At 73.1% G+C, this 57,671-nt stretch carries 47 protein-coding genes (1 of these 47 running past the window's edge); 19 read left to right on the top strand and 28 right to left on the bottom strand.

Features of this window, described 5'->3' with window-relative positions; all coding sequences use genetic code 11:
- On the bottom strand, positions 1 to 15 hold the start of the coding sequence (locus HW130_RS09515) for a TetR/AcrR family transcriptional regulator (RefSeq protein WP_177149018.1). 648 nt of this gene lie to the left of the window's left edge; 15 of the gene's 663 nt are visible here — the first part of the coding sequence; it begins with the start codon at positions 13 to 15; the stop codon falls past the left edge of the window.
- A gap of 111 nt (positions 16 to 126) precedes the next feature.
- Here HW130_RS09515 and HW130_RS09510 point away from each other — a divergent pair, with 111 nt between their 5' ends.
- On the top strand, positions 127 to 687 hold the full coding sequence (locus HW130_RS09510; protein ID WP_177149017.1) for an NAD(P)H-dependent oxidoreductase: 561 nt from the start codon (positions 127 to 129) through the stop codon (positions 685 to 687).
- 465 nt (positions 688 to 1,152) lie between these two features.
- On the opposite strand, the gene HW130_RS09505 is transcribed toward HW130_RS09510, so the two are convergent.
- On the bottom strand, positions 1,153 to 2,229 hold the full coding sequence (locus tag HW130_RS09505; protein WP_177149016.1) for a selina-4(15),7(11)-diene synthase: 1,077 nt from the start codon (positions 2,227 to 2,229) through the stop codon (positions 1,153 to 1,155).
- A gap of 999 nt (positions 2,230 to 3,228) precedes the next feature.
- On the opposite strand from HW130_RS09505, the gene HW130_RS09500 reads away from it, so the two are divergent.
- The 5 genes from HW130_RS09500 (at position 3,229) to HW130_RS09470 (ending at position 9,885) form a co-directional block, all read left to right on the top strand.
- Positions 3,229 to 4,188 carry a serine protease gene (locus tag HW130_RS09500; protein ID WP_177149015.1) on the top strand — a complete coding sequence of 320 codons (960 nt, stop codon included), beginning with the start codon at positions 3,229 to 3,231 and terminating at the stop codon, positions 4,186 to 4,188.
- 62 nt (positions 4,189 to 4,250) lie between these two features.
- Positions 4,251 to 4,478, top strand: coding sequence for a hypothetical protein (locus HW130_RS09495; RefSeq protein WP_177149014.1), 228 nt, complete (start codon positions 4,251 to 4,253; stop codon positions 4,476 to 4,478).
- Positions 4,479 to 5,520: 1,042 nt separating this feature from the next.
- Positions 5,521 to 7,164 (top strand): amino acid--tRNA ligase-related protein, encoded by a 1,644-nt coding sequence (locus HW130_RS36700; RefSeq protein ID WP_218183328.1) that lies wholly within the window; start codon positions 5,521 to 5,523, stop codon positions 7,162 to 7,164.
- Between the two features lie 85 nt (positions 7,165 to 7,249).
- Entirely contained in the window at positions 7,250 to 8,596 is a 1,347-nt protein-coding gene (locus HW130_RS09475; protein WP_177149013.1) for an MFS transporter, read from the top strand.
- Positions 8,593 to 9,885, top strand: a complete 1,293-nt coding sequence (locus HW130_RS09470) for an acetyl-CoA carboxylase biotin carboxylase subunit family protein (protein ID WP_177149012.1) — start codon at positions 8,593 to 8,595, stop codon at positions 9,883 to 9,885. The genes HW130_RS09475 and HW130_RS09470 overlap by 4 nt, the downstream gene beginning before the upstream one ends.
- 65 nt (positions 9,886 to 9,950) lie before the next feature.
- On the opposite strand, the gene HW130_RS09465 is transcribed toward HW130_RS09470, so the two are convergent.
- On the bottom strand, positions 9,951 to 11,282 hold the full coding sequence (locus HW130_RS09465) for a histidinol-phosphate transaminase (protein WP_177149011.1): 1,332 nt from the start codon (positions 11,280 to 11,282) through the stop codon (positions 9,951 to 9,953).
- Between the two features lie 295 nt (positions 11,283 to 11,577).
- Between HW130_RS09465 and HW130_RS09460 the strand changes: the two genes are divergently transcribed.
- The 6 genes from HW130_RS09460 (at position 11,578) to HW130_RS09435 (ending at position 18,606) form a co-directional block, all read left to right on the top strand.
- Positions 11,578 to 12,240, top strand: a complete 663-nt coding sequence (locus HW130_RS09460) for a hypothetical protein (protein ID WP_177149010.1) — start codon at positions 11,578 to 11,580, stop codon at positions 12,238 to 12,240.
- Between the two features lie 123 nt (positions 12,241 to 12,363).
- Positions 12,364 to 13,311, top strand: a complete 948-nt coding sequence (locus HW130_RS09455) for a dihydropteroate synthase (RefSeq protein WP_177149009.1) — start codon at positions 12,364 to 12,366, stop codon at positions 13,309 to 13,311.
- 353 nt (positions 13,312 to 13,664) lie between these two features.
- Positions 13,665 to 14,054 carry a RidA family protein gene (locus tag HW130_RS09450; RefSeq protein ID WP_177149217.1) on the top strand — a complete coding sequence of 130 codons (390 nt, stop codon included), beginning with the start codon at positions 13,665 to 13,667 and terminating at the stop codon, positions 14,052 to 14,054.
- A gap of 169 nt (positions 14,055 to 14,223) precedes the next feature.
- Positions 14,224 to 15,771: a hypothetical protein gene (locus HW130_RS09445; protein WP_177149008.1), complete on the top strand. Its 1,548-nt coding sequence runs from the start codon at positions 14,224 to 14,226 to the stop codon at positions 15,769 to 15,771.
- A 109-nt stretch (positions 15,772 to 15,880) separates the two neighbouring features.
- The gene (locus HW130_RS09440; RefSeq protein ID WP_177149007.1) at positions 15,881 to 17,194 is read left to right on the top strand and encodes an AAA family ATPase; all 1,314 of its coding nucleotides are present in this window, start codon (positions 15,881 to 15,883) and stop codon (positions 17,192 to 17,194) included.
- Between the two features lie 140 nt (positions 17,195 to 17,334).
- A complete protein-coding gene (locus tag HW130_RS09435) occupies positions 17,335 to 18,606 on the top strand; it encodes a VWA-like domain-containing protein (RefSeq protein ID WP_177149216.1) in 1,272 nt (423 codons plus the stop codon).
- A gap of 94 nt (positions 18,607 to 18,700) precedes the next feature.
- Here the strand turns inward: HW130_RS09435 and HW130_RS09430 are convergent, their stop codons facing one another.
- Positions 18,701 to 19,162, bottom strand: coding sequence for a hypothetical protein (locus HW130_RS09430; protein WP_256355987.1), 462 nt, complete (start codon positions 19,160 to 19,162; stop codon positions 18,701 to 18,703).
- A 346-nt stretch (positions 19,163 to 19,508) separates the two neighbouring features.
- Here HW130_RS09430 and HW130_RS09425 point away from each other — a divergent pair, with 346 nt between their 5' ends.
- A complete protein-coding gene (locus tag HW130_RS09425) occupies positions 19,509 to 22,166 on the top strand; it encodes an FG-GAP-like repeat-containing protein (protein ID WP_256355986.1) in 2,658 nt (885 codons plus the stop codon).
- A 670-nt stretch (positions 22,167 to 22,836) separates the two neighbouring features.
- Here the strand turns inward: HW130_RS09425 and HW130_RS09420 are convergent.
- The 7 genes from HW130_RS09420 to HW130_RS09390 all read right to left on the bottom strand — a co-directional run bounded on the left by HW130_RS09420 (position 22,837) and on the right by HW130_RS09390 (position 31,193).
- Entirely contained in the window at positions 22,837 to 23,580 is a 744-nt protein-coding gene (locus tag HW130_RS09420) for a hypothetical protein (protein WP_177149005.1), read from the bottom strand.
- Complete coding sequence (locus tag HW130_RS09415; protein ID WP_177149004.1) at positions 23,577 to 24,206, bottom strand: RNA polymerase sigma factor; 630 nt, start codon at positions 24,204 to 24,206, stop codon at positions 23,577 to 23,579. Before HW130_RS09415 ends, HW130_RS09420 begins: the two co-directional genes overlap by 4 nt.
- A gap of 153 nt (positions 24,207 to 24,359) precedes the next feature.
- Positions 24,360 to 25,511 (bottom strand): XdhC/CoxI family protein, encoded by a 1,152-nt coding sequence (locus HW130_RS09410; protein WP_177149003.1) that lies wholly within the window; start codon positions 25,509 to 25,511, stop codon positions 24,360 to 24,362.
- A 45-nt stretch (positions 25,512 to 25,556) separates the two neighbouring features.
- Positions 25,557 to 27,038, bottom strand: a complete 1,482-nt coding sequence (locus HW130_RS09405) for an NCS2 family permease (RefSeq protein WP_177149002.1) — start codon at positions 27,036 to 27,038, stop codon at positions 25,557 to 25,559.
- Positions 27,039 to 27,292: 254 nt separating this feature from the next.
- A complete protein-coding gene (locus HW130_RS09400) occupies positions 27,293 to 29,698 on the bottom strand; it encodes a xanthine dehydrogenase family protein molybdopterin-binding subunit (RefSeq protein WP_177149001.1) in 2,406 nt (801 codons plus the stop codon).
- 2 nt (positions 29,699 to 29,700) lie between these two features.
- Positions 29,701 to 30,300: a (2Fe-2S)-binding protein gene (locus HW130_RS09395; RefSeq protein WP_177149000.1), complete on the bottom strand. Its 600-nt coding sequence runs from the start codon at positions 30,298 to 30,300 to the stop codon at positions 29,701 to 29,703.
- A 2-nt stretch (positions 30,301 to 30,302) separates the two neighbouring features.
- The gene (locus HW130_RS09390; RefSeq protein ID WP_177148999.1) at positions 30,303 to 31,193 is read right to left on the bottom strand and encodes a xanthine dehydrogenase family protein subunit M; all 891 of its coding nucleotides are present in this window, start codon (positions 31,191 to 31,193) and stop codon (positions 30,303 to 30,305) included.
- A gap of 288 nt (positions 31,194 to 31,481) precedes the next feature.
- Here HW130_RS09390 and HW130_RS09385 point away from each other — a divergent pair, with 288 nt between their 5' ends.
- On the top strand, positions 31,482 to 33,170 hold the full coding sequence (locus HW130_RS09385) for a PucR family transcriptional regulator ligand-binding domain-containing protein (protein ID WP_177148998.1): 1,689 nt from the start codon (positions 31,482 to 31,484) through the stop codon (positions 33,168 to 33,170).
- Positions 33,171 to 33,405: 235 nt separating this feature from the next.
- On the opposite strand, the gene HW130_RS09380 is transcribed toward HW130_RS09385, so the two are convergent.
- From HW130_RS09380 to HW130_RS09335, 11 genes are all read right to left on the bottom strand, one after another.
- Entirely contained in the window at positions 33,406 to 35,112 is a 1,707-nt protein-coding gene (locus HW130_RS09380) for an ABC transporter ATP-binding protein (protein ID WP_177148997.1), read from the bottom strand.
- Entirely contained in the window at positions 35,109 to 36,845 is a 1,737-nt protein-coding gene (locus HW130_RS09375; protein WP_177148996.1) for an ABC transporter ATP-binding protein/permease, read from the bottom strand. Before HW130_RS09375 ends, HW130_RS09380 begins: the two co-directional genes overlap by 4 nt.
- Positions 36,842 to 38,302: a nitroreductase gene (locus tag HW130_RS09370; RefSeq protein WP_177148995.1), complete on the bottom strand. Its 1,461-nt coding sequence runs from the start codon at positions 38,300 to 38,302 to the stop codon at positions 36,842 to 36,844. Before HW130_RS09370 ends, HW130_RS09375 begins: the two co-directional genes overlap by 4 nt.
- Positions 38,303 to 38,309: 7 nt before the next feature.
- On the bottom strand, positions 38,310 to 39,686 hold the full coding sequence (locus tag HW130_RS09365) for a YcaO-like family protein (protein WP_177148994.1): 1,377 nt from the start codon (positions 39,684 to 39,686) through the stop codon (positions 38,310 to 38,312).
- Positions 39,677 to 41,176: a CocE/NonD family hydrolase gene (locus tag HW130_RS09360; protein WP_177148993.1), complete on the bottom strand. Its 1,500-nt coding sequence runs from the start codon at positions 41,174 to 41,176 to the stop codon at positions 39,677 to 39,679. Before HW130_RS09360 ends, HW130_RS09365 begins: the two co-directional genes overlap by 10 nt.
- Positions 41,173 to 41,967 (bottom strand): hypothetical protein, encoded by a 795-nt coding sequence (locus tag HW130_RS09355; RefSeq protein WP_177148992.1) that lies wholly within the window; start codon positions 41,965 to 41,967, stop codon positions 41,173 to 41,175. The genes HW130_RS09360 and HW130_RS09355 overlap by 4 nt, the downstream gene beginning before the upstream one ends.
- A gap of 74 nt (positions 41,968 to 42,041) precedes the next feature.
- Positions 42,042 to 42,170, bottom strand: coding sequence for a streptamidine family RiPP (gene amiA / locus HW130_RS35780; RefSeq protein WP_256355984.1), 129 nt, complete (start codon positions 42,168 to 42,170; stop codon positions 42,042 to 42,044).
- A 68-nt stretch (positions 42,171 to 42,238) separates the two neighbouring features.
- Positions 42,239 to 43,111 carry an ABC transporter ATP-binding protein gene (locus HW130_RS09350; protein WP_256355983.1) on the bottom strand — a complete coding sequence of 291 codons (873 nt, stop codon included), beginning with the start codon at positions 43,109 to 43,111 and terminating at the stop codon, positions 42,239 to 42,241.
- 71 nt (positions 43,112 to 43,182) lie between these two features.
- Entirely contained in the window at positions 43,183 to 44,277 is a 1,095-nt protein-coding gene (locus HW130_RS09345; RefSeq protein WP_177148991.1) for an iron ABC transporter permease, read from the bottom strand.
- Complete coding sequence (locus HW130_RS09340; protein ID WP_309140376.1) at positions 44,274 to 45,284, bottom strand: iron ABC transporter permease; 1,011 nt, start codon at positions 45,282 to 45,284, stop codon at positions 44,274 to 44,276. Before HW130_RS09340 ends, HW130_RS09345 begins: the two co-directional genes overlap by 4 nt.
- Positions 45,281 to 46,258 (bottom strand): ABC transporter substrate-binding protein, encoded by a 978-nt coding sequence (locus HW130_RS09335; RefSeq protein WP_177148990.1) that lies wholly within the window; start codon positions 46,256 to 46,258, stop codon positions 45,281 to 45,283. Before HW130_RS09335 ends, HW130_RS09340 begins: the two co-directional genes overlap by 4 nt.
- Before the next feature lie 101 nt (positions 46,259 to 46,359).
- Here HW130_RS09335 and HW130_RS09330 point away from each other — a divergent pair, with 101 nt between their 5' ends.
- The 3 genes from HW130_RS09330 to HW130_RS09320 all read left to right on the top strand — a co-directional run bounded on the left by HW130_RS09330 (position 46,360) and on the right by HW130_RS09320 (position 49,092).
- Positions 46,360 to 47,670, top strand: coding sequence for a hypothetical protein (locus HW130_RS09330; RefSeq protein ID WP_177148989.1), 1,311 nt, complete (start codon positions 46,360 to 46,362; stop codon positions 47,668 to 47,670).
- A 115-nt stretch (positions 47,671 to 47,785) separates the two neighbouring features.
- A complete protein-coding gene (locus HW130_RS09325) occupies positions 47,786 to 48,583 on the top strand; it encodes a hypothetical protein (protein ID WP_177148988.1) in 798 nt (265 codons plus the stop codon).
- Complete coding sequence (locus HW130_RS09320) at positions 48,580 to 49,092, top strand: dual specificity protein phosphatase family protein (RefSeq protein ID WP_177148987.1); 513 nt, start codon at positions 48,580 to 48,582, stop codon at positions 49,090 to 49,092. Before HW130_RS09325 ends, HW130_RS09320 begins: the two co-directional genes overlap by 4 nt.
- Positions 49,093 to 49,101: 9 nt before the next feature.
- Here HW130_RS09320 and HW130_RS09315 read toward each other — a convergent pair whose 3' ends face one another.
- The 3 genes from HW130_RS09315 to HW130_RS09305 are packed head-to-tail and all read right to left on the bottom strand — an operon-like array spanning position 49,102 to position 51,493.
- A complete protein-coding gene (locus HW130_RS09315; RefSeq protein WP_309140375.1) occupies positions 49,102 to 49,494 on the bottom strand; it encodes a hypothetical protein in 393 nt (130 codons plus the stop codon).
- Positions 49,495 to 49,529: 35 nt separating this feature from the next.
- Positions 49,530 to 50,720, bottom strand: coding sequence for a WD40 repeat domain-containing protein (locus tag HW130_RS09310; protein ID WP_177148986.1), 1,191 nt, complete (start codon positions 50,718 to 50,720; stop codon positions 49,530 to 49,532).
- 11 nt (positions 50,721 to 50,731) lie between these two features.
- Positions 50,732 to 51,493, bottom strand: coding sequence for a GntR family transcriptional regulator (locus HW130_RS09305; protein ID WP_177148985.1), 762 nt, complete (start codon positions 51,491 to 51,493; stop codon positions 50,732 to 50,734).
- 147 nt (positions 51,494 to 51,640) lie between these two features.
- On the opposite strand from HW130_RS09305, the gene HW130_RS09300 reads away from it, so the two are divergent.
- Together HW130_RS09300 and HW130_RS09295 are read left to right on the top strand one after the other, a co-directional pair.
- Entirely contained in the window at positions 51,641 to 52,486 is an 846-nt protein-coding gene (locus HW130_RS09300) for a (2Fe-2S)-binding protein (protein WP_177148984.1), read from the top strand.
- 225 nt (positions 52,487 to 52,711) lie between these two features.
- Positions 52,712 to 53,800 (top strand): DUF2637 domain-containing protein, encoded by a 1,089-nt coding sequence (locus tag HW130_RS09295; protein WP_177148983.1) that lies wholly within the window; start codon positions 52,712 to 52,714, stop codon positions 53,798 to 53,800.
- Positions 53,801 to 53,837: 37 nt separating this feature from the next.
- Here the strand turns inward: HW130_RS09295 and HW130_RS09290 are convergent, their stop codons facing one another.
- From HW130_RS09290 to HW130_RS09280, 3 genes are all read right to left on the bottom strand, one after another.
- Positions 53,838 to 54,272: an ATP-binding protein gene (locus HW130_RS09290; protein WP_177148982.1), complete on the bottom strand. Its 435-nt coding sequence runs from the start codon at positions 54,270 to 54,272 to the stop codon at positions 53,838 to 53,840.
- 113 nt (positions 54,273 to 54,385) lie between these two features.
- Positions 54,386 to 56,128: a pyruvate dehydrogenase gene (locus HW130_RS09285; RefSeq protein WP_177148981.1), complete on the bottom strand. Its 1,743-nt coding sequence runs from the start codon at positions 56,126 to 56,128 to the stop codon at positions 54,386 to 54,388.
- A gap of 69 nt (positions 56,129 to 56,197) precedes the next feature.
- On the bottom strand, positions 56,198 to 57,643 hold the full coding sequence (locus HW130_RS09280; RefSeq protein ID WP_177149211.1) for a protein phosphatase 2C domain-containing protein: 1,446 nt from the start codon (positions 57,641 to 57,643) through the stop codon (positions 56,198 to 56,200).
- Positions 57,644 to 57,671: the final 28 nt, after the last annotated feature.

Genomic DNA, 57,671 nt, shown 5'->3' with positions numbered 1-57,671 from the left:
GAGGCGGCCGTTCATGCCTCCAGCGTAGCCCGGAAAGCCGAGAAGTGGACCGCGGTCCGGTTAACTGGTACAACAGTAACCGGACCTCGGTCCGGTTTACTCTCCCCAGCGCCTTCAGGAGTTCCCATGTCCGTTCGCATCCTCGCCCTGGTCGGCAGCCTCCGTGCCGGCTCGCACAACCGTCAGCTCGCCGAGGCGGCCGTCAAGCACGCTCCCGAGGGGGTCGACATCGAGATCTTCGAGGGGCTCGCGGACGTGCCCTTCTACAACGAGGACATCGACGTCGAGGGCGCCGTACCGGCCGCCGCCGCGCTGCTGCGCGAGGCCGCCGGCCGCGCCGACGCGCTCCTGCTGTTCTCGCCCGAGTACAACGGCACCATGCCGGCCGTCCTGAAGAACGCGATCGACTGGCTGTCCCGCCCGTACGGCGCCGGGGCCATCTCCGGCCGTCCGGTCGCCGTCGTCGGCACCGCGTTCGGCCAGTACGGCGGTGTCTGGGCGCAGGACGAGGCCCGCAAGGCCGCCGGTATCGCGGGTGCCGCGGTGCTGGAGGACGTCAAGCTGTCCATCCCCGGTTCCGTGACGCGCTTCGCCGCGACGCACCCGGCCGACGACGCCGAGGTGGTGGCCTCCCTGACCGAGGTCATCCAGCAGGTGACCGCCCAGGCCGCTCCCGCCGCGGCCTGACGCCCACGACCCGGCGGCACAGCGGTGCTCGTACCGCGCGTGCCGCCGGGTCGGCGCCTCGCCCCGCATTGGCCGCAGGGCGCGCGAACAAGGCCCGCGGCGCCGACACGGCGCGCAGCGACGAGTTGCCTCGCGGAGTATGGGTGCGGGCCATGGGGCCGGACGACCCGGCGCCGGCGCCGCCCTCCATCGAGTCAGCCGCCCCACCGTTACCCGGGCGGTGCACGAAATCCGGCCGTTGCTGGCGGGGCGTGCGTAGCGCGTGACCGGCGGTTGTTCTCGGCCGCGCGTCTCTTCGGCATCCGGCAGGATGGATGACGTCAGGTGTGGCCGAAAACAGATCGGTCCGGGCGTGGACGTCGATGCGGCCCTCTGGTCCGCTCCGCCCGGCCGAGCGGCGCCCGGCAGTGGTGCTGCCGGGCGCCGCGGTGGATCGCAAGAGGAGGGCTGTCCGGTGGCCGGGGCCTATCCGCGCAGGGGGTCCGTTCGGGAGGCGGGCACCAGGTCCCACCACCAGGAGATCGACGCGATGTCCAGCGGGTCGGTGCTGTCGTCGGTCGGCCTGTCGGTGAACGCGCTGGGGAGCAGGGCCGGGTCGTCGGGCGTGGTGTAGCGCAGGGAGCTGATGCTCCAGTCCTGGGTGGCCCGGATGAAGGAGGAGAGGCCACGCAGGTACTGCCGCATCTGCGGGCTTCCCTCGTCCTCCAGCTTCGCGCGCAGGCTCAGGAACAGGCACATGACGCGGTCGCGCTGGGCGACGGCCATGGTGAGGGCCGCTTCCGGGTTCAGGTCGTACTCGTGCATCAGCACGCGGACGACGTTCAGGTAGTAGCCCGTCCCGCGGCTCTCCTTGTGGTGCGAGTAGATGTCGTTGTCCCACGTCGTGATGAACGAGGTCATCTCGGCGGCGGCCCGCAGCGCCCTGCTGTCCCGCTCGTGCGGCTGGAGTTCGAATCCCTGGCCCATCTCCAGGAACGGCTGCACGACGGAGGTAGCGCCGTCGTAGAGGCGCATCAGCGCGTAGTCGTTCAAGGTGGGCACCCGGTTCGCGGCGCGCTGCTCCGCCTCCCAGACCACGGCGAAGAAGTATTCGCGCAGGGTGTCCACCCACCGTCCGGCCTGCAGGGCGGTTCCCCAGCGCGACACCCGCAGCGTCAGGTCGCGCAGGCCTTCAGCCAGGGGATCGTCGGTGAGCATGGGTGCCTGGGGGGTCTGCGCTATGCGCAGGAGGCGGTGGAGCGCTGCCGCCAGCTCGTAGGGCTTGTCGGCCAGGTCGCCTTCCTCGCAGTAGCCGTCGTCCACGGCGAACAGCCATATGACGAAGTCGGAGAGCAGGGCGACGACTTCCTCCTCGCCCTCGGGAAGGATCCGCGAGGCGAAGACGCCGATGTCCTGGGTGACGAGCCGGCTGCGCCATTCCTGTGACCCGAGGTTGAACTGATCGGCCCAGACGGCGGTCCGTGCGTCGATGGCGGCGTGGCTCGGGTGGACGGCGGACGGGATGGGTGCGTACGTCGGCGGAATCGCCAGGGGTGAGGTCACCGTGCTGCCCTTTCAGCTCATCAGTACGCGAGCACGGCGCGTGCACACGAATCATGGCCGGAATCTCACGTTAAGTAATCAACACGCATGGTACTGATGCTGAGTCAGCCCTCCAAGGGGGCCGCTGTGGCAGGAGGTCACACCAGAGGCGGACGGACAAGGCCCGCCAGTCTTCCCCTTGTTCACCCACGAGCACGGTCCGAACGATGCACCCGGTGACCGAGGGCATCAGGCACACCAATGGCCTTGTCGCAAGTGACCTTCGTCCTCAACGAGCCCAACGCCTGGGAGCGGCCCGGCAGGCCGCAGCCGCGAGGGCAGACACCGAGGGCGCCGGACCGAAGATCGCGCTTCGCACATTGTTCACCCGGTACCGCATCTCACTCTGGCTGCAGAGCTGCCCACCGTCGGCCAGCTGCAAGAACTGCGGGCGATCACGGGGGCGTACGCGGGAGACATCGATGCGCTGTACGCCCTGAAGAAGCCCCACGAGCCGCCGACCAGGTGGGACGGCTGAACCGTCCGATATCCAGGGGCCGATGAAGGAAATTCGGGCGGTCGGTCTTTCCGGAAGAGGCGGCATTCAGGTTCATGCGTCAACGTAACCCAGAAATCCTCAAGCGTCGAGGATATGACCTGCGGGTTGATGACGGCCGACGTGGTCGTTTTCCTCGGAGAGAAAACACATCCAGCCCCTGGAGCCACATCATTCACATCCCAGCAGGTCAGCCGGATACCACAAGGCTCCACCGTCAACTTCCAGCACACAAGCATTCGGCAAGCAAGCGGTGGACCCGGACTGACCTGAATACGCGGCATGACAAGTGAATAGCGGAGGGACTCATTTCGTACTATCGCGCTGGCACTTGCCAGAACTACGGTCGCTTCGACCCCGCACATTGACTGGAGAACTGCAGCAATGTGCGTCCGCATCGACCATTTGGGGTACCACTCGTGCGCAGTCTCAGACAGGCACTTCTACCGCTGGCCACTGCCGTCATGCTGGCATTGGTCGGGGCGGGCCCCGCCGTGGCGGGCCCCGCCGCCCCTGCCGAGCCGGGCTCCGCCGCCGTCCCGGCCGGCAACGCGACCACCGCCGCCACTCCGCGGCTCGCCGGCGGTGCGCCGGTCGACTCGGCGGCCACCGCCGCCGCGCTGGCCCGCTACTGGACGCCCGAGCGGATGAGCAAAGCCATCTCCCTCGACCGGATAGCCGGGTCCCCGCGCGCCGCCCAGAGCAAGGCCGGCCCCACCGGGAAGCCCGGATCGACACCGCCCGCCCAGGGACGGTCGGACACAGTCCGGCCGCTGGTCACTGAATCCGCCGCGGTGGGCAAGGTGTTCTTCACGAATCCCAGCAACGGCCTCAACTACACCTGTTCGGCCAGTTCCCTCAACAGTGCCTCCAAGCAGATGCTGATCACCGCCGGACACTGTGTGCACGGGGGCAGCGGCGGCACCTGGATGACGAACTGGACCTATGTGCCGCGCTTCCGGTCCGGTGCCCGTCCCTTCGGCACCTACGCCGCCAAGCAGTTCCGCACCTTCAACAGCTGGATCAGCAGCAGTGACCTCGGCCGGGACGTGGCGATGGTGACCACCTGGCCGCTCAACGGCAACAAGGTCGTCAATGTCACCGGCGGTCACGGACTGAGCTGGAACTACTCGCGCACCCAGGCCATGACCGTCATGGGCTACCCGGGCAACCGCGACGGCGGCCAGATCCAGTGGGCATGCCAGGGCACCACGCGAGCGGTGGGCGACGGCCGTATCGAACTCCAGTGTGACTTCGGCGGCGGATCGAGTGGCGGGCCGTGGCTGCGGGAGTTCAACGACGCCAACGGCCTGGGGTACGTCAACGGAGCGATGAGCACCCTCGCCACGGGCGGCTGGAACCGCAGCTCGTACTTCGACGACGCCGTCAAGGCGATGTTCGACGCCCAGGGCAGCGTCACCTGACAACCTGACAGCCCGGCACCCCGGCACCCCGGCACCCCGGCATCCTGGCGAGGAGCAGTCCAATGCGTCGCAGTAGCTTGAGCCGATGGGGCATCGCCGCCGCCCTGCTCACCGGAGTTGTGGCGGTGGCCGCATGGCGTACCGCCACGGCCGCGCCGCCCCCCGAGCCGCAGCCGGACTCCGGGACCACCAGCAGCGAGGTGCGACAGAGCCCGGAGGAGGTACGGGACTACTGGACGCCGGAACGGACGAAGGATGCCCGGCCCGCCCCCATGCCGGAAGACGGCTGAGGACGGCAAGCGGGACCGGTCGGGCGGGCCCATGACGGGCGCAGGTGGTGCGGGCAGGACCCGCGCCCCCCGCGCCCGTTCGGCATGCCAGGGTATGTGGCCGGCAGTCAGGCGGGCATGCGCAGCACCGCTACCCCGGTGATCCGGTCCGCCGGCAGGTCGTCCAGGGCAGTGTCGGCGTCCTGGAAGTCGTACGGGGTCACCGTGGCCCGGGAGCCGGTGGCCGGCCGCCGCGGCGAAGAGGTCCCGTCCGTCCTGGCGGGTGTTGGCGGGGACGCTGCGACGCACGCTGCGTTCGCGGAAGAGATGCCGTTCGTAGTCCAACGGCGGGATACCGGTGAGGCGGATGCCCGGGATGCTCAGTGTCCCGCCGCTGTCGAGTGCCTCCAGGGCTACGGGGACGAGGTCGCCCGCCGGGGCGAAGAGGATCGCCGAGTCGAGCGGCTCCGGCGGCCGGGTGTGGGCGTCCCCGGCCGAGGCAGCGCCGAGTTCCGCTGGGCGGTGATGTGGGCGGAAGCTCCGAAGCCGTAGATGCCGACGCGCCGAAGGCCTCCACGCGCTCTTGCACCCTGCTCTGCGGTTGGGTCTCGGCGGGGATGCCGAAGACCAACCACCACAGGCCTTACTGCCCCCTGCGCACCGGCCCCGAACTACGTCGAGTCCGGCGCCGGTGCCGTCGGCGCGCTCGGCGCCGCAAGCGCCGTCACAGGTCGACCGTCACAGGTCGACCGTCGCGGCGCGCGCCCGCTGCCGGGCTTCGGTGCCGATGGGCCAGGCCCGCGGTTCCCGCTGTCGGCACGATCGGATCCGTCCGGCGCGTTTTCCGTGTGACCCGTCACCGTCTCCGGTGCTTCCGGCGAACCACCATGGGCCGGCGGTATACCGCGCGGCCGGGATTCCACCGCCTCGTGACCGGCGGCCGCCGGAAACCTGATGAAGTCACCCGGCACGCGTTCTCGGCCAAGTGACCTCCCGCCTACCGTCATTCGCGTACTCGGCGGCCAAACAATTGGTCGCCTAGGCGCCAGATGGGGGAAATCACATGGCTCCGCCATCCGAACTCCTCGACCTCAACAATGACACCGGGGTGTGCGGGCGAATTCTGGAACTCCTCGAGAGCGAGGGAGCACGATTCCGGCTGCTGCACCACGCACCGGAGGGCCGTACGGACGTCGCGAGCCGACTGCGCGGACACCCGTTGAACCAGGCTGCCAAATGCATTGTCGTCCGCGTGAAGATCACGAAGCGCAGCAGCCGGTACGTCCTGGCCGTCGTCCCCGGCGACCGGCTCGTGGACCTGGAGGGCATCCGGCGCCTCTACGGGGGCAAGGACGTCTCCTTCGCGCAGCGGGACACCGCCGAGGAGCTGGCGGGAGCGGTGTGCGGTTCGATCACGCCGTTCTCGTTCCACCCCGATCTCGAAGCGGTGGTGGATCCGGAACTGCTGCGGCAGGAGGAGATCTTCTTCAACGCGGCCCGGCTCGACCTTTCCGTCGCGCTGAATTCCGAGGATTACGTCTCGATCGCCCGGCCGCGTATCGAAGCGGTCGCCCTGAACGCTACCGATGCATTCGCTGATCACCGTCGATCACCGCTGAACTGGAGTGGAAACATGACGATTCTGGACACCACGACCACTTCCTCCGTCAAGCCCGCGGCCGTCCGGCCGCCGAACGCGTGGGGAAATGAGCCCGGCGAATTCCTGAAGGCTCTCAATTCGCCGTGGTACAAACTCGTGGCCGATCTTCAGGATCTGATCCACAGGACGACGGCCGAGTATGCGACGTCGCGCGGACTCAAGGCGCTCTACCTCCCGCTGACGGTCCGCACCATCACGTGCCCGACCGGCCTCGGCAGCGACTCCGAGCCCGTACCGGTCACGGTGAACGGGGTCGACACGTACCTGCCGGACTCCAACCAGTTCATGCTCGAGTACGGCATGCGCCTCGCCCCCGGCGGCTGCTACAACATCATGCCGTCGTTCCGCGGCGAGGAGCCGGACACGACGCACCTGAACCAGTACAGCCACAGCGAGGCGGAGATCCCCGGCGGCATAGACGAGCTGATCGACTACGTCGAGGGCTACGTCAAGGCGCTCGCCGGGGCCGCCCTCGAGGCGTACGGCGACCGCATCGCGGCCGCCGCCGGCGACACCTCGCACCTGAGCCGCATGGCCGAGTACAAGGGCCACTTCCCGCGGATCACCTTCGAGGAGGCCGTCTCCCTGCTGGAGGGCGAGGAGGGCTGCGTCCGTGACGAGGGCACCTGGCGCACGCTGACCCGCCGGGGCGAGCACAAACTGATGGAGATGGTCAACGAGTTCATGTGGGTCACGCACTTCGACCACCTCTCGGTGCCCTTCTACCAGGCCTTCGGAGACGAGGAGCAGCGCACCGCGGCCAACGCGGACCTGTTCTTCGGCATGGGCGAGGTCGTCGGCTCCGGTGAGCGCCACTCCGACGCCGAGCAGATCCGCAAGGCGCTGGTGATGCACCAGGTGCCCGAGCGCGACTACGCCTGGTACGCCGAGATGAAGCAGGAACTGCCCATGCGCACCTCAGGTTTCGGCATGGGTCTCGAGCGGTTCCTGATGTGGGTCCTCAACCACGACGACATCCGGGACATCCCGCTGGTGTCGCGGGTGGGCGAGGACAAGAAGTGGCCCGAGAGCGTCCACCGCCCGTGACCGCCGCTTCAGCTGTGTGAGCAGCGGGGCCCGCAGCGCGCCGACGCCGGCGGGCCCCGTCCGCACGCCTACCGAGGACCGTGTCATGGGCGTCTACCTGAACCGCAACTTCCTTCTGTCCTACGTCGCGTCGTTCGTCTCGCTGTTCGGCTCGAAGCTGCTGATGATCTCGTACGTGGCGTTCGTCTACGGCGAGACCGGCAGCGCCACGCTCGCGTCGGCCGTCTTCGCGGCCGACTGGATCGCGAACCTGTTCGTCGGCCTGCTCGCCACCCGGTACATCGACCGTGCCGACGCGCGCAGGCTCCTCGTGCTGCTGAACGTGGTGGCCGCCGCCGTCACCCTGCTGTTCCTGACCGCGCTGTCGCCCCGGATGTTCCCGCTCGCAATCGGCGTGGTCTTCGCCCGCGCCCTGCTGGGCAGCGCGGTGAACGCGGCCCGGGTCAAGGCGCTGGTGCAGTTCTTCGACGAGGAGCAGACCGACACCTATTCGACGGTCTTCAACTCCAGTCTCTTCCTGGCCATCGCCGCGGCCGGAGCGGTGGGCAGCTTCATCCTCCGCTTCGTCGATCTGCGGACGGTCGTGCTCCTGGACGTGGCGACGTTCCTGCTGTCGGCCGCGCTGTTCGCGCTGGTGCGGCCCAACCGGCCGCGCATCGAGGCGGCACAGCGGGAGAGCGCCGGAGTCAGGGAGAACGTCGTCGCCAACCTGCGCTCGGCCGCCGTCCTCGTCGCCCGCAGCCCCGTGATCTCCTCCGCCTTCTTCTACATCGTTCTCGCGGTCACCGCGCTCCAGGCGACGTACGAGGTGCTGATCACCGCGGTGCCCGAACTCTGGTTCGGCATGGGCCCGTCCGGTATGGCGGTCTTCTTCACCGCCGAGTGGCTCGCGGTGTTCGCGGGCGTCTTCGTCTACCAGTACCTGAGCCGGCGCGGGATGGTGCCGGAGCGCCTCCAGGCGCGTCTCACCGTGGCCCTCGTCGGCTTCGCGGCCGTCATGTACGCGGTGCTGCCACTGGCGCGGGGCGGCCTCGGGCCTGCGCTCGCGGTGTTCGTGCTGCTGGTCTTCGCCGGTGAGGTCGTCTGGGCCCACCAGTACAAGCGGCTGATCGCCCACTCCCCCGACAGCCGGGTGTCCTCGGTGGTCGGGCTGCTGACGGCGGTCTACTACAGCCTCATGGCGCTGGCCGGCTTCGCCTTCTCGCTCGGCATGGACACCATCGGTGTCGAATGGGCCATCGGCATCGACGTGGCCGTGATCGTGCTGCTCGTCGCGGGCTGGGAGTACGCCGCCCTGCGCCGCCGGCAGCGCACCGCCCCCGGCTCCCCGGAGCCCGGCTCTTCCCGCCCCGCGGGCACTCTGCCCGCTCGCCCGCTCGTATCGGTGACCGCCCCGGCCGTGGGGCGTCCCACGAAGGAGGAAACGGCATGACCGCCGCCGGCCCGGCTCCCGCGCACGCCGCCGCACCGCACACCGCCGTGTTCATCAGCACCCGGGGCCTCGAGGCGTTCGACCCCGCCCTGTTCGAGGACCCGGAGTCCGTACGGCTCGTCGGGATCTTCTCCGCGCCCGACGCCGCCCACCTCACCGACGAGTGGCGCGGCTGGTTCGACGAGGTCCATGTCGTGCCGACGGCGGAGGCCGACCCGTCGCCGCTCCTCACCCCGCAGATCGACGTGGACGCGGGGACCGAGATCGTCGCCGCGCTGCTGCGGGGCACGAGCCGGGACGGGCTGACCGTCCACACGTATCTGGAGCAGAACGTGCTGGGTGCGGCGGAGATCCGCGAGCGGCTCGGGCTCTCGGGGCCGTACCCCGCCGATGTGATCCCCTTCCTCGACAAGCTGGAGATGAAGCGGCGGGTGGCGGCGGCGGGCGTGCGCGCGCCGGCGTTCGGTTCCTGGGAGCCAAAGCGCCACCGGGCGGGCGTCCGCGCCCACTTCGACCACATCACCGGCCGGGTCGGGATGCCGTTCGTGCTCAAGCCGACCGACTCCGCGGGCTCCATCGGCGTCGTCACCGTGGAGAGCTACGACGACTTCGCGGCGCTTCCCGAGGACGGAGAGCTGGGACGGGCGTACGAGTACGAGGAGTTCATCGACGGCCGCATCTACAGCGTCAACATCATCTCGGCGGCGGGGAAGACCGTCTTCGGCGGTGTCACCGAGTACCTGGTGAACTCGGCGGACGTGGCCGGCGGCCGGGTCAACGCCGACATCAACCTGCTCGACGACGACCCGCGCGTGGCGCGCATGGTCGCCTTCGCCGGAGAGGCCCTGGACGCCCTGGGCAGGCCGGACGGCGCCTCGCATCTGGAGCTGTTCCTCACCGGGGACGACGAGCTGGTGTTCCTGGAGGTCGGTGCGCGCTTCAAGGGCATGTCGGGTCTGGCCGCGATGCAGCGCCACTACGGCGAGGCCCTGGTGAACGTCGCGTTCGGCATCGAGAGCGGTGTCCGCAGCCGCCGGTGGGAGGGCGAGCAGGTGTACTGCTTCGACGCGTGCATGCCGCTGCGCGCCGGAGTGGTCGGCGAGAGGCTGGAGCCGAAGATCGACAGTTCGTACGAGATGCGGTGGACGGTTCGCCCCGGCGACCGGGTCGACGGCACCTCGGACCTGGTGACGGTGGGCGGCACGTTCCTGGTGTGGAACCGTGACTTCGACGCACTGTACCGGGACTTCAGGCTGCTGGCCGAGTACCAGCCGTTCACCTACGCGTAGGGCTCGGTGCGCCCGGGGCCCGCCGTCCGGACCGGACGGCGGGCCTCTCCGGCTCCCCGGGGTGGTCAGTTCGGGGCGATCAGGCGGTCGACGGCGGCGGTGCCGGAGGTGTAGCCCGCCGCCACGGCTCCGGCCTGCACGGCGGGCCGGCCGCCTCCGTCGGCAGGGACGAGGCCCTGGGCGGCGGCGAGGGGCTGCTGGGCGAGGGCGAGCGGGCCGGCCTGCGCGAGCATCGGACGCACCGGCTCCGGCCGGGGCGCGGGCGCCTGGACGGGGGTCTGCTGTCCGTACAGCACCAGTTCCATCGCCGAGACGAGCCGCACCACATCGGGGTCGGGGCGCACGACGAGGCGTACGAACCGGCTGGAGCTGCCGAGCTTGTTGCCGCATTCGCGGACCAGGACGCCGTGTTCCGCGAGCAGCCGGTCCCGCAGGACCTGTCCGTCCGCGCCTTCGGGCAGGCGGACGTAGACGAAGTTGCCCTGGGACGGGTAGACGGTCAGGCCCGGCACCTGGGAGAGCCGCGAGATCATCTCCTGCCGGTCGCGGCACACCTGGCGCAGGCTCTGCTCGTACTCCTCGCGGTGCTCGGCCAGCATGAACACCACGGTCTCCGCCAAGGAGTTGAGGTTCCACTTCGGCAGGGCGTCCCGGACGCGCGTGGCGACGGCCGGGTTGGCCACCAGGTAGCCGAAGCGCACTCCGTGCAGGCCGAAGTTCTTGCCGAGGCTGCGCAGCACGATCACATTGGGCCGCAGCACGGCCTCGGCGGCGACGCTCGCCTCCTGGCCTCCCTCGGCGAATTCGAGGAACGACTCGTCGACGACGACCAGGTCCAGGTCCTGCAGCTGGTCGAGGAGGGACAGGACCTGCTGCTTGGACAGCATTCCGCCGTCGGGGTTGTTCGGGTTGCAGACGACGGCGGCGCGCGAGCCTCTGCTCCGGACGAACTGCACGAAGGAGGCGGGATCGAGGGCGAACCCGCGTGCCTCCGGCAGGAGCAGCATGTCGACACGCTTGCCGGTCTCCATCGGCTGGTCGGTCCAGCGGCCGAAGGTCGGTACGGGCACGGCCAGGGACTCACGCACCAGCAGGTGGTCGATCCACGTGATCAGTTCGGTGGAGCCGTTGCCCATGGCGACGGTCTGCGGGTTGAGGCCCAGCAGCCGGCAGAGCTCGCCGATGATGGTGTCGGCGCTGCTCGGGTAGTAGGTGAGGATCTCGCGCAGTCCCCGGCCGAGTTCGTCGAACATGGCGGGTGTGGGGAAGTACGGGTTGCAGGGGATGCAGAAGTCGAGGATCCCTTCGGCGCCGCCGCCCGCCCTGTTCAGGGAGAAGTAGGACGGGCTGTGCGCTGTGGACGCGCGGAACAGCGCGGTGACGTTGCTGCCGGCCAAGACGTGCCTCCCCTGCCTGTGGTCGGCCGCACGGATCGCACGGCCGCCCACAGGTACGTCCACCCCGGCCCCGGCGTTCAACTCCGGGCCTGCTGCGGGCCGTTTGCCGATGCGGGCTCACCCGGGGGCGCCGTCCCGGGTGCGGTCGGGCACGTCCGCGGGGACGGCGGCGGCCCGCGAGCTGCCGCCGGCCGCCACCGCCGACTGCCGCCGTCAGCTGCGCAGGCCAAGATGGCCACGGGAGCCGACCGAAATCCGGATGCGGTCCGGTCGGGACGTGCCGCACACTCCCCGGGTGATCGCCTTGCAGCCCGTCCTGGAGACGTACGCACCCGCCGGTTTCGACCTCTGGCCGGTGGCCGACTCCGAGCCGTACGGCTTCCTGCCGCTGAACGCTGCACTCGACTCGGCCCAGGTCGGTACGGCGGTGATGCGTATCGCCGCGTGCAACGACATCGATCCGGAGCACGACGACCGCCCGCCGCGCCCCGGCGACCCGCTCGGAAGCTTTCTGCACGGGCTGCTCACCATGGACCCCCTCTTCGCGCCGGGTGGCCTGCGCATCACCGACACCGCCGTCGGGGCCACCCTGGTACCGGGTTGCTGCAGCGGCCTCGAGGACTGGCGCGAATGGTTCGACGTCCTCGACGGTGACGGCGGCTCCGGCTGGCTCGGCCACGACCCGAGCCCGCTCGCCGAACGCGTCGGCGATGTCGTCCGGCTGACCGTCGACGCGGAGCGGGACGACAGTCCGGTGATCGACGTGTCCGTCACCGAACTGCGCCACCTGCTCGCGGGCGCCCAGCGCGATCTGGCCGACTTCCTCCAGCTGGCCGCCGATTGGGCAGCCGTCCGTCTCCCCGACCACGCCGTCCCCGTCACCGCCGCCCTGGCCCGTGCGGTGGACATGCCGATACGGCACCGTCGTGATCGACGCCGAAACCCACCAGGTCCTTGACCTGCTGCCCGAACGCGACCCCGCCACCCTCGCCCCAGGGCTCAGAGCCCATCCCACTACATTTCCACCGGACAGATATTGGCAGTGACTCGTGATCTGTATCTTGATTGAGAGTGAGGTCCGGTGATTTCCCTTACTGATTTGGTGGATCTAGCGCGGCGGTTTGAGAGCGACCTCTCCTTACCTGTCGACCTACTTCGCGTGGGGAATCGGAAAATCGATGTCGACGCCACCCCTGCCATCATGGGATGCGTCAACCTTTCTCAAGACTCGAAATATCGAGAGAGCATCGCGACCTCAACTGGGTCCGCTATCCGAAAAGGGTGCATTCTCGCGGCGCAAGGAGCCGATATCGTCGACATCGGCGCCGAGTCCAGCAATCCCCGTACTGTGCAGGTGACCGCACGCGAACAGATCTCCGCCTTGGTGCCAGTCGTGAAGGAACTTGCTGAGCAAGGTATCAGCGTTTCGATCGAGACCTACGAGCCTGCCGTCGCCCGTTCATGCCTGGAAGCGGGGGCGCTCCTCCTGAATTACTCCGGCGGGTTGGCGTCAGACGGTGACATATTTCGAATAGTGGCCGACCACCAGGCGACGATTATTCTGTGCCATGTCGAAGGCGAGAACTCTCGGGATGTGAGCGCAAAGGGTGTCGACGAAGACCCCATCCCTGAGATGCTTGAATATTTTAATAGGCGCGTGGAACACGCTCGCTCTATGGGAGTTGATCGAATCGTCATTGACCCTGGAATCGGCTTCTCTCATGAGGGGTCTGTCAGCGCCAATGTTCGCATTCATTATCAGGCCAGGACCCTCCTCAATACATTCCGATTGCGACGAATAGGTCTTCCAATTTGCCACGCCTTGCCGCATGCTTTCAGCCTCTTCGAGGATGAGTTCCGTTCCGCGGAAGGCTTCTTTACGGTGTTGGCACACCTTGGAGGAACAGGTATTTACCGCACTCACGAAGTGCCTAGGATCAGGGCGATACTGGCTGCTCTCCAGGCACTCGACCCTCAAACCCTTCGGTCTGGACAAGACCGAGTCGACCGCCCAGTGAATTCCTTCTGAGGTTGAAGTCGGGTTGTCGTCGGCGTGAGTGACAGCCCGGTTCTGATGAGGCAGCCCTCGACCAGCCCGACATGCTGTCCGGCGCTGGGTGTATCGGCCGGGAACCGCGGGTCCGAACATGTACCGCCGGCCGGGTAGGACGCACCGACGTGCACCGGGCCTCGATGTGTATCGCCTCGCCGTCCGCGTCGATGGACGCGACCGCGATTCCGAGCACCGGGTACGACGCTGACCGAAGAGACAGAAGCGCCCCCAACCAGGCTCCCCCGCCGTATCGTTGCGTCGTCGACGGCAGCTCGGGAAGGACACGTGTGTCAGACGCGTCAGATGTGCGGGACGAGTCGGAAGAGACCATGCTGGACTGCATCCCGCCCGACGGAGTCGCTCCCGCCAACGGCTACAGCCATGTGGTCGTAGGGGAAGGCCGGCTGGTCGTGATCTCCGGGCAGGTCGCGCTGGACGCGAAGGGACATGTGGTCGGCGAGGGCGACGCCGCTGCCCAGGCCCGCCAGGTCTTCGAGAACCTGCGGCGTTGCCTGGCGGCAGGTGGCGCCACGTTCGCGGACGTCGCCAAGCTCACCTACTACGTCACCGACATCGCCGTCCTGCCGGAGGTGCGTGCCGCCCGCGACGCCTGCATCGACACCGCGCGTCCGCCGGCCAGCACGGCAGTACAGGTGGCCGCGCTGTTCCGACCGGAACTGCTGCTCGAGGTGGAGGCCCTGGCGGTCATTCCCTGGTGACCCGGCAGGGCATTGCGACCTCGGAGAGTCGGCGCACCGGCCGGGGCCGGCCGAGGGGTCGCGCGGTCGAAGTGGACTGACAGATCCACATCGTGGTGCTTATGATGCCGGGGATGAAGAACTTCTCCTTGTACGGATTGGGGGAATCGTTCGCGCAAGGTGAGTGCTGATGGCACATCACTCCGCGAACGGGATTCCGACCCGCCTGTTGATGTGGCAGCGCGTGCGCGAGTACGCCGTGCCACTGTCCATGATCGAGACCGCGACCGCACGGCGTGCGGTCGGTGACTGGGCGGGGGCCTGCGCCGCCGCCCGGATCGATGTCGATCTCGATCTGCGCGCCGTGCGCGACCGCCACGGCACCGATCTCGTCGCCCGCCTCCGTGCAGATCTGCGTCGGCTGGCGCCGGATCTGCTCCGCTGGCACATGCCCCGGACCGCCCCGGACGGGCGGCTCCGGCCCGGCCTCACCATCTCCCTTGCGCGTTACGGAAGTTCCGGTGCCACACCGCTGCAGTTGGTGGTGCGGACGCCGCCGGCCCGGGCGGACGCCGGACAGCGGATGTCCCTGGCCCTGTGGGAGGAGTCCGGGAACGGTGCCCCAGGGCACCACCAGCACCCGCATCCCGACCGGCGTTTCCGGCTCGACCTGCACCGGCATCTGTGGGACGCCGGGCGAAGCGGCGAACTGGCGCGGCGGTGCGGTGCGGGCGGGGCACCGTCCATGGGTCCGCCCGACCGGCCCCACGCACCCGGCCGGCCTGGCCCGATGGGTCTGCTGTATCCGCCGGACCTGCCGGATCGGCCCGCTCGGCCCGCTCGGCCCACCGTCCACGACGACTCGTGGGCGTCGGCACGTTGGGCCGCCGAGGCGGAACTGCTGTTGCGGGCCGAGGGGCGCCCTCGCGGGGCCTTCACCGTGCGGCTCGGTGCGCGGAGCCGTGCCGTGCTCGAACTCGTCGCCCCCGACGACAGCCATGCCCCGACGTACCGGCCGCTGCGGGAGGCGCTGCCGCCCCAGGAGGTCGCGGTGCTTCCGGTGCTGCCGGAGGCCGCCGTCCGGGTCCTTCCGGACCTGGAGCTGCTGCGGGCCGGGCTGGTCACCGCCGACCGGCTGCATCCGCTCGTCGCCGCGGCATTGGCGGTGTCCGGCTCGGTGGCGGCGTACGGCTCGGCACCGGCGGCCGGCGCCGTCCCCGAGCCCGGCGATCCGCACCGGGTGGAATGCCGGGGCGAGGTCCACCGGATCGCGCTGCGGGACGGTGTGCTGACGGCGGTCGATCACGACGCTGCCCAACTGCGCCGGGAGGAGCTGCTGGTGGCGCTCGGCGGCCCGGCGCTGCCCTGCCTGCGGGCGATCGACGCGGTGCACCGCAACCCGGAGGCACTGCCCGCGGTCCGGGAGCGGCTCGGCCACGGTGACGTCGCCGGGGCGCTGGCCGTGGTCGAAGGGCTGCTCGGCCCCGGTGCTGTCCTGCGCGACGGGCCGCTCCGGGAGGAGCTGGAGTCGGCCGCGGCGCGCCGCATCGACCACGGGCTCTTCCGCTCGGGGCTGGTCGCCGTGCACCACGGTGCCGGTGGGGCAGGGGGCGGGAACGCCTCGGGCGTCGGGCACGCGGATACCGGCCACCGCCCCCGGCTCGACCGCCGTACGCCTCTCGCGATGCGTCGCAAGCGGAGCAGCCGGGCCCGGCCCCGCACCGGCCTGACCGGCTGACCGGCCGCCCCACCCCAAGTCCGTACTCGCACCGCGCCTTCCGCGCCGCACGCCCCACAACATCCCGGACGGGCCGTCCCGTTCCCTTATCCCACTTCAGGTGATGCCCATGACCTCCAGTACCCTCCTGCCCGCCCCGGTTCCGGCCGCCGGCACGCCCGCACCCACCCCCGCCGACGCATCCGCATCCGCATCCGGTCCCCAACTGGCCCTCGCCGAGGATCTCCTGACCCTTCTGCGGAGCACCACCACCGAGCCGCGCCCCGACGAGCAGCTCGAGGCGCTCACCCTGGCCGTCGCGGCCGACCTGCCGGTGCTGCTCTGGGGCGAGCCGGGCATCGGCAAGACCGCGGCCCTGACGCAGCTCGCCGCCTCCCTCGACCTGCCGCTGACGACCGTGATCGCCAGCGTCCACGAACCGTCCGACTTCTCCGGGCTGCCCGTCGTGGGCGACGACCCGGCGGTGCAGGGGGTGCCGATGGCGCCGCCGCAGTGGGCCGTGGAGCTCGTGCGGGCCGGGCGGGGGCTGCTCTTCCTGGACGAGCTCTCCACCGCCACCCCGGCCGTCCAGGCCGCGCTGCTCCGGGTCGTCCTGGAGCGGAGGGTCGGTGCGCTGCAACTGCCGCCGGGGGTGCGGATCGTCGCCGCCGCCAATCCGCGCGCGTCGGCGGCGGACGGGTGGGAGCTGAGCCCGCCGCTGGCCAATCGGTTCGTGCATCTGTACTGGGTGCACGACCGGGAGGTGGTGGTGCGCGGGCTGGGCGGCGTCTGGCCCCGGGCGGAGCTGCCCCGGCTGGTGCCGGAGCGGCTTTCGGAGGCGGTGGCTTTCGCCCGGCGCGCGGTCTGCGGCTTCCTGGAGGCACGGCCGACGCTGATCCACCGGCTGCCGAACACCGAGACGCGGCGCGGCGGTGCCTGGCCCTCGCCCCGGAGCTGGGAGGCTGCGTTGACCCTGCTGGCCTTCGGCACGGCGGCCTCCGTCTCCCGGGAGGTGCTGGCGCTGCTGGTGCGGGGTGCGGTGGGGGACGGGCCGGGGCTCGAACTCCTTGCCCATCTGGACCGGATGGACCTGCCGGACCCCGAGACGCTGCTGGCCGATCCCTCCTCCGCCGAGCTGCCGGTGCGGGGTGATCTGCGTCAGGCCGCGCTGGAGGCGGTCGTGGCCGCCGTCGGGGCGCGGCCGGAGCGGGAGCGGTGGGAGGCGGGGTGGGCGGTGCTGGTCCGGGCGCTGGAGACCGGCGCCCCGGACCTGCTGGTCGCCCCGGCATCGGCGCTGGCCTCGCTGCGGCGCGACGACTGGGAGGTGCCGGAGGCGGTGGAGCGGCTGGCCGGAGTGATCGGTCTCGCCCGGCGGGCGGACCGGTCGGTGGGGCGGGCCGCGGCGGCGGCCGACGCCGGGCGTCCGACGGGGTCGCGCCGATGACAGGGGCCGCGAAGCGTTGGCCGCGCCCGTTGCCGCGCCCGATGTCCCCGCCCGCGCCGCCGCGCCCGGTGCGGGCCACCGTGCCGGGGCCGCCGGCCGGCTCCGGCGGGCCGGACGACCGGCCAGGACTCTCCTTGGACCTGGAGAAGTTGCTGGCCGCCCGGCTGCACGCGGTGAAGGTCCGCCCCTACCTGGCCGCCGCGCTCTTCGCGCTGCACGTGGTGGAGGACCGGTCGGTGCCGACGATGGCGGTGGACGCGCACTGGCGCTGCTACGTCTCCCCCGGCTTCGTGGCGCGCACCCCGGTGGAGGAGCTGGCGGGCGTCTGGGTGCACGAGGTCTCCCATCTGCTCCGGGACCACCACGGGCGGGGCGAGCGGTATGCGCGGGAGCACGCGGAGCACGGGCCGGGCGAGCGAAGCGAGATGGGGGGTGCCCCCGCCGAAGGCAGGAGGAGGGTCCCCCCGGCCGATGGCTGGGGGAGGCTGCGGCGGAACATCGCCGCCGACTTCGAGATCAACGACGACATCTACGGTGACGGTCTGCCCCTGCCTGCCGGGGCCGTGCTGCCGTCGCTGCTGCGGCTGCCCGACGGGCTGCTGATGGAGGAGTACCTGCGGACGGCGTCGATGTCCGGGCTCGCCGCGGAGCTGGCCTGGCTGGACTGCGGCAGTGGTGCCGACGGGCAGGTCCGGCCGTGGGAGCTGGGGCCCGACGGGGCACACGGGCTGAGCAGGCAGCAGCGGGACGCGGTCCGCTTCCGGGTCGCCGAGGGGATCAAGGGCCGGCCGGGCGACGCTCCGGAGGGGTGGCGCCGGTGGGCGGACGAGGCGTTCCATCCGCCGCAGCCGTGGCGGCAGTTGCTGGGGGCGGCGGTCCGCTCGGCGGCGGGTGCGCCCGGGGCGGGCGAGGACCACAGCTACCGGCGTCCGTCCCGGCGCTCGGCCGGTGTCCCCGGAGTGCTGCTGCCCAGCCTGCGCCGTACGCCGCCCCGGGTCTGCGTCGTGATCGACACCTCCGGGTCGGTGAGCGACGCCGAGCTGGGCAGCGCGCTGCTGGAGGTGGCGGCGATCTCGCGGGCGGTGGGCGGGCGGCGCGACCTGGTCTCGGTGATCACCTGCGACGCGGCGGCCGGGGTGGCAGTCCCGCTCTGCCGCGCCGAGAACATCGAGCTGGTCGGCGGCGGAGGAACGGATCTGCGCTCCGGCTTCGCCCGGGCGCTCCGCTCCCGGCCCCGCCCGGACGTGATCGTCGCCCTGACGGACGGTCAGACGCCGTGGCCCTCCGCTCAGCCGCCGTGCCGCACCGTCGTCGGTCTCTTCCCCCGTCCCGTGCGCGCCGTGTCCGAGGAGAACCCCGACTACGTCCCGGACACCCCGCCGTCCTGGGCGCGTGTCGTCGCCATCGGCTGAGAAAGCGCGGTGGTGCGGCATCGCCGCCCGGCGGGCGCCCCGCGGCGCGAAGCCGGCGCATGGGGCTGGGGGCGTCAGCCCCCAGCCCCCGGCTTCAGCACGCGGCGCGCTCCGGGAGCGGGCCGCGGCGGTTCGGGGGGCGGCGGCCGTGCAGCAGCAGATAGAAACGCTCGACCGACTCCGAGGTGCCGTGCTCGAAGCGCTTGACCACCTTGCCGAGCGGGTTCCAGACCCGGCCGTCGGGCATGCGGAGGCCGACGGTCTGTCCGAACAGCTCGGTCTGTTCCGCGTCCAGGTCGACCCAGCGCGCGCCCGCCCGGCGGACGATCACCTCGCCGACGTAGGCGCCGAGGCCCTGCAGGATGCGGTCGACGCCCGAGCGCTCCGGTCCGCCGCGTCTGAGTCCGTCGACGACGAAGTCCACGAGTCTCAGGCTCACCACGCTGTAGTCGAGCGGCAGTCTGCTGCGCTCGTTCATCTCGGCGACGAAGCCTGCGGCATACCCCTGCATGCCGTCGGCGTCCGGCAGCTGCGCTGCACGCCCTTCGATCGGCATCCGTTTCCTCCCCACCAAACGGCCATGACCAGCTCATCCGTCCCAGCGAAAGCAATGCGGAGAGCATCACGGCCCGTGTCGGTGTCCGTTCTCACAGGAACCTCGGAGCCGGCGCGTACAACCATCGGCGCTCTTCAGACGTCGTCGAGGCGCCGACCGCCCCAAAACTGTGAGGTGCGCCACAAGTTGGCGTGAACCCGTGATGCCTGTGTGGCGCGGGCCGCTGGGATGCGTGGGCCGCCCGTCCCAAAGAGGCGCGCCACATGGACATTCTGGAGAGGTGGGGCACTTGAGCCCGCGTACGTCGCATGCGTACCGACCACTGAGCACGAAGCGCCGGGCGTGGTTGACGCTCGGTGCCGTCGTTCTCGGCGGGGCCGGCATCGTCACGATCGCCACGGCCAACCCGTCCGACTCCCCCGGCGGTCAGAAGCAGCAGGAGCGGGCCGCCGCCCTGCGCACGATGCAGCTCGGCGGCGGCACGGCCACCGACCGGGAGCTGCCGGCGACCGACACCGAGCAGTTCTCGCTCGTCGGCATCGGCTGGGACAGCGCGTCGGCCGAGGTCGAGGGCACCGCGCAGGTGCGTACGCGGGAGAAGAAGTCGGGCAAGTGGTCGCCCTGGCAGGCCCTGGAGCTCGACTCGCACGGCCCGGACACCCCGGAGGGCACGGCCCGCGGCGCCTCCGAGCCGCTGTGGGTCGGCCCCTCCACCGCCGTCCAGGTGCGGGTGAAGGCCGACAAGGCGCTGCCCAAGGGGCTCAAGCTGCACATGGTCGACCCGGGCGTCAGCAGGGCCGAGGCGAAGAACCCGGCCGGCACGGGCATGGAACCGGCCGCGTTCGCCTCGGAGACGGCGCTGCCCTCGGACTCCGCCACGCCCACCGACGCGGCCTCGCCGTCGGACCCCGGCGCCCCCACGGACTCCGCGACGCCGGCGCCGACGGACTCGGCCTCGGTGTCGCCCTCCCCGAGCGGCTCGGCGAGCCCGAGTACGAGCCCCAGCCCCACGGCCACCAAGCCGACCGCTCCGCCGTCGACGGTGAAGCGGCCGCCGATCATCTCGCGCGCCCAGTGGGGAGCCGACGAGTCGATCGTCGACGACCCGGCCGAGTACATCGACAAGGTGCAGGCCGTCTACGTCCACCACACGGTCGGCTCCAACAACTACAGCTGCGCCGAGTCCGCCGCCCTGGTCCGCGGCATCATGACGTACCACGTCAAGACCGAGGGCTGGAACGACCTGGGCTACAACTTCCTGGTCGACAAGTGCGGCCGCGTCTTCGAGGGCCGCGGCGGCGGCGCCGACCTGCCGGTCAAGGGCGCCCACACGTACGGCTTCAACAGCTACTCCACCGGCATCGCCCTGCTCGGTGACTTCGAGGGCGACACGGCGACCGGCAAGGCGGCGGGGCGTCCGACGACCGCCGCACTGCAGTCGACCGCGCGCGTCGCGGCCTGGAAGCTCGGGCAGTACGGCGGCAACCCCAAGGGCACGGTGACGCTGGTCGCCCAGGGCAACACCGGCAAGTACAGCGAGGGCCAGTCGGCCACCATGAGCGTGATCTCCGGTCACCGGGACGCGTTCGCGACGGCCTGCCCGGGCAAGAACCTGTACGCGAAGCTGACCCCGATCCGCGACTTCGCGGCCGGCGCCGGCCGCAACTCCGCGGTCCCGACGAGCGACTTCAACCGGGACGGCGTGCCGGACCTGGTCGTCGGCCTGCCCCGGGTCTCCAGCAGCGACGGCAGCGTCGTGGTGCTCCCGGGCAACGACGCCGGCCCCAACTCGGCCGCCCGCCGGACGATCAACCAGAACAGCACCGGCGTGCCGGGCAGTTCGGAGGCCGGTGACGGCTTCGGTTCGGACAGCGCGTGGGGCGACGTCAACGGCGACGGCTACGGCGACCTGCTCGTCGGCGCGCCGGGCGAGGACGGCACCTCCACGCAGGCGGACACCGGCCAGGTGACCGTGCTGTACGGTCCCGGGCTGAGCTCGGGCAAGTCCTACTGGACCAACGAGACGACGCGCGTGGCGGGCGAGAAGCTGGGCGCCGCCGTGGCCACCGGAGACTTCAACGCGGACGGCAAGTCCGACGTGTTCTCCGTGGCACCGGGCAAGCCGGGCCGCTGGTGGGTGTTCGACAGCGCGACCGGTGTCGCCCGCTCCGGATACCTGAACACCGCCGCGTACACGGGAGCTGTCGCGTACGCGAGCACGGCGGCCGGTGACTTCAACAAGGACGGCTACGGCGACGTGGCGGTGTCGTACCGCGACCCGGGCGGCGTGGGCCGTCTGCTGTGGCTCAAGGGCTCGGCCACGGGCCTGCAGCGCGTCGGCATCCTGGACGCGCGCGGCGGCCGTTCGCTCGCCTCGGGCGACATCAACGGCGACGGCTACGCGGACCTCGCGGTCGGCCAGCCGAGCACCACGGAGTCGGGCCACACGCTCAAGGGCGGTGCCGTGACCGTCGTGTTCGGTTCGTCCACGGGTCTGACGTCGACCGGCCGCAAGTCGCTCGGCCAGGACACGACCGGCGTGCCGGAGACGGGCGAGACCGGTGACGACATGGGTGCGTCCGTGTCCGTCGGCGACGCGAACCTCGACGGCTACGACGACATCCTCACCGGCCTGCCCGGCGAGGACATCACTCGCAGCGGCGTCGCACAGACCAACGCCGGCCTCGCGATCCTGCTGCGCGGTTCGTCGACCGGGCCGACGGCGACGGGATCGGTGGCGTACCACCAGGACACCACCAACATGCCGGGCACGACGGAGTCGAACGACCGCCTCGGCTCGTCCGTCACGCTGGCCGACCTGTCCGGCTACGTGCGCGCGGACGTGGCGATCGGCGCGGACGGCGAGGACGCGAACAACGGCACGGTGCTGCAGCTGGACAACAGCAGCAGCAGCGGCATCACGCCGGCATCCGGCGTCTACTACGGCACGGCGGCGCTGGGCGCGCCGACGGGTGTGCGCATCGGTCTGGTGCTGACGCCGTAGTCCGCGGGGAGCCGGCCGCGCGGCCGGCTCCCTCCACCGGGCCCGCCGGACCCCGAAGGGGGCGTCCGGCGGGCCCGCGCGGTTCCGGGACCGCCGCGTCGCCCGCCGGGTGCTGCAGGGCTCGGCCTGCTCGGGCGGGGGGTGCGTCGATCCGCCGGGCGCCTGACGGCCCCGGGCCACCTGGAGTTCGGCGCGCCTGGCAACCGCCACCGCACCCATTGCCCCGAGGAGAGCGCCTGTGGTCGGCAGCTCGGCGCGGGCGGTCTGGAGCGCCACGCGCACGGTGCGCACCTCGTGCTACCTCGTGCTGTCGCATCGGCCCGGTCGTCCGTCCGCCGACCGCGACACACAGCCACGCCGCCCCGCCCGGTCGCGCACCGACCGGACACACCGCCACGGGTCCGCGCGCCGCCGGCAGCCGGGCACGCCCTGCAACCGCCACCGGACCCATGTCCAAGAGAGCGTCCGTCGCATCAGCCCGGTCCCCCGTCCGCGACACGCCGCCCCCGGCGGATCGCCCGGTCGCGCACCGGCCTGGCCCACCGACACGGGCCCGCGGACCGCCGGCACGGGTTCGAGCACCACACGGCAGCGCTCTCCGGCCCCGTCCGCCCGCACGGGCCCCGAGGGGCGTCCGGCCGCGAGACCGGGCTGACACCGGCGGCGGTCCTCAGTCCTTGGGGAACTGCCGGTGCCGCGGCGAATCGTTCATGTCCTTGCCCGGGGGCGTATCCGGCGCGTCGGCGGCCGGCGGGCGGGACTGCTTCGGTCCTCTGCCGCCGGAACCGGGTCCGGCGTCCGACTCGGCCAACAGCTCGTCGCAGTACGCCGCGACGGCGTGCGGGCCGCCCGCCGCCTCCTCCAGTCGCTCCCGCATCGCGCCCGCCACGGCGGCGTCATTGCGCCGCCTCGCCTTGTCGTACGCGCGGCAGTGCGCCTCCTCGTCCTTCGCCGTCGGCGGGTGCTCGCCCCACGGCGCGGCGGATGTCCCCGCCGTGGGCGGCGCGGCCTGCTCGCCGACGGTCTCCGGGGGCGGCTCCCCGTCGGACGGGGCGCCGGGCACGGGGCCGGGCCGCTGCGCCGGCGGTTCGCCGAAGGGCACCGGGATCGCGCCGGCCGCCATCGCCACTCCGCCGAACATCACACCGGCGACGAGCGCGCCGATGCCCACCTTGAGCCCTCGCGCGCGGATGCGCGGCGGGGGCGCGGTGCGCCAGTCGTCCTCGGGCCGGGTGGGCAGCGAGAGTGCGCCTTCGGCGCGCGCGGCGCGGAAGGCCGCGAGCGCGCGTTCGGCGGGCTCGGGCTCGACTGGCGCGGGACGCGCGGCGGCGGCCAGCACCTCGTCGAGCGCCGGGGGCGTGGGCTGCGACTCGGGCCCGGGGCCCGTCGCGTCTCCAGATCGGTTTTCGGTCATCTCGCCCCTCCCAGCGCACAGGGGTCCGAATCTGTCACACACCCCTTCGGCCGGAGTGGGGCGAGGTGCTTCTCCAGTCGTTTCAGGCCGCGGTGGGTGGCGGAGCGGACGGCGCCGGGCCGCTTGCCGAGCACACGGGCGGCGGTCGGCCCGTCCAGTCCGATGACCGTCTGGAGCAGTACGGCCTCGGCCTGCTGGCGCGGAAGCCGCGCGATGAGCGCAAGTGCCTCCTGGGTCGAGACGGTCTCGAACGCCTCTTCCGCCGTGTCCTGACGAGCCGGCATCTCGGCGAGGTCGTTCTCGAGGAACGTGCCGCGCGGACGGCTCCTGATACGGCGCAGGTGGTCGATGGCCCGGTTGCGCGCGATGCTCGCCGTCCAGGCCCGGAAGCCGGCCCCGTCTCCGCGGAAGCGCCCGATGTCACGGGCGATTTCGAGCCAGGCCTCGGAGGCCACGTCCTCCGCGTCGTCGCCGACGAGTCCGCGCAGGAACCCGAGAAGTGGGGGATGGACGATCCGGTAAGCCCGGGAAAAGGCCGCCTCGTCACCCTGCTGTGCTCTCGCGACCGCGTCACCGAGCTCCGTGTCGTGCGCCTGCGCACGTCGGTCGCCCCGCTCCTTGCTCACTCGTTCCTCTTCGTCATTGCGGTCACGTCATGCCCATGACCATGACCCGCGTGTGTCCCCCCACACACAACTCAGCGCCAGGACTCACAGAAACGTCACAGCTGACAGGTGTAGGCGGCACGGACCACGGCGCCGCGCACCCCGCGGCCGGGGCTACGCCACCGACCCGATCCGGCCCGCCACGGCGTCGGGTCCGTCGTGGTGGATCGGCGTGTGCGCGCCGGCCAGCGAGACACCGCTGCCGCCGCGGCGGTTCGCCACGATCTCCGCGCCGATGGACAGCGCCGTCTCCTCCGGTGTGCGCGCGCCGAGGTCGAGGCCGATCGGGGACCGCAGCCGGGCGAGTTCCAGTTCGGTGACGCCGACCTCCCGCAGTCGCCTGTTGCGGTCCTCGTGGGTGCGGCGCGAGCCCATGGCCCCGACGTACGCGACGGGCATCCGCAGCGCCCGTTCCAGGAGCGGGACGTCGAACTTGGCGTCGTGGGTCAGGACGCACAGGACGGTGCGGCCGTCCACCTCGGCGGACTCCAGGTAGCGGTGCGGCCAGTCGACGACGATCTCGTCCGCGTCCGGGAAGCGGGTCCTCGTGGCGAAGACGGGCCGCGCGTCGCAGACGGTGACGTGGTAGCCGAGGAACTTGCCCACCCGCACGAGCGCGGAGGCGAAGTCGATGGCGCCGAAGACGATCATGCGCGGCGCGGGCACGCTCGACTCGACGAGCAGGGTCAGCGGCCGGCCGCAGCGCGAGCCGTCCTCGCCGATGACGACGGTACCGGTGCGGCCGGCGTCCAGCATGGCCGCGGCCTCGGCGGCCGCCGTGCGGTCCAGCTCCGGGTGGCCGCCGAGCGATCCCTCGCAGCTGCCGTCGGGGCGCACCAGCAGGGCGCGGCCCGCCAGTTCCGCGGGGCCGTCGGTGATCCGCGCGATCGCCGCTGCCTCCCCTCGGGCGGCGGTGGCCAGCGCGGCCGCGAACACCTCCCTGCCGGGAGCGTCCGCGGGTACGGGGGTGACGAGGACGTCGATGACGCCGCCGCAGGTCAGACCCACGGCGAACGCGTCCTCGTCGCTGTATCCGAAGCGTTCCAGGACGCTTTCACCGTCCTGGAGCGCCTGGGTGCACAGGTCGTACACCGCGCCCTCCACACAGCCTCCGGAGACCGAGCCGATCGCCGTGCCCTCGCTGTCGACGGCGAGCGCGGCGCCCGGCTGGCGGGGTGCGCTGCCCCCGACGGCGACGACGGTGGCGACGGCGAACGAACGGCCCTGCTCGACCCACCGGTTCAGCTCTTCGGCGATGTCCAGCATGTCGGTCTCCTCGGGATGAAGGTGTGCGGAGGGGCGGCGGAGGTGTTACTTGATTCCCAGCCAGCCCTCGATCGGATTCAGGGCGAAGTAGGCGAGGAACACGGCGGACAGGACCCACATCAGCCAGCCGATGTCGCGCGCCCGGCCCTGGACCGCCTTGATCAGGACGTGGGCGATGACACCGGCGGCGATGCCCGCGGTGATGGAGTAGGTGAACGGCATCAGCACCGTGGTCAGGAAGACCGGGATGGAGGTGGCCGAGTCGTTCCAGTCGATGTGCTTGGCGTTGGTCATCATCATCGAGCCGATGACGACCAGCGCGCCCGCGGCAACCTGGGTCGGGATGAGCTGGGCCAGCGGGGTGAAGAAGAGGCAGAGCGTGAACGCGAGACCGGTGACGACGCTGGCCAGGCCGGTGCGCGCGCCGTCGCCGACGCCGGCGGTGGACTCGACGAAGACGGTCTGGCCGGAGGCGCCCGCGAGGCCGCCGATCGCGCCGCCCGCGCCGTCGATGGCGAGGGCCTTGTTGAGGCCGGGCATCTTGCCCTTGTCGTCGGCGAGGTCGGCCTGCTGGCCGATGCCGATGATGGTGCCCATGGCGTCGAAGAATCCGGCCAGCACCAGGGTGAAGACGATGACGCCGACGGTGATGCCGCCGACGTCGGCCATGCCGTCGAAGGAGACGGCGCCGAACAGGCCGAAGTCGGGGGTCGAGACGATCGATCCGGTGATCTCGGGCGCGTTCAGACCGCCCCAGGCGGCCTTGTCGAGACCGGCGAACTGGTGGACGACGGCGGCGAAGAGCGTGCCGCCGACGATGCCGATGAGGATCGCACCGGGGACCTTGCGCACCTGGAGCAGGAAGATCAGCAGGACGGTGACGGAGAAGCAGAGCACCGGCCAGCCGGTGAGCATGTCGTGCGTGCCGAGCTGGATCGGCTTGGCGCCGGCGATGCCGCCCTCACCGGGCATGGAGGTGACGAATCCGGCCTGGACGAGGCCGATGAGACAGACGAACAGACCGATACCCATGGTGATGGCGTGCTTCAGCGCCAAGGGGATCGCGTTCATGATCAGTTCCCGCAGGCCGGTGACGACGAGCAGGACGATCACGGCGCCGTAGATGACGCACATGCCCATCGCGTTACCCCACGACATCTCGGGGGCGACCTGGAATGCCATCACGGCGGAGACACTGAGTCCGGCGGCGAGGGCCAGCGGCACGTTGCCGATGAGACCCATCACGATGGTGGTGGCGGCCGCGGCGAAGACGGTCGCGGTGGTCACCTGATCACCGTCGAGCTTCGCGCCGGTCGCATCGGGCACCGAAAGGATCACCGGGTTCAGCAGGACGATGTACGCCATCGCCATGAAGGTGGTGATGCCGCCACGCACCTCCTGCCCGATGGTCGACCCTCTCTGGGTTATGTGGAAGTAACGGTCGAGCCAGGACCGGCCGGCGGGCTGGCGCGTACCTGCGCCGGCGTCCTCCGCCGTGGTCCTCGGCTCAGTGGACTGCTGGGTCATGGTGCCTGCTCCCAAGGTTCACAGGGGCACCCGCCGGAAGGATTTCCATGGCGGGATTTGGGAAAGTGCTTCGGCTGCACGACCCGGGGGACGGCCCGAGACGAACCTGCTCTGCGGGTACTGCTCGTACTGCGGGGTGGTGCTGTGGCCGCGAGCGGTGCGGCACTCGGGTTCTCCGGGCGGCACGGGCAGTGCGGAAGTGGCGTTCCTTTGGAGGCATGGCACGCACCGCCCGGAGAAGTGGAGGGGATCTGTCAGGTGCCGGTGAGGTGCTCGGGGCGCACCGGCGTCCTGTTCAGTTCGAGACCCGTCGCGTTCCGGATCGCCGCGAGGACGGCCGGGGTGGACGACAGGGTCGGGGCCTCGCCGATGCCGCGCAGCCCGTACGGGGCGTGGTCGTCGGCGAGTTCGAGCACGTCGACCGGGATGGTCGGCGTGTCGAGGATGGTGGGGATCAGGTAGTCCGTGAAGGAGGGGTTCCTGACCTTCGCGGTCTTCGGGTCGACGATGATCTCCTCCATGACCGCGACGCCCAGGCCCTGGGTGGTGCCACCCTGGATCTGGCCGACGACGGACAGCGGGTTGAGGGCCTTGCCGACGTCCTGGGCGCAGGCGAGCTCGATGACCTTGACCAGACCGAGCTCGGTGTCCACCTCGACGACCGCGCGGTGCGCGGCGAACGAGTACTGCACGTGGCCGTTGCCCTGGCCGGTGCGCAGGTCGAACGCCTCGGTGGGGCGGTGGCGCCACTCGGCCTCGATCTCGACGGCCTCGTCCTCCAGCACGTCCACCAGGTCGGCGAGGACCTCGCCGCCGTCGGTGACGACCTTGCCGCCCTCCAGCAGCAGCTCGGCGGTGGCCCAGGCCGGGTGGTAGCTGCCGAACCTGCGGCGCCCGATCTCCAGGACCTTCTCGCGGACCAGCTCGCAGGAGTTCTTCACCGCGCCGCCGGTGACGTACGTCTGGCGGGAGGCGGAGGTGGAACCTGCCGAGCCCACCTGCGTGTCGGCGGGGTTGATGGTCACCTGGGTGACGCCCAGCTCCGTGCGGGCGATCTGGGCGTGGACGGTGACACCGCCCTGGCCGACCTCCGCCATCGCGGTGTGCACGGTCGCGACGGCCTCGCCGCCCACGACCTCCATGCGCACCTTGGCGGTGGAGTAGTCGTCGAAGCCCTCGGAGAAGCCGACGTTCTTGATGCCCACCGCGTAGCCGACACCCCGGACGACGCCCTCGCCGTGCGTGGTGTTGGACAGGCCGCCGGGCAGCGCGCGGACGTCCGAGCCCTCGGTGGTCTCCCACTGGCGCTCGGGCGGCAGCGGGCGGGCCTTGACCCGGCGCAGCAGCTCGGCGACCGGGGCCGGCGAGTCGACCGCCTGCCCGGTCGGCAGCAGGGTGCCCTGCTCCATGGCGTTGAGCTGCCGGAACGCGACGGGGTCCATGTCGAGGGCCTTGGCCAGCTTGTCCATCTGCGCCTCGTAGGCGAAGCACGCCTGGACCGCGCCGAAGCCGCGCATGGCGCCGCAGGGCGGGTTGTTGGTGTAGAGGGCGATGGCCTCGATGTCGACGTCGTCGATGACGTACGGGCCCACCGAGAGGGAGGAGGCGTTGCCGACGACGGCCGGGGAGGCGGAGGCGTAGGCGCCGCCGTCCAGCACGATCCGGCACTTCATGTGCGTGATCTTGCCGTCGCGGGTGGCACCGTGCTCGTACCAGAGCTTCGCCGGGTGGCGGTGGACGTGCCCGAAGAAGGACTCGAACCGGTTGTAGACGATCTTGACCGGCTTGCCGGTGCGCAGCGCCAGCAGGCAGGCGTGGATCTGCATCGACAGGTCCTCGCGGCCGCCGAAGGCGCCGCCGACGCCGGACAGCGTCATGCGGACCTTCTCCTCGGGCAGGCCGAGGACGGGGGCGATCTGGCGCAGGTCGGAGTGGAGCCACTGCGTGGCCACGTACAGGTCGACTCCGCCGTCCTCGGCGGGCACGGCGAGCCCCGACTCGGGCCCGAGGAACGCCTGGTCCTGCATGCCGAAGACGTACTCGCCGGAGACGATCACATCGGCGCGCTCGGCGGCCTCGTCGGCGTTGCCGCGGACGATGGGCTGGCGGTGCACGATGTTGGGGTGCGGGACGTGACCGGCGTGGTGGTCGTCGCGGCCCGGGTGCAGCAGCGGCGCGTCGGGGGCGGTCGCGGACGCCTCGTCGGTGACGACGGGCAGCTCCCTGTACTCCACCTTGATCTTGGCGGCGGCGCGGCGCGCGGTCTCCGGGTGGTCCGCGGCGACCAGGGCCACGGGCTCGCCGTGGTGGCGTACGACGCCGTTGGCCAGGACCGGGGTGTCCTGGATCTCCAGGCCGTAGTTCTTGACCTCGGTCGGCAGGTCCTCATAGGTGAGGACGGCGTAGACGCCGGCCTGGGCCAGGGCCTCGGAGGTGTCGATGGAGACGATCTCGGCGTGCGCGACGGTGGAGCGCAGGATCTGGCCCCAGAGCATGTCCTCGTGCCACATGTCCGAGGAGTACGCGAACTCGCCGGTGACCTTGAGTGTGCCGTCGGGGCGGAGCGTGGACTCGCCGATGCCGCCCTTGGTCCTGGAGCCCTGGGTGACCTTGGTGGGAGTGCCCGCCGGGACGGAGGCGGCTCGGGTGTTCTGCGTCATCGTCAGACCGTCGCTTCCTGGTTTCCCCGACGCTCCTGACGAGCGGCCGCGAGGCGGACGGCGTCGAGGATCTTCTCGTATCCGGTGCAGCGGCAGAGATTGCCGGACAGGGCCTCGCGGATGTCCTCGTCGGTGGGCGAGGGGTTGCGCTCCAGCATCTCGTCGGCGGCGACCAGCAGGCCCGGGGTGCAGAAGCCGCACTGGACGGCGCCGGCGTCGATGAACGCCTGCTGGATCGGGGAGAGCTCGGCGCCCTCGCCGGTCTGCGAGTCGGTGCCCTTCGCCTGCCACTGCTGCGCGTCCTGGAGGGACGTGCCGCACGCCCCGGTCGCGCAGCCGTGCTCCTCGCGCTGCTTGGCGTAGTCGGCGAGGCCCTCGACGGTGACGACCTCGCGGCCCTCGACCTGGCCGGCCGCGACCAGACACGAGCAGACCGGGACGCCGTCGAGTCTCACGGTGCAGGAGCCGCACTCGCCCTGCTCACAGGCGTTCTTGGAGCCGGGCAGGCCCAGGCGCTCGCGCAGGACGTAGAGCAGGCTCTCGCCCTCCCAGACGTCGTCCGCCTCCTGGCGGCGTCCGTTGACGGTGAAATTGACGCGCATGCTTATGCAGCTCCTTCAAGCGTGCGGGCGGTGCCGCGGTACTGCTCCCAGGTCCAGCCGAGCGTGCGGCGGGCCATGATGCCCACCGCGTGACGGCGGTACTTGGCGGTGCCGCGCACGTCGTCGATGGGGTTGCAGGCGCCGGAGGCGAGCTCCGCGAACTGCTTGGCGATCGAGGGGGTGATGATGTTCCCGCTCTCCCAGAATCCGCCTTCTTCGAGCGCGGCGTTCAGGAAGTCCTCCGCGGCGTGGGCGCGCACCGGTGTGGGGGCGGCGGAGCCGATGCCGGTGCGCACGGTGCGGGTCTCGGGGTGCAGGGCGAGGCCGAAGGCGCAGACCGCGATCACCATCGCGTTGCGGGTGCCGACCTTGGAGTACTGCTGGGGCCCGTCGGCCTTCTTGATGTGCACGGCGCGGATGAGCTCGTCGGGGGCCAGCGCGTTGCGCTTGACGCCCGTGTAGAACTCGTCGATCGGGATCAGGCGGGAGCCGCGCACCGACTCCACCTCGACCTCGGCGCCCGCGGCGAGCAGCGCCGGGTGGGCGTCCCCGGCCGGGGACGCGGTGCCGAGGTTGCCGCCGACCCCTCCGCGGTTGCGGATCTGCGGGGAGGCGACCGTGTGGGAGGCGAGCGCGAGGCCCGGCAGCTCGGCCCGCAGATGCTCCATGATGTCGGTGTACGGAACGGAGGCACCCAGCCGGACGCTCTCTCCCCCGACCTCCCACTCGGTCAGTTCGCCGATGCGGTTCAGATCCAGGAGGTACTCCGGCCGACGGTGGTCGAAGTTGATCTCGACCATCACATCGGTGCCACCCGCGATGGGGACAGCGGTGGGGTGCTCGGCCTTGGCGGCGAGCGCCTCCTCCCAGCTGGCGGGGCGAAGGAAGTCCATGAGTGGCTCTCTTCTTCTCAATCTCGGGGTCGTCGTCGCAACGGGCCCGGGACGGCCGGCCCTCGACTGGATGTTCATGTGCTGTTCACGCGATGTGGTCCAGTACACAAGGCGTGATCCCAGCGGTGCAGTCACCGAAACCATGAAGGAGTTGGCTGGTCGCCTCTCCCGTCTTGTAGATTCGAACGAAAGGCGGAGATCAGCAACCTCACCGTTTCCCCCCGGAAACCGTGGCCAAAGGATCTCTGGCCGGAACGTGCAACAACGAGACAGATCGGTGGCGACGAGATGCGGCTGCGCGCACTGCTGGAGACCGACGCGCTGGGGCTGCGGCTGCTCGGCGGCGAGGACGAGCTCGACCGCGGCGTGCGGGGCGTGATGACCACCGATCTCCGGGACCCGAGCCGGTACCTTTCGGGCGGCGAACTGGTGCTGACCGGCCTCGCCTGGCGGCGCAGCGCCGAGGACTCGGAACCGTTCGTCCGCATCCTCGCGAGCGCTCAGGTCGCGGGGCTCGCGGCGGGCGAGGCGGAGCTCGGCGACATTCCCGATGATCTGGTGCAGGCGTGTTCCCGCCACCGGCTGCCGTTGTTCGCTGTGAACGAGTCCGTTGCATTCGCGACGATCACCGAGTACGTCGTGCGGCAGGTCTCCGGGGAGCGCGCCGGGGACCTCGCGGCAGTCGTCGACAGACACAGGAGGCTGATGACCTCCGGTCCGGCGGGCGGCGGTCCGGACGCGGTGCTCGACCTCCTCGGCTCCGACCTGGACCTGCGGGCCTGGGTCCTCTCCCCCACCGGGCGGCAGATCGCCGGCGCCGGCGAGGGGCTCACCGCGCAGACCGGCGCGGCCCTGGCCGGCGAGCACCTGGCGGCGGTACGGGCCGGCCGGCGGGCGCCGCACCGGGCGGTGGTCGGGGGCGTGACCTACTCGCTCTTCCCGATCCGTAACACCGGCCGTGGGGCCGTGCCCGCGTCGCGGGACGTCCGCGAGAGCGTTCTGTCGGACTGGCTGCTGGCCGTCGAGGCCGACGCCGGGGACTGGCCCGCGGCCCGTCTCGACCTGCTGCAGGGGGTCACCCAGCTGATCGCCGTCGAACGCGACCGGCGGGAGGCGGCCCGCACGGTTCGGCGCCGTCTCGCCCAGGAAGTGCTGGAGCTGGTCCAGACGGGAGCCGCGCCGGCGGAGATCGCCGCACGGCTGCGGGTGGCCGCGCCGGTACTGCTGCCGGGTCTGGGGACCGCGCCGCACTGGCAGGTCGTCGTGGCCCGGGTGGACTGGGGCGCGGAGTCGGGCATCGAGGCGGGCCCGGTCGCGCAGTCGCTGCTGGAGGAGATCCTGGTCGACCCGACGGCCGCAGGAGCGGACTCGGCGGACCGGATCGCCGTGGCGCACACCGGTGACGAGGCCATCGCGCTGGTGCCGCTGCCGGCGGTGAGCCCCCTCGGCCTGGAGGAGGACGTCACGCCTCCCTCGGACGCCGGTCTGCACGCCGACGCCCTGCTGGAGTCCGTACGCGCCCCGCTGTCGGCCGGTCTCGACGGCGACGGCCGGCTCACGCTGGGCGTCAGCGCGGCCGTGCACTCGGCGGAGGGTCTGCGCGGCGCGCTGGAGGAGGCCCGCCACGCCCGTCGCGTGGCGGCGGCGCGCCCCGGCCGGGTGTGCGCGGCGGGCCACCACGAGCTGGCCTCGCACGTGCTGCTGCTGCCGTTCGTGCCGGACGACGTGCGCCGTGCGTTCACGGCCCGCCTCCTGGATCCGCTGCGGGACTACGACCGCCGCCACCGCGCGGAACTCATCCCCACGCTGGAGGCGTTCCTGGACTGCGACGGCTCCTGGACCCGCTGCGCGACGCGCCTGCATCTGCACGTGAACACGCTGCGGTACCGCGTGGGCAGGATCGAACAGCTGACGGGCCGCGACCTTTCACGCCTGGAGGACAAGCTGGACTTCTTCCTGGCCCTGCGCATGAGCTGATCGGGTCACGTCACGTCGCGGCGGGCGGGTGGAGCCGCCCGCCGCGGGCCCGTCCCGCGCCCCGCCCACGTCTCCTCACGCCGCCCGCCGCGTGCCTGCCGATCCGCCTCCGCTCACCGGCGGGCCGCCGGTGCGTCGGGTGCTCGGTGAGCACGACCGGGTCGGCGGGTTCCTGCTCGCCGCTACTGCCTGATCTGCGCCGCGGTCGGTCGAGATTCCTTCACCCGTGATGCGCTCACCCTCGTGCCACCACTCGCGCGAACGCGCCGCCCTCCCCCGTGAGTTGCTCCCACGTGCCGGTCTGCACCACCCTCCCCGCTTCCAGCACCGCGATCCGGTCCGCGCGGCGGATCGTCGACGGGCGGTGGGCGATCAGCAGCGTCGTACGGGACGGCGCGCCGTCCCGCAGGGCGGCCGAGACCGCCGCGTCGCCCTCCGTGTCGAGGTTCGCCGTCGTCTCGTCGAGGACGAGCACCCGTGGGTGCGTCAGCAGGGCGCGTGCCAGGGCGATACGGGCACGCTGGCCGCCCGAGAGGGTGGTACCGCGCTCGCCGACGAGCGTGTCGTAGCCGTCGGCGATGCGGTCGGCCCCGGTGCGGCGGGCGACGGCGGCCAGTTCCTCGTCCGTCGCCGCCGGCGCGGCGAGACGGAGGTTGTCCGCCAGCGTGCCGTGGAACAGCGGCGCGTCCTGGCCGACGACGGCCACCGCGCGCCGCAGATCGGTCTCCGCCACGTCCCGCAGGTCGAGCGGCGGCCCGGCGGCAGGCAGGAGTTCCACCGCCCCGGCCGCCGGGTCCCAGAACCGCGCCACGAGGTGCGCGCACGTGGACTTGCCGGCGCCCGAGACCCCGACGAGGGCGAGCGTCTCTCCGGGCCGGACCGTCAGGTCCACGCCGTCGAGCACGATCCGGCCGCCGTAGTCGAAGCGGACGCTCCGCAGCCGGAGGCCGAGCGGACCCTCGGGCACCGGCCGGGGCGCCGCGGGCGCCGGGGCGCCTGCCGGTGCCCGCACGGCGGCGCCCACCCGGGCCGCCGCAGCCCGCAGCCCGCCCGCCTGCCCGAGTGCGGCGGCCGAGTCGGCGACGGGCGCGAGCACACCCAGCGCGAGGGCCATCGCCGCGGGCGCCCACGCTCCGGAGAGCGTGTGCGCCGCCGCCAGGACGACGCCGACGACGGCCGCGACCACGAGCAGGTCGCGTACGGCCGAGGCGTCCGCCTCCCAGGCCTGCTCGGCGCGTTGGGCGTCGCCGAGCCGGCGGCCGTGGGCGCGGAGACGTTCGCGCCGGGTGTCCAGCGCGCCGAACGCCAGCAGTTCGCGCAGCCCGTCGACCGTCTCGACGGTCTCGGCTGACAGGTCGGCGGCCGCGGCCCGGGTACGGGCGCCGCGCGCCGCGCGGCCGCGGGACTCCAGCAGCGGCGCGAGGACGAGGAGCGAAGCGACGGGCAGTACGGCGGTCAGCAGCCAGGGGTCGAGGAGCGCGAGGGCCACCGTGCCGCCGCCGAACACGACTCCCGAGGCCGCCAGTTGGGCTACGGCATGCGCGTAGAAGAACTCCAGCGCCTCCACGTCCCCGAGTGCCGCCGACGCCAGGTCCCCGCTGCGCCGCCCTCCGACGCGCGCGGGCGCGCTGCGCGCGAGGCCGTCGAAGACACGGATGCGCATTTCCGCGAGGACGCGGTAGGCGAGGTCGTGCGAGAGGTCCATCTCGCGCCAGGTGGCGAGCGCCCGGGCCGTGACGAGCAGAAGCACGGTGGCCACCGTGCCGGGCCCGGGGGCCTGCCGTTCGACGACGGCGGTGCCCACCGTGTGCGCGGTGAGCGTGACCAGGGCGACGAGCGCCGCCTGGTCGGCGAGGGCCGCGCCGAACGTGCGGACGGTCATGGTCCGGTGGGCGCCGAGCACCGGCAACAGGGCGCGCAGCGCGCCGCGTTCGGGATTCATGCGGCCTCTCCTTCGGTGGTGCGTCCGGCGGCGACGAGACGCGCGTACACGCCCTCGCGGCTCAGCAGACAGGCGTGGTCGCCGACGGCGTCCACCCGGCCGCCGTCCAGGACGACGATGCGGTCGGCGTGGCGCACCGAGTCGAGCCGGTGCGCCACGACCAGGCAGGTGCGGCCGCGGGCGGCCCGCAGCAGCTCCCCTACGATGCGGGCCTCGCGGCGCTCGTCGACGGCGCTGGTGGCCTCGTCGAGCACGAGCACGGGCGCGTCGGCGAGCAACGCCCGTGCCAGGGCGAGCCGTTGACGCTGGCCGCCGGACAGGGTGGCACCGCGTTCGCCGACCTGGGTGTCGTAGCCGTCGGGCAGGCGGACGATCTCGTCGTGGATCCCTGCCGCCCGGGCCGCGTCCCGCAGCGCGGTGTCGCTCGCATCGGGGGCGCCCAGCCGCAGGTTCTCGGCGACGGAGGCGTGGAAGAGGTACGTCTCCTGGGAGACGACCGCGACACCGCGGCGCAGCGAGTCGAGGGTGTACGCGGCGGTGTCGGCGCCGTCGACGAGGACCCGCCCCCGGTCCGGGTCGGCGCGCCGGAGCAGCAGCGCGAGCAATGTGGACTTCCCCGCGCCCGACGGGCCGACGACCGCGGTGACCCTTCCGGCCGGGGCGGTGAAGGAGACGCCCCTGAGCGCGGGCCGGCCACCTCCCGGATGGGTGAAGTGCACGTCCTCGAAGCGCACTTCGGGTGCCGTCTGCCACGCGGCGACGCTCCGCCCCTCGTCGGGGACGCCTCCTTCCGCAGTGCGCAGCTCGGCGATGCCGTCGGCGGCCGACACCCCGAGGTACCCCGAGTGCCACTCCCTGGACAGGTCCCTGACCGGCCGGAAGCATTCGGACGCCAGCATCAGCACCAGGTACGTACCGGCGGGCGCCGCCTGGCCGGAGACGGCCGCCGTGCACGCGACGAGTGCCGCGGCGACCGTGCCGCCCTGCACGGCGAGGTCGGTGATGCCGGTGTCGACGAGCGAGACCCGGAGCTTGGCGACCGTGGCGCGGTGCAGAGCCGCGGAACGCTCCTCCAGCCGCGCCCTGGTACGGCCGACCGCGCCCGCCGCCCGCAGCGCGGGCATGCCCTGCAGCGCCTCCAGGTAGTCGGCGGACAGGGCCTCGTACGCGCCCCAGTGCTGTTGCCCGCGCCGCTCCAGCAGCCTGTCCCACCAGCGCGGGGCGAACAGCGCGAGCACCAGCGCGGGGGCGAGGGCGACGACGGCCCACGGTTCGACGGCGGCGACGGCGATCAGGAGCAGCGGCGGCACGGCGCAGGTGATCAGCAGCTGGGGCAGGTAGCGCGAGATGTAGGCGTCGACGCCCTCGACGCCGTCGACGAGCGTGGCGCGTACGGCTCCGGCGCGGTCGCCGGCCTGTTGCGGGGGGCCGGTCCGGCTGAGGCGTACGAGGAGTTCGTCGCGCAGGCCGGTGCGTACCGCCGCCCCGGCGCCCACGGCGGTACGGCGCTGCGCGCGGACGAGCCCGGCGCGCACGAGTACGGCGGCGAGCACCGCGCCCAGCAGAAGCGGAAGCCCAGCGGTGTCTCCGCGGGCGATGCGGGCGAGGGCGAGCGCGAGCAGCACGGCCTGCGCGAGGTGGGTCGCCGCGACGGCCGCAAGCAGGGCGGTGGCCGCGAGCAGGGGGCGGCGCGCGATACGGGCGGCGCGCAGCAGCTCCGGGTGGAGCATCATGACGGTTCGTCTCCTTGTGTCGTACGGCCGAGGGCGAGCCCGTGCACCACCCAGTCCCGGCCGGCCGGCCCGCCGAGCGCGGCCCCGAGGTCGGCGCCCTGCCAGGAGCCGACGGGCCGCGAGTGCAGCCCGAGGGAGGTGGCCACGGCCTGGGCGTGCCCGATGCCGTATCCGGCGCCGAGATGGTCGCGCCGCACCTGCGCGGGCGTGGCGTCGGACGGGCACCCGTGCGCGAGGAGCACGGCTCCTGCGCGGGCGATCCAGCCCTGGCCGGCGGCCCAGTGGGCGAGGGTCGGCAGCACGTCGCCGGAGGCCAGGCGGCGGAGCCGGAGGGGCGGCGGTTCCTCGGCGGCGGGGGCGGGCTCGGGCAGAGGAACTGCCCCGAGCCCTGCGGCGCTGCCGCGACCGGCCGCGGGCCGGCGCCCCGAGGCGGCGCGGCCGGGCCCGGCTGCCGTCTCGCGGCCGGGTCCGGCGCCGTACGCCGCCGAGCCTGCGCACTCGGCGACACCACGATCCGCCGCAACGCCCTGGGGCGCGGCGTGTGCGCGCCCGGTCCGGGCGGCATGCGCGGCGCCGGGTGACGCGCCGGACGCGGACGCGCCCGTCAGCAGGCCGGGGCGGGGGCCGACGACCGCCATGCTCCAGTGCAGCCCCTCCGGGGACGCCGCCACCGCCGCCGCCAGGACGCGCGCCAGGGCCGTCCGCGACGGCAGGCCGGTAAGGCCCGGGGGCGCGCTGCGCCGGGAGAGCAGCATGGCGTCCGGCAGGGACGGTCCGCGAGCCACCTGCCACGTACCGGACCCGTCGCCGGACGCGGCGAGTTCACCGAGGACGCCCACGGCGGTGCGCAGGACCTCGGGCCCGTCCGGCGGCGGGAGCTCCCCAACGCTTCCGCGAACGGCCCAGCGGGCGAGCGCGTCCGCGGCAAGGACGGGCGTCAACTGCACGGCGACAAGCGCGCGTTGCGCGCCGGTCGCCGCCGACAGCAGTCGCCCGTCCGCGTCGAGGCACACCCCGGGCGCACCCGCCAGGGCGAGCGCGGCCGCCGCGTGCCCCGCGTCGAGCAGCACCAACGGCCATGCGCGGTGGCCGTAGTGCGACACCGTGCGGCGGGCACTCACGCCCAGGACGGCGACGGCGCCCGCCGGTGCCGGCTTCGGCGCCGAACCGTGCCGGTGCAGACGGTGGTGTGCCGGGTCGTGGACGTAGACGCCCGGCGGCAGCCCGCAGCCCGCCCCGAGCAGCAGGTAGGTGTCGACGGGGTGCAGGCCGCCGGCCGAGGGCGCGGGGCGCAGCCTGCCGCCCGCGAGGGACAGCCGCAGCAAGCGGTCGAGACCGGACGGGACGGGCAGCGGCTCGCCCGGCAGCGGCACGGTCGCCGGGCCCGCCGGAAAGTCCGGGCCGGGGGCCTGCGCGGACCTGGCGAGGGCCAGCGCGCCGGAGACGGAGAGCACCATCACGGCCTCACATGTGCGGGGGCGGTGCGAGGGTGAAGTCGGCCGGCCCGGCGGGTGCTTCTTCGCGCCAGCCGCGTTCCAGGGCGGCCTGCGCGAAGCGCGGGGCGCCGAAGTAGCCGAAGGCGGCGGGCGCGTTGGGGACGAGGCCGGAGACGAGCACGCGGGCCACCCGCAGCGGCGTCTGTGCGACGTCCTCAGTGGTCAGGTCCAGTGTGATGACCCGGTGACCGCCCGCCGCGAGGCGCTCGTCCAGTGCGGCCCGGCTGCCCGCCGCCACCGCGTCGACGGGTACGACACCGAGCGCAGGCCTGGTGAACCGGGCGGCGAGCGGCGCCATCCGCGGGTCGAGCCACACCTGCACATGCGCGCCGAGGTCCCGTACGGCCGCGAAGTCGGTCCCGCAGTCGTCGAGGTAGCGGCGGTCGGCCCGGTGGTCGAGGTAGAGCCCGCGGGCGAGCATCCCGGCGTCGACGGCGCGGAAGACCCAGCCGTCCGCATCGGTGGCGCCCTGGGTGAAGACCCAGGTGTGGACGGCCTCCAGGACGGCCTTGCGGGCCGCTTCGGCGGGGTCGTAGCGGCAGGCGAAGCCGGCGGCGTGGATGCCGCGTGCCCGGTCGTGCACGAGCGCGGCCATGCAGGGCGCGAACTCGGAGGGCATCTCCACGATCGACACCTCGAGGTCGCAGCCCGCGAGATCGTGGGTGAGGCCGGGCACGGAGGCGGGGTCGATGCCGCGGGTGGGGCCGTCGAGGTGCCACCACAGTTCGAGCGCGTCACGTTCGACGACTTCGAGGAGGCCGCGTTCGACGGCGTCGTCGAAGCCCTGGCCGGTCGCGATGCCCGCGTAGTTGAGGTGGTGCGTGCGGGGCAGTTGCTTCCACTCGCCCTGCCGCCAGTTGAGATGGGTCAAAGCGACGGGCGCCCACACCTCCTCGCCGTTCTCCTGGGCCCGGGTCCACAGGGCGGGCGTGTCCTTCGTGAGGGGGCGGTAGGCGAACCGGGGGCGGGTGTACTGCCAGTCGGCGTAGGCCGGGAGGTCACCGGGGCCGTAGAGCGTGCGGCCCTCGGCGAGGAGTTCGGCGGCCGTGGCCCGGCGGGGGGCGTCCCGGTGACCGGGCGGGGGCAGCCGGTTGCCGCAATAGCGCTCGACGGCCTCGGCGACGGCGGCGATCCTGGCGCCGGCCGGGTCGCCGAACGTGGTGCCGAGCGACACCCGGTCGGCGGGCCATGCGCCGAAGCGGCGGGCGTCGGAGACGTCGGCGGTCACGGCGGTGTAGCGGGGCGGGGCGCCGGTGGGATGCGGCACGGCCTCGACTGCGCGTATCAGCCCGCAGACGGGGTCGACGAGCGCCTCGGGGGAGAGCGGGCTGCTGGTCACGTGCATGTCTCCTCTACGGGGTCCACGGGGTGGCGACCGTCGGCGACGGGGAGCAGCAGCGTGCTGCCCGTCGTCCGCACGGTGCGCCGGGAGGCGGTCAGCCGGGTGGCGTGCACGGGGTCCTCGCCGGTGTGCGGGTTGCGGGCGTGCGCGGGGAAGTGGTGCCCGGCGATCTCGACGCGCAGCCGGGTCCCGGCGGGCAGCCGGCGGGCCAGCGGGCCGAGCGGGACGGGGAAGCGGGCGTCGGCACCCGGGGGGTCGCTGCGCCGGACGACACCGACCGCGAGGGGGTCCGCGCGGCCGTCGGGGTCGAGCGCGACGACGCGTACGGCCCAGTCGGCGCTGGGGGTGTCGGCGGTGGCGCGCAGCTGGGCCTCGGCGCTGCCGAGGAGGTCGAGCGGGCGGGGCAGGGGCGGGGTGACGAGGACCGCGCGGTCGGCCGGCCCGCCGGTGTCGATGCCCAACTCGTCACTGCGCACCGGGCGGTGGGGGTCGGCGGTGAAGTGCCTGCCGTGCAGGAGCCGCAGCCCGGCCGGGGAGCCGAAGTCCCGAGCGGAGGGGCGCGCGGGGGTGTCGGCGGCGTACCAGTGCTCGCTGCCGCCGAGGGCGATCGCGCCGTGCCGTCCCGGTCTCAGGGCGCCGTCGAGCGCGGCGCGCGCCCAGCGGACGTAGAGCTCGCCGAGCGCGATGGCGTGTCCGCGCCGCGCCTCGGGGCCGGGCTCGGCGGTGAGCCCGTGTCCCCACGGCCCGAGGAGGAGCCGTGCGGTTCCGCCCCAGTGCTGCCACAGCCGTACGGCGTCGGCGAGGAACGGGTCCCTGGTCCCGCCGACGACGAGCAGCGGCACGCGGGGCCCGGGCGCGTCAGGATCCGGCGCGCCGTCGGGGACCGCCTCCCACAGCGCTCCCCACGACGGCAGGTCCCGGCCGAGGCGGGACGGGAGCGTGGCCGGAGGGAGGTGTTCCAGCAAGCGGGGGTCGGACGCGAGGGCCTTGGCGAGGGCCTGCTCGTCCGAGTCGGGGCGGTCGCCGTGCGCGGCCCACCAGCCGGCGCGGGCCGACAGGCGCTCGACGCCGCCGGCTTCGCGCGCAGTCTCGGCGAGGCCGAGCGCGGGGACCGCGGCGATCACGGCGTCCGGGCGGCCGGCCGGGTCGTCCCCGCGTGTCGCGGCCAGTGCGCAGTGGGCCGCGTACGAGGCGCCGGCCGCGACGATCCGGCCGTCGGACCACGCCTCGTCCCGGATCCGCCGCAGCGTGGCGGCTCCGTCGGCGGCCTCGTCGCGGTACGGGTGCCAGTGGCCCCCGGAGGCGTACCGGCCGCGGACGTCCTGGACCACGGCGGCGAAGCCGCGCGCCGCCCAGCCGCGGGCCTCGGCGTGGTGGCGCCGACGGTCGTAGGGAGTGCGCAGGACGACGGCGGGGAACGGCCCGTCGCCGTCGGGCAGTTTGATATCGGTGACGAGCCGGGCACCGGGGACGGTGATCTCGGTCGTTCTCATCGGGTGACGGGGGCGACGTCGGGCACCGGCAGGACCGGGTGCGCCGTGACGGCGAGGTCCCGCAGGTCGACGCGGCGCAGCAGGCGCCGGCTGCCGTCGGCGCCCGCGGCCCAGGCGACGAGGTCGGCGGTGAGCAGGGCGGCGGTCAGCGCGGCCGACGCCGCGCTGTGCGCGGGCCCGTTGTCGTTGGTGCACGAACCGGCCCAGTACGCGGCGAGTTCGCGGTGGGCGGGCGTCGCGGCGAGCCGCCGCAGCCGGATGTGCGCGGAGGTCACGTCGCCGGGGCCGACGGCGAGCGGTTCGAGCCAGGCGGTCGCGCCTTCGCGGTGGCAGCGCAGCCAGGCGACGCCTCGGGCGGACAGCCGGTCGGCCTCGTCCCAGAGGCCGGACGGCACCGGCGCGTCGAGACACCAGACGACGGCGGTGCCGGGCCCCTCGACGGCCGGCAGTTCGCCGGGCCGCACCGCACGCGCCTCGCCGCCTTCGGCGCGTACGAGACGGGTGAGCGCGCCGGTCAGGGGCTCGTCGCCGAGGACGAGGACCGTGCGCCCGGCCAGGCGGGGGGAGGAACCGCCGGGCCGGGCGAGGTAACCGGCCTGCTCGAAGGCGTCGGTGAGGCCCTCGAGCGCCGGGCTGTCCCCCGTGGTCCCCGTCAGGTGGGCCACCAGCGCGGCGGGGTCCGCGGTGCCCGTGTCGACGCGGAGGAACTCCCCGTCGGGGGTGCGCACCGCGAGGCCCTGTCCGGGGACGGTGACGAGTGCGACGCCGGGCGCGAGCCGTGCGGTGGACACGTGGTCTCCTGAGTGTTTCGGTGGACGGGTCGGGCCCGCCCGGAATCGCGCTCCGGGCGGGCCCGATACGGGACTTACTTGTCGCTGTCGGCCTCGACGGCGTCGTCGAAGGGGTTCTCGACGAGCGCGTTGGAGTGGGTGGCGGACAGGTGGGCGAGCTGGCCCTGCTCGGCGATCGGGCTGAACACCTTGTGCTGCTCCATGATCTGAACTCCGTTCGGTTCGACGGTCGGATCCGTGTCACCGGTCTCCCGGCGGCACATGAGAGACCTTAATGAATATGATTTTCATTCCGCAAGGCTTCGGGCGCGGGAAGAGGGTGATCCGGGTAACACACCGGCCATCCACCGACCGGGTCGCGCCCCACCCGCCCCGCCACGCCCAGCACATCGGCGAGCAGCGCGGGCGTGACGACGTCCGCGGGAGGCCCGTCGGCCGCGACGACCCCCGAACGCAGCGCGACGATCCGGTCCGCGAACCGGGCCGCGTGTCCGAGGTCGTGCAGCACCATCACGACGGTCAGACCGCGCTCCTCGCGCAGCCGGGCGACCGTACGCATCACTTCCAGCTGGTGCCGCAGGTCGAGGTAGGTGGTCGGCTCGTCGAGCAGCAGCAGCCGCGTGTCCTGGGCCAGCGCCATCGCCAGCCGTACACGCTGCCGCTCACCGCCGGACAGCGCGTCGACCGGGCGATCGGCCCACGCGGCCACCCCCACGTCGGCCAGCGCCCGCGCACAGACGGCGTCGTCGCCGTCGCGGAGCATGCCGAGCGGGCCACGCGCCGCGTACCGCCCCTGGCGCACCAGTTGACGTACCGTCATCCCCGGCACGGGCGGTGCCGACTGGTGCAGCAGCGCGACACGGCGGGCGGCGGCACGCCGGCCGAGCCGTGCGAGGTCGTCCCCTTCGAGGAGGACCCGGCCCGCCGATGGCCGCAGCAGCCCGGCGCAGAGTCTGAGCAGGGTGCTCTTGCCGCAGCCGTTGAGGCCGACGAGGGCGACGGACTCACCGGCGCCGACGTCGAGATCGACACCGGCGAGGACATCGCGTCCCGGGTATCCGAAGCGCAGGCCCTCGACCCGCAGGGTGCCGCTCCCGGACGTCGCGTCGCGGGGCAGGGACCGGTCGCCGGCCGTCGTGGTCATGAGTCCTCCATGAGTCGTGTTCGCGAGAGGTACGCGTGCCGGCAGCTCACGCGTCCGGGCGGCCGTGACGGTCATCCCTCCGCCGTGCCGCGGCGGGCCACCAGCAGCAGAAGGGCAGCGCCCGCACACGTCGTCAGCGCGCCCGTCGGCACGCTCAGCCGGTCCATGTCCAGCGCGGCCGCCAGCGCCCGGGACAGCCACTGCGAGCCCGCGTCCGCCCCGCACACCACCGTCGCGCCGAGCAGGGCCGCTCCCGGCAGCGCCCGGCGCAGGTCCGCGCCGAAGAGCGCGAAGGCCAGGTGCGGTACGAGCAGTCCGACGAACCCGAGGGCTCCGACGGCCGAGACGGCGCCCGCGGTCAGGGCGACGGCACACACCAGGGCGGCCACGCGGGCCCGCCCGGTCGCCAGGCCCGCGGCCGCGGCCTGTTCGTCGCCGCAGCGCAGCATCGTCAGCGGTACGGCCATCGCGCAGGCCGCGAGTCCCCACACGGCCGCCCAGGGCCACAGCAGGCGCCAGTGGTCCCAGACCCGGCCCTCGGTGGAGCCGACGAGCCACTGCACGACGCTGCCCAGTTCGCCGGGGGCGACCAGCAGCACCATGGCCGTCAGCCCGGACAGTACGGCGGAGACCAGCACTCCGTGCACGGCCGTCTGCGCCGGATCGGCGTTGCGCCGCCCGGCGAGCAGCCACAGCAGGCCCGCGCCCGCGAACCCGCCGAGGCACGCCGCGGCCACGACGGCCTCCGGCGAACGCCATCCGGCGAGTCCGAGTCCGGTGGCGGTCACCGCGCCGAGCACCGCCCCGGGTGTCACGCCGGTGACCTCGGGTCCGGCGAGCGGGTTGCGCAGCGCGGACTGGAGCACGATGCCGGCGAGACCCAGGCTCGCGCCCGCGGCGAGCGCCACCAGAGCGCGGGGCAGCCGGAGTTGGAGGACGACGTGCCGTGCGGTGGCTTCTCCCCCGCCGCCGAGCGCCTGCCACACCTCCGCCGGCCCGAGCGACCGCCCGGCCACGAGGTCCGCACAGCCGGCGACGACGACCGCCAGCGCCAGCAGGGCGAGCGGCCACCCGCCGGCACTCCACGCCCGTACGGGCCGCCCGGGCGGCGGCTGTTCGCGACGGGCGGGGCGTTCGTCCGTGACCGGTGTGCCGTTGCGGCTCATGCGTCCACCACCTCCTCGGCGGTGGAAGGCCGCCGTGGCCGGGTGCCGGTGCGCGCCTTCAGCAGGGCGACCCCCGCGGGAACGCCCAGGAGAGCCGTCCACGCGCCGACCGGGGTCTCGATCGGGGCGAGGGCGAGCCGGGCGGGCAGGTCGGCGCAGGCCACGATCACCGCGCCCCACACCGCCGACCACGGCAGCCAGCCGACCGCGTCCGAGCCCGGTCGCAGCCGGCGGGCCAGATGCGGCGCGAGGAATCCGGCCCAGGCGACGGGCCCACAGACGGCGACGACCGGGGCGATGAGCAGCACGGCGATGGCGAGGGCGGCGAGCCGGGCCCGCCGTACCCGCACGCCCAGCGCCTGCGCGTCGTCGTCGCCGAGCCGCAGGACCGACAGCACCGGGGCGCAGAGCACCAGCGCGGGCGCCGCGACGGCGAGCCAGGGCCACACCCCGTCCACGTCGTGCCAGGTGCGGGCCGACAGGCTGCCGAGCAGATAGCGGTAGATCAGCTGCAGGTCGAGCTGGTCGGCCAGCACCATCAGCACGAGCAGCGCCGCCTGCAGCGCCGCCGCCACGGCCGCCCCGGTCAGCAGGACCGCGGACGGACTGCGCCCGAACCCGGCGGCGAGCAGGGTCAGTACGCCCCCGGCCGCCGCTCCGGCGAGTGCCAGCAGCGGTTGGAGGGCGAGCGGCACGGACAGGGCGAGGACGAGCGGCGCCGCAACGCCGAGCGCGGCGCCCGACGAGACGCCGAGCAACTCGGGGACGGCGAGCGGATTGCGCAGCGCCTCCTGGAGCACGAGCCCTGCCGCGCCGAGGCACGCCCCGGCGACGAGCGCCAGGACGAGCCTCGGCAGGCGCAGTTCGGTGACGACGACGCCTGTCAGGGTGCCGCCGTCGAAGGCCGCGGGCAGCTGGTGCGGCGGCACGTACGGGGTGCCCAGACACAGCGCGCACAGGGCCGCGACCGCCAGCAGCCCCGACGCGGCGACGACGTGGCGGGTCACTTCAGCCTGGCCGTCGCCTCGTCGAGGACGATGCCGAGCGAGCGGGTGCCGCGTCCCTTGGCCCACACCTCGGAGTCGACCTCGTAGACCTTGCCGTTCTTCACCGCGGGGATCTGCGACCACAAGGGGTTCTCGGCGAGCTTGTCGGACAGCTTCTCCTCGGCCGGCCCGCCGAAGGACAGGGTCTCGACGAACAGGACGTCGACATCGCGCGCGAGGATCTCCTCCATGCTGTACGAGCCCTCGACACCCCGGCTCTTCCACGGGTAGTCGGAGATCTTGGGGAAGAGCCCGGCGGCGACGTCGTTGCCGGGGGTGGCCACGCCGAAGTTCTCGTCGCTGCCGAAGACGATCAGTGACGTCTCGGCACTCCTGCCGGACTCGGCGCCGGCCAGCTTGTGCCTGAAGGCCCGCTCCGCCTTCTCGCCCTGCGCGGTGCGCCCGGTGAGCGCGGCGAGGTCGCGCAGGTACCCGACGCTGTCCTGCCAGGTGGCCGGCTGTACGGGCCAGAAGACGGTGGCGCCCTTCAGCGCGGGTGCGAGCTTGCCGTGGGTGTCCTCGAGACCGATGACCAGGTCGGGCTTGTGGGACAGGATCGCCTCGGCCTCGGGGCTGAGGAAGCCACCGGGCACGACGGGAATGCGGGCGGCCGCGTCCTTGCCGAGGAAGCGTGGATGCGCGAGCAGCCCGGAGTTGGTGGCCACGGGCTTCATGCCGAGCTCGGTCAGCATGTCGTCGCACAGGGCGACGAGGCAGACGACGCGGGCGGGCGGCTTCTCGGTGGCGACGGTGACGCCCTTGGCGTCGGTGATCTTCCTGGCGGCGGTGATGGGCTCGACCGTCACCTCGGTCCTCGGTCCCGCGTCGGCCGGCTTCTCGCCGCCGCCGGTGGCGGCTCCGCAGCCGGACAGCAGGACTCCCATGACGGCGGCGGCGGCCCAGCGGCGGACGGCCCTCAGTGCTCGGTGCGACATCGCACTCTTCTCTCTCGGTTCGGTTCGGCCGGACTCGGCCACCCAGAGTTCTACATGATAATCATTCTCAACAAGACGTCCGCCTCTCTTTGGAGACCGCCATGACCGAGGCCACCTCCGCGCCCCCTCGCCTGCTCGTCGCCGACCAAGTGGCGGGCTGCGTACGGCTGCTGGACCTCCCCGACGGCCGCGAGCGGGGCGTGGTGGAGGGCCGCCACCTCGCCGAGCACGCCGGATTCCTCGCGCTCCCCGGCGACCGGACCGCCTTCGTCGACGACCTCGCCGGCGAGTTGGTGGTCCTCGACCCGTACGGCCCCGACGCGGGACGGCCGCTCGTCGAGGCGACCGTGCCCGTGGCGATCCCGGCCGAGCACCTGGCCGCCGACCCGACCGGCCGGCTGCTCGCCGTCACGACGGGCCTCGGGCGCAACGGGGAGCCGTGGAGCGACCTGCTGACCGCCGTGGATCTCGCCGCCCCGGGCGGGCCGCGGGCGGTGCGCGTGCGCACGCGCGCGGGTGAACCGGGTGTGACCGTGCTCGGCCGGTCCGCCCCCGCGCACTCCACGGGGCCGGTGGACGCCGGCACCGGCCGCGTACCCGGCGACGCGCTGGTCGTCCTGCGCCACCGCGAACCCGGCTCGTTCACCGTCCACCGGCACGCCGAGCTGATGGCCGCCGCCCCCGCATGTCCGCCCGCCGCCCCCGCGGCCGATCTGCCGCTCGCCGATGACGACGGCCACGGCGACGCCCACGATCCGCTGACCGGGCGGGTGTTCGCCGCCGCGGGCTCCGGGGTGCACCGCGCGCGCCGCGCGGGCGGGTCCCTCGTCATGGAGGAACCGCTGCCGTGGGGCGGCCCCGGCCGCGGCTACTATCTGCGCCTCGACCCCGCCCGCCGCGTCCTGTGGTCCTGTGTGCGCGGCGGACCCGCCGACCCGGGCCGCTGGCCCGAGTGGTCCAACGACGCGTGGTGGCACGGCCTCGACTCCGGCGCGGCGGGGCGGCTGCCGCTCGGGCCCGGGCTCGTCTTCCGGCTGGCCGTGGCCGCGCGCCACGTCGCGTACGCCCGGGTCCACCCGGACGGCGACGAACTGGTCCTGATCGCCACGGACTCGACCACCCCCCGCGTCACCGCCCGGCTGCCGCTGCCCGCCATGGACGGCGCGCCCCGGCCGGGCGGGACACCGTGGGACGGGGTGCAGCGCCGGGCGATCGCCGCGTCACCCGGATCTCCTCTCGTGGCGGTCACTCGTGGGGGCCACGGCGAGATCCATCTCGTTGACGCCGACTCCGCGTCGGCGCCGAACGCACCGGTCACCACGCTGTCCGTGCCGACACCGCTCAACGACGGGGGCCATCTCGCCCTGGTCGCCCCCGGATCCGGCGCTCACGGCGACCCGGTCGGCCGCTGAAGATTGTGAACTGATTCACTCGACCCCTTGGCCACGCATGCCCATCCGTGCTGAGATGCCGTCTGACTCAACAGCTCAATGGCGTGCTCGGGGAGGGCAAGTGGCGCATACCGCCATGTCTGGTTCCGGAACCACAGCAGGTGACGATCCTCTCCAGACCGCGGTATGGCGGCTGCGTTCGCGCGGCTGTTGGACCGACGCTGCGGCTCTCCTCGCGCCGCATGCCGCGGACCCGGCGGCGGCTCTGGAGCGTGCCGGGCTCCTCGTCGAGCGCTGCCTGTTCACCTGCGACGGATGGGCCGAGGCCGAGGACGCGCTGCGCACCGCCGAGGCCGCTGCCGGCGACGACGAGGAACGCGGCGGCGCGGCGAGCGAGCGCGGCCGGCTGGCGTACGCGGCGACCCGGCTCGGCGTACGGGACCGGGCCGACGAGGCACGCTCCGCTCTCGGCCGGGCCACGGCGCTGCTCGCGCCCTCGTCGCCGCGGCGCCCGCTGCTGGACTTCCGGCGCGGACTGGTCGCCGAACACATCACCGACGCGCCGCAGGCGGCGCGTGCCGCGTACGAGAGGGCCCATGCGGGAGCCGCCGCGCACGAGGATCCCCTGCTGCTGTCCTTCACCTGGCAGCAGCTCGCCGGGATCGCCCTGCGCGAGGGCGAGTCGGCGCAGGCGCGGCACGGCTTCGCGGAATGCCTGCGCATCCGCGAGGAACTGGGCTACCTGATCGGTACGGCGCCCGCGCTCGCGGGGCTCGCCGACTGCGAGCCCGAGCCGGAGGCGGGACGCCTGCGCGCGGAGGCGCGCCGTCTGTTCCGGCTGCTGGGCGGCGTACCGGTGTGGCTGAGCCCCCAGTTGTCGCCCGCGGTGCCACCACAGGGCTCCCCGGTCCGTCCCGAGCCCTCCGCGCCGTGAGAACCCGCCGCAGGGAAGGGGACGTCCCGGAGCCGCGGACGCGCTGGGACGAGGTCACCACCGGTCTGTGGATGGGCGGCCACGTCTGGACCGACGGGGTGCGCCCGCATCAGGACGTCGTGGTGGGGCGGGAGTTCGACCTCGTGATCAGCCTGTGGACCCGTGAGGGCCACGGCCCGGCCGCCGGTGTCGAGCACCATGTGGTGCCCATCCCGGACGACTGGCTGACGGCGGGCGAGATCGACAGCGTCCGCCGCGTCGCGGAGGTCGCGGCCGACGCCGTACGGGCCCGCCGCAAGGTCCTCGTCCGCTGCTACTCCGGCTACAACCGCTCGGGCCTCGTCGCCGCGCAGACCCTGATCGAACTGGGACACGACAGCGAGGGCGCGATCGACCGCGTCAGGCTGCGCCGCTCGTCCTGGGCGCTGCACAACCCGGCCTTCGAGCAGTACCTGCTGACCGGTCTGGACGTGGCCTCGCTGCTGTCCGGTCTGGAGCCGCCCGACTGACCGCGCCGGTCACCCCAGCCAGGGCAGGGCCGCTGCGGGGTTCAGCAGGACCGCGAGCACGCCGACCGCGACGGCGATCCAGACGAAGGTCCACACCCGGCTGCGCCGCTCGCGCGTCTGCCGCCCGGGCCAGGCGCGCCAGCCGTCGGGCTGCGCCTGTACGGGCCTGCCCCTGCGCACGAGGCGCCGCACGCGGCCCTGCTGCCGCGCGGCCTCCTCGTCCGCCCGGCGCAGCCGTTCGGTCACCATCCGCGCCCGCGCGGACGGCTCCTTGGGGGCCGCGAGACGGGCGGGCCCCTCACTCTCGATCTGGAACCTCGCCCACTCCTCGTCGGATATGGACGACTCCGGTGTCTCCGGCAGCTCCCCGTTCACCGAACCCCCCTCGCTCGTGGACAGCACGGCCGCACAGGCTAGTCCAGGGCCCTCGGGGAGGGTCACGCGGGTCGCAGTGCCACGAGCATCTCGTCCGTGGCGAGGGCGAGTTGGCCCTCCTGGAGGACCGCGACGGCGCGGATCGCGGGCCCCGGCCGGAAGGCCCGCACCTCCCCCGGTCCGGGGTGGTGCAGTTCGACGAGTCCGTCCTCCCAGGCGACCGCGACCGCCGGGCCCCGCGCGGTGGGCGCGGCGTGCAGGGCGACGACTGGGCAGGCGCGCTCGGTCAGCGGATCAGGCAGGGGTGCGTTGCCGGGAGTCCACAGGCATACGGCGCCGTCCGCGCCGCCGCTGCACACGAGGGTGCCGGTCGCGGACAGAGCGGTGACCCGGCCGGAGTGCGGTGCGGCCTGGTGCAGCCCGGCGGGTCCGAAGGCGTGCACGGAGCCCACGCGGTCGCCGACCAGCACGATGTCGCCCGTCGCGGCGAGCGCGGTGCCCGGGTGGGCGGCGAGGGTGGCGGTGACAGCTGCGGTCAGCCGGCTGCCGGGGCCGCGGGTGTGCAGGCGGCCGCGTTCGTCGAGGAGCAGGAGGGTGCCGTCGCCCGTCGCCGCCATCGCCCTGACCCGGCCGGGCAGGGGCGCCGTATGGGGCTCGGCGTCCAGATGCCGTACGGCTCCGTCGCGTCCGGCGACCAGCAGCCTGCCCGCGGAGACGGTCAGCGCGGCGACGGGACCGGGCGGAGGCGGTTCCGTGTCGTCCGGGCCGCGCGTCCACACGACGCTCCAGCGGGCCCCGGCGGCCAGTTCCGTGAGGGCGGCGCGCAGGTGCGGCCCGGCCGAGGCCGGCAGAGCGGCGAGCAGCGCCAGGGCGCGTTCGGCCGGTTCCTGGTCGCGTATGAGTGCCTGCCCCGCGCGCAGCCAGGCCGCCCGCAGCCCGCCGTAAGCACCGCCGTCCCTCTCGTACGCCGCCGTGATCCCCAGCGGCTCGGCGGCGCACACGGCGGCCGGGTCGGCGAGGTCCACCGGTTCACGGGCCGGCGGGCCGCTGTCCACGGCCTCCTCGACGACCACCCGGACATGGCCGAACTCCCGCAGGATACGGGCGAGTTCGCCGACGGCGTCCGGGTCCTGGCCCGGCTGCCCGAGCCGCAGGATGCGCGGAGCTCCGGACAACAGGGCGGACTGGAGTTCCGCGGGGGTGCCGGCGACCACGCCGAGCTGGTTGGCCGCCGCCCATACCGTTCCGCGCACGCCTGCTCCCGTCAGATGTCGGAACCGGTGAAGTGTTCGCGCACCAGGGACTGCACGACCGTCAGGTCCTGGGCGATCAGGGCCTCGAGGAGGGCCATGTGTTCGGCGGCGTCCGCGACCAGGTCGGCCCGTCTGGTGACGGGGGCGGCGGTGAGCGGCCACTGGGAGCGCCGGTGCAGGTCGTCCGCGACGGCGAGGAGCTGCTGGTTGCCGGCGAGGGCGAGGACGGCATGGTGGAAGGCACGGTCCGATTCGGCGTATCCGGCGCGGTCGCCGGTCGCGGCCGCCACGGCCGTCGCCTCGGCGAGGGGGCGCAGCGCGATCCACCGCGCGGCGGGGACCGTGCGGGCGAGGCGGAGCATGACCGGTACCTCGATGAGGGCGCGCACCTCGGCCAGCTCGGCGAGCTCGCGGGGCGTGCGCGCGAGGACGCGGAAGCCGCGGTTGGGCACGACCTCGACGGCGCCCTCGGTGGCGAGCTGCTGCATCGCCTCCCGTACGGGGGTCGCGGAGACGCCGAAGCGTTCGCCGAGGACGGGCGCGGAGTAGACCTCGCCGGGGGCGAGGTCTCCGTCGACGAGGGCGGTGCGCAGGGCCTCGAGGATCTGGCCTCGGACGGAGTGGCGGCGGACGAGTCGCGGCGCCGGGGCGGGGGGCTCGCCGTGGGTGTGCTCTCCGCGGGTCTCTTCCGGCAGGCGCGGGCCGCCCTGGGCGGGAACGCGTGCGGACGCGTGCGGCCGGTCGGCGGCGTCACGCGCTCGGGCCTGCTCCACTCCGGTCCTCCTCCGGCCGTGCCACGGGCCCGCCGGCGTTGCGAGACCCGTGTGCACGATAGGCGTGTGAGGTCACAGTTCAAACATCGAACAGATCGGGTAAGGTAAGGCTTGCCTGCTAACGATCGCGATTCGGTGGTCCCCGGCATGACCCTTCCTGCCCTGTTTCCCGGCGTCGCCTCCCCCGTCGGCGACGCCTACGAGCGTCTGGCGGGCGTCTTCCCCGGCCTGCGCGTCCAGGAGCTGGGCGACGGCGAGCGGACACCCGACGGGGCGGGCTGGGTCCGCGCCGGCGATCTCGCGGCGGGCGGCCCCGACCTCGACTCCTTCCTCGCCTGGGACAACGCGCAGGTGCTTCGGGACTACGGACAGCAGGCCCGCCCGGACGTCGTCGCCACCTTCGGCCTGCACCGCTACGCCTGGCCGGCGTGCCTGCTGATCACCGTCCCGTGGTTCCTGCACCGCCGGGTGCCGAGGGCACCGGTCGAGGACGTGGCCTTCCAGCGTGCGCTCGGGCGCATGGCGGTCCGTGTGCGCTCCTTCGCCTGCCTGCCGGACGATCCTGCGGCCGCCCTGCCCGGCGCCCGTGTGGTGCCGGACGAGGAGGCCCTGCGCGAAGAGGTCCGCACCGCGGTCGCCGAGCACATCGGCCCCGTGCTGGACGGCTTCGCCCCCCGGATGCGGCGCGGCAGGCGTGCCCTGTGGGGCATGGCGACGGACGAGGTCGTCGAAGGCCTGTGGTACATCGCACACCTGCTCGGCGAGGAGGACCGCGCCGTCGCGGAGCTGGAGCTGCTGCTGCCGGGCACGGTCAAGCCCTACGTGGGCACCGCCGGCTTCCGCGAGCTGACCGGGCCGGACGGCGAGCGCCTGCCCACCCGCGACCGGGCCAGCTGCTGCCTGTTCTACACGCTGAGCCCGGAGGACACCTGCGTCACCTGCCCGCGCACCTGCGACGCCGACCGCGTGGAACGGCTGCTGCGCGGCGCGTGAGCCGCGGCCCGCGGCATCAACCGGGGTCCTCGGATCCACGCCACTCCTTCGAGCGGCTTTGAATCGAACACAACTCCCCTCTCTCGCAGGCAAGTTCGACCAGATCACCCCTATCCGTGCGCCGGAGCGCCCCGTTGGCGTGCTCTTGGACCGAAACCCCTTGGACGTCCCGCGCCGTCGGCCAATATGGCCGCCGAACGCCTACCGCGATGCAAGGGACACCGCATGAGACTGAGCGACATATCGCTGGACTGGCTGCTTCCGGGTGGCGTGATGCTGGTGGGAGTCCTGGCGGCGGTGGCGGTGCTCACGCGCGGCAAGCTCGCCGGGGCCAAGGCCGCGGCCGAGGACTCCTGGGAGCGCAGCGAGCAACGCCGCAGACGCAAGGAAGCCGTCTACGGCAGCGCCTCCTACGTCCTGCTCTTCTGCTGCGCCGCGGTGGCCGCCGCGCTCTCCTTCCACGGCCTCGTCGGCTTCGGGCGGCAAAACCTCAACCTCTCGGGCGGCTGGGAGTACCTGGTGCCCTTCGGGCTCGACGGGGCGGCCATGTTCTGCTCCGTCCTCGCCGTCCGGGAGGCCAGCCACGGTGACGCCGCGCTCGGCTCGCGCCTGCTGGTGTGGACGTTCGCGGGCGCCGCGGCCTGGTTCAACTGGGTGCACGCGCCCCGCGGTCTCGGCCACGCGGGCGCCCCGCACTTCTTCGCGGGCATGTCCCTCTCGGCCGCGGTCCTCTTCGACCGCGCGCTGAAGCAGACCCGCCGGGCGGCGCTGCGCGAGCAGGGCCTGGTGCCCCGCCCGCTGCCGCAGATCCGCATCGTCCGCTGGCTGCGGGCCCCGCGGGAGACGTTCGCCGCCTGGTCGCTGATGCTCCTGGAAGGCGTGCGCACCCTCGACGAGGCGGTCGACGAGGTCCGCGAGGACCGGCGGGAGAAGCAGCAGAACCGGATGCGCAGGCGGGACCGGGAGAAGCTGGAGCGCGCCCAGATCAAGGCGTACCACCGGCAGCACCGGGCCTGGGGCCTGGGGCGGGCCGTGCGCCCCGCGGAACTCCCCGCGCTCGGACCGGTGGGCGGCGCGCAGGGCCAGGCGCCGCCCGGCGGGTCCCTGGTGGAGCCCTCGGGAACCGTTGTGGAGCCCGCCATAGCGGAGCCCGGACAACTGCCCGCGCCCGCCCGGCCCTCCCTGCAGGCCGTCAGGCGGAAGGGTCCCGAGCCCGTCACGGTGGACCTGACGGCCGAGGACGACACCCTGACGCTGCCGCGTCTCGACTCCCTGGAGCAGAAGCTGAAGGACCTGGAGCGGCAGTTCGGCTGAACGGCCGGGAAACGCGGGGCGGTCGGGGCCTTGGGGCTCAGGCCGCCCCGGCGTGCAGCTCGAACCACACCACCTTGCCCACCCCCTGAGCCGTGCGCACTCCCCACGCATCGGCGAGTCTCTCCACGAGGACCAGTCCCCTGCCGGACGTACCGAGGTCGGCGGTCGGTACGTCCGGGACGGGCAGTCCGGCCATGAAGTCGCGGACCTCCACATGAAGCCGCGAGTCCTCGACCGTGGCCGTGACCACCGCACCCTGGTCGGTGTGGATCAGTGCGTTGGTCACCAGCTCGCTGGCCAGCAGCTCGGCCACGTCCGCCGCGTCCGCGGGGCTGCCCGCGTCCGGCTCCGGCCACTTTTCCAGCAGGTCGCGTAACGCGTGCCGCACTTCGGGCACGGCGGTCAGATCACCGCTGCCGAGTCTGCGGTGCAGCCGCCCGCGTACTCCAGCGCCCCCGTGACGTTCAGCCATCGATCCCCCACCCACACGTCGGAACGAGTCGTGATGCGCATGTGTTCACGGGATGCATGCCCCGCGCGCAGGGCGCCACTCATGGGATTCCGCGGACGGCTGCATCCGTGCGGTCAGGGCCTCGGTACGTTCCGCAGGTTGGAGCGTGCCATCTGGAGCATCCGGCCGACGCCGCCGTCCAGCACGATCTTGCTGGCGGACAGCGCGAAGCCGGTCACCATCTCGGCGCTGATCCTCGGCGGGATGGACAGCGCGTTCGGGTCGGTGACGACGTCGACCAGCGCAGGCCCCTTGTGCCGGAAGGCGTCCTTGAGCGCGCCCGCGAGCTGCTTGGGCTTCTCCACGCGCACGCCGTGGGCGCCGGCGGCCCGTGCGACGGCCGCGAAGTCGGGGTTGTGGTTCGCGGTGCCGAACGACGGCAGTCCGGCGACCAGCATCTCCAGCTCGACCATGCCGAGGGAGGAGTTGTTGAACAGCACGATCTTCACCGGCAGGTCGTACTGGACGAGGGTGAGGAAGTCGCCCATCAGCATGGTGAAGCCGCCGTCGCCCGACAGGGAGACGACCTGCCGCCGCCGGTCGATGAACTGGGCGCCGATCGCCTGCGGCAGCGCGTTCGCCATCGAGCCGTGGCTGAACGAACCGATGATGCGGCGGCGGCCGTTGGGGGTGAGGTAGCGGGCGGCCCAGACGTTGCACATGCCTGTGTCGACGGTGAACACCGCGTCCTGGTCGGCGAGTTCGTCGACGACGGAGGCGACGAACTCGGGGTGGATCGGAACGTGCTTCTCCACCTTGCGGGTGTACGCCTTCACCACGCCTTCCAGAGCCTCCGCGTGCTTCTTCAGCATCTTGTCCAGGAAGCGGCGGCTGGTCTTGGCCCGCACCCGCGGGATGAGGCAGCGCAGCGTCTCGCGCACATCGCCCCACACCGCGAGGTCGAGCTTGGAGCGGCGGCCGAGGTGTTCGGGCCGGACGTCGACCTGCGCGATCTTCACGTCGTCGGGGAGGAAGGCGTTGTACGGGAAGTCCGTGCCGAGCAGGATCAGCAGATCGCACTCGTGGGTGGCCTCGTACGCCGCGCCGTAACCGAGCAGTCCGCTCATGCCCACGTCGTAGGGATTGTCGTACTGAATCCACTCCTTGCCGCGGAGCGCGTGTCCGACGGGTGACTTGATGCGCTCCGCGAACTGCATGACCTCGGCGTGCGCGCCGGCGGTGCCGCTGCCGCAGAAGAGGGTGACGCGGTCGGCCTCGTCGATCATGGTGACGAGCTTGTCGAGCTCGGTGTCGCCGGGACGGACGGTGGGGCGGGTGGTGACCAGCGCGTGCTCGATCGTCTTCTCGGGCGCCGGCCGGTCGGCGATGTCGCCCGGCATCGACACCACGCTCACCCCGCCGCGGCCGATCGCGTGCTGGATCGCCGTCTGGAGCAGGCGCGGCATCTGCTGCGGGCTGGAGATCATCTCGCAGTAGTGGCTGCACTCGCGGAACAGCTGGTCGGGATGCGTCTCCTGGAAGTAGCCGAGGCCGATCTCGGAGGACGGGATGTGGGAGGCGAGGGCCAGGACGGGCGCCATGGAGCGGTGGGCGTCGTAGAGCCCGTTGATGAGGTGCAGGTTGCCCGGTCCGCAGGAACCCGCGCAGGCGGCGAGACGGCCGGTGATCTGCGCCTCCGCGCCGGCGGCGAACGCGGCGGTCTCCTCGTGTCTGACCTGGACCCAGTCGATGGCCGCGTTGCGGCGGACCGCGTCGACGACGGGGTTGAGGCTGTCGCCGACGACGCCGTAGAGCCGCTGGACGCCCGCGCGGACGAGGATGTCGACGAACTGCTCCGCCACGTTCTGCTTGGCCATGGGTGCGTGCCCTTTCTGGTGGACCTCGATGTCCATCAACCCATGGCCGGGCGTGGCGCGCCTGTGCGGTTACGCCTCCCAGACGCCGACGGCTGTGCGGTCGTCGGCGTACCCCTTGACGCGGAGCTGGATGTCCGCGAGGAACTGCGTCATGCCGGGAGGGCCGGAGCCCTCCCACCGCCGGGTGAGCGCCGCGGCGAGCGCGGGCTCGCCCCGCAGGGGCTCGGCGAGACCGTTGCTGCACAGCAGGAGGGTGTCGCCCGGTCGGGCGACGGAGGCACGGAAGCGGAACGGTTCGGCGGGCGGTGGGGACGTGGTGATGTCCGGGTCCGCCGTGAGCCGGTCGCCCCTGTCCGGGGTCTCGGCGGGTGCGTCGTCGGCCTTCTCGGGGACGGACGGCTCGATGTCCTGCCAGACCCCGTCGCGCAGCCGGAAGAGCCCGCCCGCGCCGGCACCGAAGAAGACCCGGGTGCGGCAGTCCGGGTCGGCGGACAGCAGGAGGCAGCGGAGGCCGACGCCGTACTGCTCCGGCTCCAGACCGAGCTCGGCGGCGCGGGCGCGGAGCCTGCCGAAGCCGCGGTCGGTCAGGCGGTGCAGCCCCGACTTGAGGTCGCCCCTGCGGCCGGCCCTTATGTCCTCGGCGAGCCGCGCGTGACTGCGGCCGACGGCCGTGCCGATCCAGCGGGTGGCGTCGGCGGCGGCGAGGTGGGCGTGCTCCGTGTGCCGGTTGCCGACGGCGACGGCGACGAGCACGAGGGCGGCGGGTCCGGCCCCGAACCGGGCGGTGAGGAGGGCGTCGCGGCGGGGCTCGCCGCGGTACCGCGCCGAATCGCCGCGCACGGAGGCGGCGCGCAGGGTGTACGTGCCGTACCGGGCCCCGTCGAGGACGGTGTCGGCGACGAGCTGCTCGAGCGCGAGCGCCTCGGCGGCGGGCAACGCGGTGGGCTCGGCCTCGTAGGTGGGAGGCCCGCCCCCGACGACCCCGGCCCACGGCCGCGGATCGCCCTCCGGGCCGGGCGGTGCCTCGCCCACCGCGCCCGCGCCGTCGGCGGCATCCTTTCGGCGTCCGCTGCCGTCGGGCGGCGTCTGCGGCGGACCGGCCTTCGCGGACGGCCCGTCAGGCGGCCACCCGGGCGGCGCCGACGGCGCTGGCGGGACCCCCGCCCAGGACGCCGGTCCGGAACCGGCCTCGGTGGCCGGGCCGCCCGACACGCCGGCGCTCGGCGTGCGCCCGGGCCCGGAACCGCCCTGCGCGGGCACTCCCCCCGGCGGCGCGGGCGGCACCGACGGCGGCTGAACGCCCGCTCCGGCCGCGCCCGCATCCTGTCGGTGCTCGCTGCCGTCGGGCGGCTCGTCCGGCGTCGGAGCGCGACGCGGCGTACCCGCCGGCGGCACGGCACCAGTCGGCGACGGCGGCGAACCGGCCCTCGCGGACGGCCCGTCAGGCGGCCACCCGGGCGGCACCGACGGCGCTGGCGGGGCCCCCGCCGCGGACGCCGTCCGCGAATCACCCAGGAGGGGCGGCCCGTCCGGCGTCGGCGCG

This window comes from Streptomyces sp. PKU-EA00015 (assembly GCF_013387495.1).
Classification (GTDB): Bacteria; Actinomycetota; Actinomycetes; order Streptomycetales; family Streptomycetaceae; genus Streptomyces.
The sequence above is the reverse complement of the archived record's forward strand: the minus strand, read 5'-3'. Positions and strand labels throughout refer to the sequence as shown.

Coding starts and splice junctions, on each gene's coding strand:
- HW130_RS09510 (WP_177149017.1), top strand. CDS start 127: ATGTCCGTTCGCATCCTCGCCCTGGTCGGCAGCCTCCGTGCCGGCTCG.
- HW130_RS09500 (WP_177149015.1), top strand. CDS start 3,229: ATGCTGGCATTGGTCGGGGCGGGCCCCGCCGTGGCGGGCCCCGCCGCC.
- HW130_RS09495 (WP_177149014.1), top strand. CDS start 4,251: ATGCGTCGCAGTAGCTTGAGCCGATGGGGCATCGCCGCCGCCCTGCTC.
- HW130_RS36700 (WP_218183328.1), top strand. CDS start 5,521: ATGGCTCCGCCATCCGAACTCCTCGACCTCAACAATGACACCGGGGTG.
- HW130_RS09475 (WP_177149013.1), top strand. CDS start 7,250: ATGGGCGTCTACCTGAACCGCAACTTCCTTCTGTCCTACGTCGCGTCG.
- HW130_RS09470 (WP_177149012.1), top strand. CDS start 8,593: ATGACCGCCGCCGGCCCGGCTCCCGCGCACGCCGCCGCACCGCACACC.
- HW130_RS09450 (WP_177149217.1), top strand. CDS start 13,665: ATGCTGGACTGCATCCCGCCCGACGGAGTCGCTCCCGCCAACGGCTAC.
- HW130_RS09445 (WP_177149008.1), top strand. CDS start 14,224: ATGGCACATCACTCCGCGAACGGGATTCCGACCCGCCTGTTGATGTGG.
- HW130_RS09440 (WP_177149007.1), top strand. CDS start 15,881: ATGACCTCCAGTACCCTCCTGCCCGCCCCGGTTCCGGCCGCCGGCACG.
- HW130_RS09430 (WP_256355987.1), bottom strand. CDS start 19,162: ATGCCGATCGAAGGGCGTGCAGCGCAGCTGCCGGACGCCGACGGCATG.
- HW130_RS09420 (WP_177149005.1), bottom strand. CDS start 23,580: ATGACCGAAAACCGATCTGGAGACGCGACGGGCCCCGGGCCCGAGTCG.
- HW130_RS09410 (WP_177149003.1), bottom strand. CDS start 25,511: ATGCTGGACATCGCCGAAGAGCTGAACCGGTGGGTCGAGCAGGGCCGT.
- HW130_RS09405 (WP_177149002.1), bottom strand. CDS start 27,038: ATGACCCAGCAGTCCACTGAGCCGAGGACCACGGCGGAGGACGCCGGC.
- HW130_RS09400 (WP_177149001.1), bottom strand. CDS start 29,698: ATGACGCAGAACACCCGAGCCGCCTCCGTCCCGGCGGGCACTCCCACC.
- HW130_RS09395 (WP_177149000.1), bottom strand. CDS start 30,300: ATGCGCGTCAATTTCACCGTCAACGGACGCCGCCAGGAGGCGGACGAC.
- HW130_RS09390 (WP_177148999.1), bottom strand. CDS start 31,193: ATGGACTTCCTTCGCCCCGCCAGCTGGGAGGAGGCGCTCGCCGCCAAG.
- HW130_RS09385 (WP_177148998.1), top strand. CDS start 31,482: ATGCGGCTGCGCGCACTGCTGGAGACCGACGCGCTGGGGCTGCGGCTG.
- HW130_RS09380 (WP_177148997.1), bottom strand. CDS start 35,112: ATGAATCCCGAACGCGGCGCGCTGCGCGCCCTGTTGCCGGTGCTCGGC.
- HW130_RS09375 (WP_177148996.1), bottom strand. CDS start 36,845: ATGATGCTCCACCCGGAGCTGCTGCGCGCCGCCCGTATCGCGCGCCGC.
- HW130_RS09370 (WP_177148995.1), bottom strand. CDS start 38,302: ATGGTGCTCTCCGTCTCCGGCGCGCTGGCCCTCGCCAGGTCCGCGCAG.
- HW130_RS09365 (WP_177148994.1), bottom strand. CDS start 39,686: ATGCACGTGACCAGCAGCCCGCTCTCCCCCGAGGCGCTCGTCGACCCC.
- HW130_RS09360 (WP_177148993.1), bottom strand. CDS start 41,176: ATGAGAACGACCGAGATCACCGTCCCCGGTGCCCGGCTCGTCACCGAT.
- amiA (WP_256355984.1), bottom strand. CDS start 42,170: ATGGAGCAGCACAAGGTGTTCAGCCCGATCGCCGAGCAGGGCCAGCTC.
- HW130_RS09350 (WP_256355983.1), bottom strand. CDS start 43,111: ATGACCACGACGGCCGGCGACCGGTCCCTGCCCCGCGACGCGACGTCC.
- HW130_RS09345 (WP_177148991.1), bottom strand. CDS start 44,277: ATGAGCCGCAACGGCACACCGGTCACGGACGAACGCCCCGCCCGTCGC.
- HW130_RS09335 (WP_177148990.1), bottom strand. CDS start 46,258: ATGTCGCACCGAGCACTGAGGGCCGTCCGCCGCTGGGCCGCCGCCGCC.
- HW130_RS09330 (WP_177148989.1), top strand. CDS start 46,360: ATGACCGAGGCCACCTCCGCGCCCCCTCGCCTGCTCGTCGCCGACCAA.
- HW130_RS09325 (WP_177148988.1), top strand. CDS start 47,786: ATGTCTGGTTCCGGAACCACAGCAGGTGACGATCCTCTCCAGACCGCG.
- HW130_RS09300 (WP_177148984.1), top strand. CDS start 51,641: ATGACCCTTCCTGCCCTGTTTCCCGGCGTCGCCTCCCCCGTCGGCGAC.
- HW130_RS09295 (WP_177148983.1), top strand. CDS start 52,712: ATGAGACTGAGCGACATATCGCTGGACTGGCTGCTTCCGGGTGGCGTG.
- HW130_RS09290 (WP_177148982.1), bottom strand. CDS start 54,272: ATGGCTGAACGTCACGGGGGCGCTGGAGTACGCGGGCGGCTGCACCGC.
- HW130_RS09285 (WP_177148981.1), bottom strand. CDS start 56,128: ATGGCCAAGCAGAACGTGGCGGAGCAGTTCGTCGACATCCTCGTCCGC.